The sequence below is a fragment of the Pseudomonas sp. MDV22-iso1 genome (assembly GCF_058145095.1).
Map to the genome: position 1 here is coordinate 1 of NZ_JBYVMF010000018.1, position 57671 is coordinate 57671.

Sequence of the window (57671 nt, forward strand, 5' to 3'; positions counted from 1 at the left end):
TCCGCCGCCACCGCCGTTTCCGCCACCACCGCCACCACTTCCGCCACCACCGCCACCTCCGTTCCCGCCGCCGCCACCACCACTTCCGCCGCCCCCTCCGCCACCATCCTTCGCGTGAGCACTAGACATACCGGAAAAGCTGTCCGGTACAAGGACAGTGGATGCCGACAGAACTGCGCCAATAGCCACTGCGAGCAAAAGCTTCTTCATGTGCATATCGATCTCCGTCTTTTTTTCTGGGTTTATCAGTGAATACTCGAGGCGAGCTCGAATATGGGGATGTACATCAGGATGACGATCACCCCGATCAGCAGGCCGATGAAGGTCATGAGCAAGGGTTCGAACAGGCGCACGAACCATTCCAGCCAGCGGCTGATTTCTTCGTCGTAGAAGTCGGCGCTGCGCTCCATCATCTGCCCGAGGTTGCCGGATTGTTCCCCGGCGCGCAGCAGGCGCAGGGACACGGGTGTCACCAGGTGGTTGAGTTCCAGCGAGGTCGACAGGGATTGCCCTTCGCGTACTCGCTCGCACGCCTGGTCCAGGCGGCAACGCGAGGCGACGTTGAGCTGGGCGCGCACCATGCCCATGGCCGTGACGAGGGGGATGCCGCCCTGCAGGAGAATGCCCAGGGAACGGTAGAAACGCGCCAGTTCGTACATGACGATGCGCTGGTGGATGGCGGGAATTTTTTCGATCAGACGGTCGACGCCACGGCGAAAGCCCGGCTGGCGCTGAAGGAACACCAAGGCTGCGATGATCGCGGCCAGGGTTCCGAAGAATTCGCTCTGGTGAGCGTGCAGGAACATCCCGCTGCTCATCAGCACCTGGGACAGCCACGGCAGATTGTCGCCCAGGCCTTCGAACACCAGGCTGAAGCGCGGCACCACATAACCCATCAAAAATAAAACCACGCCACCTCCCACCACCAGCAACAGCATGGGGTAGATCGAAGCGCTGACGATCTTCTGTCGGACCTCGTCCATGCGCTGGCGATAGCTGACATAGCGGCCCAGGGCATCGCCCACGGCGCCGGTCTTCTCGCTGGACTGTACCAGCGCAACGTAAAGCGCAGGGAAAACTGCCGACAGCTGGCCGAGTGCCTGGGAGAACGATTTGCCCTCATACAAAAGGCGAACCAGCTCGCTCAAGGTTTTGCGGGCCTGCGGGGCGTTTTCTTTTTCGGCGAGGCTTTCCAGCGCATCGATCAACGGCAGGCCGGCATTGAGCAATGTGGTCAGTTCCTGGCTGAACAACACCAGGTTGAACGTCTCGCGCTTTTGCAAACGCAGCGCTCGCCAGTGTCGCTCGGCGTGCAGGCTCACCACGCGCAGGCCCTGGTCTTCGACGATGCGCCGGGCTTCGCTGTGGCCGGGCGCTTCGACAGTCATCGACACCACACCGGCCTTGCCCACTGCCTTGAGATGAAAGCGCATGCTCGCCACTCCCGTCATTGCCAGCTGGTGACTTCGGCGTTTTCGCCTTCGCCGCCGGGCTGGCCGTCCTTGCCCATGGAGAGCAGGTCGTACTCGCCGTTTTCGCCGGGGTAGCGATAGGCGTAGTTACGCCCCCACGGGTCCTGCGGCAGTTTTTTCTGCAGATAAGGACCGGTCCAGCGGGTTTCGTCGCTCGGCGCGGTGACCAGCGCCTGCAAGCCCTGTTCGGTGGACGGGTAATGGCCGACCTCCAGACGGTACAGATCGAGGGCCTTGCCCAGGCCTTCGATTTGCGCCTTGGCCACCTTCACTTCCGAGCGGCCAAGCTGGGCGAAATACTTCGGCGCAACGATGCCGGCCAACAGCCCGAGCACCACCAGCACCACCAGCAATTCGAGGAGGGTGAAACCGCGTTGGGTACGCGGGGCACAACACAGACGCTGATTCATGATGACCTCACACAGTCGGCAGAAGGGTCGCTTTGATGGCTTATGCAATTGCCATGCTCAGGCCCCGATATTCTCCTGCAGCCCCCGTCCTGCGGGCCTTTCCAGTTGCGGCACGGTGCTTGCGTAAGCCTCTTTCACGATCAGCCATTGGGGCATTACCCCCATTTTTCGGGGCAGGTCAGGGGAGGCACCATGATCAAATCTCTCACCGCTGGACTGCTTGGCGGGCTGCTGCTGACCGGCGTCGTGCAAGCCGATGTGTTCGTTTCCGTGGACGCCAAGGGCGGCTACGTGTTGTCCAACGTCCATCGCCCCGGGCGCCACTATGAGCGGGTGATTCGCGAGCCCGAACAGGCCCAGGTCAGCCTCGATCAACAGCCCCAGATGATTGCGGCCAGGCCCTATGCCGAGCTGGTGTCGGCGGCCGCGACCGCCAACCAGTTACCGGCGGCGCTGTTGCATGCGGTGATCCAGACCGAGTCCAGCTACAACTCCAGCGCGACGTCCCCGGCAGGGGCGGGCGGGTTGATGCAATTGATGCCCGACACGGCCCGGGAGATGGGGGTCAAGGATGTCTACGATCCGAAAGCCAACATCCAGGGCGGCGCCAAATACCTCAAGCGCCTGATGACCCTGTTCGACAACGACATCGCCCTTGCCGTGGCAGCCTACAACGCCGGCCCGCAAGCGGTGCTCAGCCGTGGCGGAGTGATTCCGCCGTTCGCCGAAACCCAGCGTTATGTGCCCAGTGTCCTGCGCCAGTATCGGCGTTTGCAGGGGCTGGCCGTGGATGCGCCGTTGTGAGTGATCACTGTCGGGGCCCATTTCCCCACATGTGGGGGAAAAAAAGGGCACTGACTCAGCGGTGAGCTGATTGTGCCAAGGGGATTCCTGTGGCGAGAGGATTCCGTGGCGAGGGGATTCCGTGGTGAGGGGATTCCGTGGTGAGGGGATTCTGTGGCGAGGGGATTCTGTGGCGAGGGGATTTATCCCCGTTGGGTCGCGCAGCGGCCCCCTCAGTTTGCGCCACCAATCAAAAGCTAACTGCCCGCCCCACGGTGTCCGTTCAGGGACAATGAAGGTTTTTTTGGAGGGGGCCGCTGCGCGACCCAACGGGGATAAATCCCCTCGCCACAGATTCCCAATTTCACAGATCCCCTTGGCCACAGAAATCCTAATTTCACAGATCCCTTTGGCCACAGAGTCCCATCACAGATCCCCTTGGCCACGGAATCCCAATTTCACAGATCCCCTTGGCCACAGAATCCCTAGCCACAGTTCCCCTCGCCAAGCTCGCTCTGGCGGGCACACCGCCTATCAATCTTGAAAGCCCCGAAAAGTGGGGGAATGGGTGGGGAATATCCCCCTACTTATCAAGTCGTTCAGATAACCATTTGATAACAAACAAAATTATTTATGGCATGCAGATTGCTCAAGATGATTTGTCAAGAATTGCTCCTAATGAGCATCTCCAGCGAGGCCCGTGATCATGACCGGCAAACCCAACGCTCATCATCTGCTTAATCTGCTGCTGTTTCTGATGCCGATGTTCGGCCTGGAGACGGCACAGGCGGCCCTGCGCTGTGAGCGCAATCTGGTCGCAAACGTCGTGGCGCTGGATCAGCCGCTGATGTTCAACCGGCTCGGCGCACAGAACGTCAACGGGATGATGTTCGCCCTGCGCCGCGATGTGGTCGACGACCACAACAGGTCACTGGCCCAGGGTGGCACGGCGGTGCCGGGCAAGGTTTCGCTGCGGCCCGACAAGCGTCCGCGTCCGTTGGTGCTGCGGGTTGCGGCCGGCGATTGCCTGACCATCAACCTGCAGAACCTGCTGGCCTACCAAGCCAACCCCGGCAGCCATGACAGCGGCGAGGAAGAGGAAGGCGAAATCGAAGGTGAAGTGGAGATCGGTGAAGCCGACGACTTCAAGGTCGACGAGCAGGTCACTGACCGGCATGTCGGCTTCCAGGTCAACGGCATGCAGGCGGTCAACAGCATTGATGACATTGCCTCCTTCACCGGCCGCAATGCCAACACCCTGATTGCCCCCGGCGCAAGCCGCTCCTATACCTTGTACGCTGAACGCGAAGGCGCGTTTGCCGCCAGCAGCCGTGGCGCCACCTTCGGTGGGGAAGGTGCTGCAGGTAACGTCGCCAACGGCCTGTTCGGCGAAGTGGTGGTCGTGCCCAAAGGCGGGCGCACCTATCGCAACACCGTGACCGAAGAAGAAATGCGTCTGGCCAGCACCGGGCGTACCCCGACCGGTCAGCCCATCGTCGACTACCAGGCGCGCTACCCGCAACGCGAGCCGTGGATTCGTGAAGGCAAGGCCGGCACGCCGATCATCAACATGGTCGACGGCAACGAAATCATCTCCAGCGAAAGTGACGCGATCGTCATGGGCAGCAACGCCGACGGCAGCTTCCCGCCTTCGACCTATCCGCTGGAAGCCGTTGGCAAACGCAACCCGGCGTTGCCCAACCGGCTGGAACCGTTCCGCGATTTCGCCTCGCAGTTCCAGGATGAAACCGCCGCGACCCAGGCATTCCCGGCCTACTGGGCAGACCCGGTCATGGCCCACGTGCTGGAGCCGACCCGCGACTCGTTCATGATCAACTATGGCTCCGGTGGCATGGGCGCCGAAGTGGTCGCCAACCGTCTGGGCGTCGGGCCGATGCACGACTGCCTGTCCTGCGCCTATGAAGAATTTTTCCTCAGCTCGCACACCGTCGGCGACGTGGCGATGCTGGTGGACGTACCGGCCAACGCCGGGCTGGAAAACATTCGTCCCGGTGAAACGCCACGCGCCGACCAGATCGGGGTCAAAGCCACCATGGCGCTTTACCCGTCCGAGCCATCGAACGTCAACCACAGCTACATCGGTGACTTCGTGAAATTCCGCAACACGCACAACGGCCACGAGCAGCATATCTTCCACCTGCACGGGCATCAGTGGCTGTTCAACCCCAACGATGACAACTCCGACTACGTGGATGCCCAGGGCATCGGCCCGGGCGCCGGCTACACCTATGAAATCGCCAACGGCGGTTCGGGCAACCGCAACCGCGTGGCCGGCGATGCGATCTATCACTGCCACTTCTATCCGCACTTCGCCCAGGGCATGTGGGCTATGTGGCGGGTGCATGACGTGTTTGAAGAAGGCACCAAACTCGAAGTCTCGCAGCAAGGCGACGACGGTTATCACAGCGAACCCTATGCCTTGCGCAGCGGCAAACCCGCGGCGGGCGCACGGGCCTTGCCCGATGGCGAAATCATCGCCGGTACGCCGATTCCAGCGGTCGTGCCGCTGCCCGGCAAAGCCATGGCGCCGATGCCAGGCAAGGTCGCGGTCGTACCGAAAATCGGGGAAACCCTGGTGGCCGGTCACGACGATGACGATGAAGAAGACGATGACGACCACCAAAGTGGCACCGGTGGCGCCCAGGCCATCGGTTCGCTGGCCCTGGTGGATCGCAGCGAAGCCAACCGCAATGCCGATGGCAGCCTGAAAAACCCAGGCTACCCATTCTGGATTGGCGGCATGGAAACCTCGGTCGGCCAACGCCCACCGACCCCACCCCTGGACATGCTCGATGCCGCCAAGGCCCAGGCCTTGAAAACCAGCGGCAACGCACTGTGGGCCAACCTCGACCCGGCGCAGTCCGGTGGTTGGGATGGCGGTTTGGGCCGGCACTCGCTGGACGGTTTCTCATCCGGTGGTGAAGCGCGTACCGTCACCACTTCGCTGGATTTCTCCAAGGAAGTCACCCGCGCCAAGCCGATCTACATGCCGGAAGAGGGCACCGAGGTCGAGCAGGCCGCCATGGCCTTCCACGCCAAGAAGGATCACCCCAGCTACGCGTTGCTCCCGGGCAACCAGATCGTTGCGAAAGCCTTCCGCACCAACGGCGCCTTGCCAATCGCCGGCGCGCCGTATTACGAACCTTGCATGGACGATCGGCAAAAACGCCTGACCAGCAGCGCCGGCACCGGCGAGTTTGCCAGTGGCGAACGGGTCGACGGCATGTCCTACACCGGTTCCTCTACGTTCACCGCCGACCGTCCGCGCGTCTACAAAGCGGCGAACATTCAGTTCGATGCGGTGTACAACAAGGTCGGTTACCACTTCCCGCAAGCGCGCATTCTCGCCCTGTGGGAGGACGCCTGGCCGGTGATCACCAAGCAGCGCCCACCAGAGCCTCTGGTCATGCGCATGAACACCTTCGACTGCGTGCAATACCAGCAAACCAACCTGGTGCCGGCCGTCTATGAGATGGACGACTATCAGGTGCGCACGCCAACCGATGTGATCGGCCAGCACATTCACCTGCCTAAATGGGACCTGACCGCGGCCGACGGTTCGGCGAACGGCTGGAACTACGAAGACGGCGTGCTCTCCCCAGGTGCCGTGCAGGAACGTATCCACGCGATTCGCGAGTTCAATCAGTGCCTCGGCGCCGATCCGCGTGACGGCACACCGGCCTGCCCGAAAGCCAAGAGTCACCCGTTCTTCGGTCAATATGGCCGGGCGGACTGGGTCGGGGCGCGCACGGCGATGCAACGCTGGTTCGTCGATCCGGTGGTGAACACCAAAGGCGTCGACCGTGGCCTGGGCACCATCTTCACCCATGACCACCTCGGCCCATCGACTCACCAACAGATTGGTCTGTACGCCACCGTACTGGCCGAACCTGCCGGTTCCACCTGGTTCCACGCCGAAACCGGCGAGCAGCTGTACAGCGGCGCACGGCAGGACGGCGGGCCGACTTCGTGGCAAGCGGTGGTGTCTACCGGTGACCTGGACGGCGACGGCAAGAACGACAGCTTCCGCGAGTTCTTCCTTGAGTACAGCGACTTCCAGCACGCCTATGAAGCCGGTGTGTATGTCGGCGCCGGCCCCAATGGCGTGCCGAATCCACAAGCGTTCCCGGCCACGGCTGACAGCTTCCGCTACGCCATCAACCCGCCTGTGCGCAACAACGCCAGCAACCTGCTGGACGGCATCATCGAAGTGCAGGGCGGCATGGTTCCGGGTTGCCCGAGCCGGCCTTGCCCGCAGGCAATTTCGGTCGATGACCCGGGCATGTTCGTCGTCAACTACCGCAACGAGCCCTTGGCGCTGCGGGTCTATGACCCGAACAAAATCGGCCCGGACGGCAAACGCGGCATGCAGGCGGACGGCCTGGCCGGCGACCTCGCTTACGCCATGCAAAGCCGTACCGACCGTGCCATCGCGGCGATGAACCTGGCGCCAAACCAGGTCACTTCCGCGACCGGCCCAACCGGCGGCACCACGCTGTTCCCACCGCACATCAACCGTGGCGGCGCAGAGGCTGGCGACCCGTTCACCCCGATGCTGCGCACCTACACCGGTGACAACGTGCGCCTGCGGTTACATGCAGGTGGCCACGAGGAGGAGCACAACGTGACCTTGCACGGGGTTAAATGGCTGCAGAGCGGTTCCGGCTTCGGCAACAGCTCCAACTCCGGCTGGCGCGCCTCGCAAATGGTCGGTATCTCCGAGCAGATGGGCTTCAATGCGCCAGTGTCGATGCTCTCCAGTTCGGCGGCGACCACGGGGGACTATCTGTACTCGATGGACGCCTCAATTGAAGGCTACTGGAACGGAATCTGGGGCGTGATGCGCAACTACACGGCCCAACGCAGCGATCTGTTCGCCTTGCCGAACAATCCGAAACCGGCGGGCATGCGCAACACCGTGGCGTACGAGGGTTCCTGCCCACGGTACAGCGCCAACCCCAATGGCATCGGCACCCGGCCGACCGTGCAACGTAACTATGAAGTGGTCGCGGCGCTGGCTAACGACATCCTGCGCAACCCGTTGAACCTGGTCATCGGCGATCCCGCCGGGCTTGGCCAGCATGTCGGCGGGCCGTTGAATCCGGCAGGCGGCACCTTGGTGTTCAACTCGCGGACGGTGAATATCCCGCAGGTCACGGTGGTCGACCCTGAAGACGGCGAAACCATCACCATCGGCGGGCAAAGCGGGCCGCTGCATGATCCAACCGCGATCCTGTATGTGCGCAAATCCGACCTCGACCCCACCACCGGCAAGATGAAACCGGGTGTGCCGGTAGAGCCACTGGTACTGCGCGCAGCAGCGGGTGATTGCATCAACGTCACCCTGGAAAACCGCCTGCCGCTGATCATGCCCGACCTGACCCAGACGGCTGTGATGCAAGGCCTGGTCAAACGTGATCGCAACAGTGGCCAGGGTTCGACCATCTTCACCAACAACCTGATCCGGCCGTCCAGTCATGTGGGGCTGCATGCCCAGCTGCTGGCGTACGACATCACCAAATCCGACGGCACCAACGTCGGCGCCAACCCGCCCCAGACGGTTCCACCACGGGCCGGCAACACCGGCGCCTACCCGACGCGTACCTACCAGTACTACGCCGGGCACCTGGAGCGTGAAGGCAAACCCGTCACGCAACTGGGCCGCAGTGTCGACAACATCAACGCCACGGCGGTGGAGTTCGGCGGGCTGAGCATCACCCCGGCGGATGTGATCAAGCAGGGGCAGAAAGGGCTGGGGGGTGCCATGAGCATCCTGCCGGTCGGCGCGACCTGGGTCGAGGATGCCCGCAAGACCAACGCCACGGTCACGGCGCCAGGGCAGGCGGTGTACCGCGACTTTGCGATGGTCTGGCAGAAAGCCTTGAACATGCGCTGGGCCAACGGCCGGCCAGTGGAAGGTATTGCCGCCGAAGGGTTCGGGGTGCCGACCGATCCGCAGGACAACTCGAGCATGGCCATCAACTACAAGGCCGAGCCAATGTGGTTCCGCTTCGGCCTGGCGCCAGACGCACCGTTCGGACATGCCGGTGGTGCCGGCTACGGCGACGTGCCTAATGCCCACATGGCCTACAGCAATGCGCTGATCGGCGGTGATCCGCAGACGCCGGTGCTCTATGTGAAACCGGGGCAACCGTTCCGCACCCACATCCTGTTGCCGACCGGTGGCAGCCGTGGCTCGACCTTCCAGCTGGATGGTCACGTGTGGTCGGTCAACCCGTTCCAGTCGGAGAAGAGCGACACCGGTGGTTATCCGATGGGTACCCCTGGGGTAGGGTCGGTGCGGTTCGGCTACAACCCGATGTCGATGTACATCGGCGCCCGGGAAAGCATTCTGCCAGCGGCGCACTTCAGCTTCATGCACCCGAGCGCCGGGGGCAGCAACGCCATACCAGGTGATTACCTGTACCGGGACTACGGCGCATACGGCAATACCTCCGGGTTGTGGGGACTGTTGCGGGTGACCAACGAACCGGAACCGGCGCCAGCACCGTAACTGGGGACCGCTCCAACGGTGGCGAGGGAGCAAGCTCCCTCGCCACAGGATTAGCATCGCACTGCACGCGACAGACAGGCACAGATCTGTAAGGGGAGTAGGCAATGAACAGGACCATCAAAATCACCACCAGTGCACTGGTTGTCGGCGCGGCGCTGATCGGGCTGGGGCTCTGGAAGACCATACCGTCGGACATGCTCAGCGAGATCGCGCTGCCGAATACCTGGTCCGCCAACGCCAGTTCGCCCGCGACCACGCAATCTCCTCTGTCCACCCCGCCCCCTGTGGGAGCGGGCTTGCCCGCGAATGCTTCACCTCGGTCTACCGACCAGCCACCTGTAGAAGCGGGCCTGCTCGCGATGAAGTCACCACAGACCCTCGAGCGAGACGGCGTATCAATCGCCTTGGAAGTCCGCCCCCTGGCCGAAGACGGCGTGCTGCGCGAAGGCGAGTTCGCCGATGTGCGTTTTCGCATCACCGACAGCGCCTCGGGTCAGCCACTGGCAGGCGTCGCGCCGGGTGCCTGGCTCGACCCGGAAACCGTCGCGGCGGATCAGGCCCAGGGCCGGGAAAAGAGTTGCAAATCCCGGGTCGGGGTGTTCCTCAAATCAAGCATCGGCGCACGCCCCATGCTCGATCTCAACAGCTACTTCCTGCTGGTGATGAATCGCGATGCCAGCGTCTCGGTGGTCGACCCTTCGGTCTCCGTGGGTGGCATCACCAGCACCATGTCGCGCATCGACATCAAGCAACCGCCGATGGACTGGACCACCCCCAAGGACAACAAACGGGTGTTCGTTTCGATGCCCACGGCGGGTGAAATCGCCGTGATCGACAGCGAGCAATTCAAACTGCTCGACTCGGTGCCTGCTGGCAGTAACCCGGTGCGCGTGGCACTGCAACCGGATGAGCGTTTGCTGTGGGTCGGCAACAACGCCAGGAGTGCCGAAGCGTCCGGGGTGACGGTCATCGACGCCCGCAGCCTCAAGCCTCTCAAACACCTGGCGACGGGTGCCGGGCACCATGAAATCGCCTTCAGCAAGGACAGCCGCTACGCCTTCGTCAGCAACCGCGACGACGGCACGGTCAGCATCATCGACATCGCCAGCCTGACCATCAGCAAGCAACTCAAGACCGGCTCGCACCCGCTGTCCGTGGCCTACTCGCCGCTGTCCCAGGCGGCGTACGTGGCCGACGGCAAGGACGGCACGGTCACCGTGATCGACACCGCCAGCCTGACGGTGCGCCGGGTGATCCAGCTCAAGCAGGGCCTCGGTCCGATGAGCTTCAGCGCCGACGGACGCTTCGCCATCGTGCTCAATACCCTGGAGAACCAGGCCTCGGTCATCGACGCCGCGACCAACTCGCTGATCCATGACCTGGACGTCTCTGCTGAACCCTTCCAGGTTGTGTTCACCAAGGCCTATGCCTACATCCGCGGCCTGGCCTCGGCCAAGGTCACCATGATCAACCTGTCTTCCCTGGGCGAAGGCCGCAAGCCCATCACCCAGGGCTTCGAAGCCGGTCCCCAGGCGCCGCGTCTGGCGGGTGATCTGCCACTGGCATCGAGCCTGGCGGTGTCCCGGGATGACAACGCAGTGTTCGTGGTCAACCCGGTGGACAACACCACCTACTTTTACGCCGAAGGCATGAACGCACCGATGTCCGGCTACCCCAATCGCGGGCAGGTGGCGCGTGCGGCGCTGGTGATCGATCGCAGCCTGCGCGAAATCGAGCCGGGGCTGTACAGCGCGCGGGTCAAGCTGCCGGTGGCCGGGCGATTCGACGTGGCCTTCCTGCTCAACCAGCCGAACATCATCCACTGCTTCACCGCGCTGGTTGAGCCCTCCATGAACCTCGCCAGGCAACCCGGTGTGCCAAAGGTCGAGTTCATGCTGGACAAATCCACCGCCGACCTCGGCAGCCCCTACGTCGTGCGCTTTCGCATCGTCCAGGGCCAGCAGAAAACCGAGCGCAGCGGGGTCAGTGATGTGAAGGTGCGGTACTTCCGCGCGCCGTCATCGAAAACCCGGACCGTCGCGGCGCTGGAGGTGGGCAATGGCGTATACGAAGCCCCGGTGACCCTCGACCAGAACGGTGCCTGGTACCTGCATGTACGCGCGGCCTCATTGGGCGCGAGCTTCGACGACAAGACTTTTGCCAGCGTCCGGGTACTCCCTGGCAACGCCCACTGAAGAGGACATCGACATGAACCGATTCGCACACTGTGGACTGCTGACGCTGTGCCTGCTGGCCAGTGGTATCGGTCAGGCCCTGGCTCACTCGGCGGATGAACACGCCGGGCACACCATGGACGCCAAGAGCGCCAGCTCCGAAAACGCGCAGGTCAAGTTCGCCGACGTTGCCCTGGTGGACCAGGACGGCAAGGCCGTGCGCCTGGAAAAAGACCTGGTGACCAACAAGATCGTGGTCATGAGTTTCATCTACACCAGCTGCACCACCGTGTGCCCGGTGGTGTCGTCGATCATGGGCAAGGTGCAGAAACAGCTTGGCGCACGGGTCGGCAGCGAGGTGCAGCTGGTGTCGATCAGCATCGACCCGCAGCGCGATGATCCCAAGCGCCTGAACGATTACGCCCGCGCCTTCCAGAACGGTCCTGGCTGGAGCTGGCTGACCGGCTCGACCCAATCGGTGAATGAAACCCTCAAGGGCCTGGGCAGCTTCAGCGGTGACTTCAAAAGCCATGCGCCGCTGATTCTGGTGGGCGATGGCAACAGCAGCCACTGGACCCGTTACTACGGTTTCACCGACCCGAGCGTGCTGATCCGTGAGGTCGAAAAACTCAGTGGTCAACGCAACACCCACGCCAGGCACACCGCCATTGCCATGGAGCAGCAGCCATGAGAGCGCTCATTTTGATCGTCCTGAGCATGTGCTCCTGCGTGTTCAGCTTGATGGCGCTCGCTCACGAAGGGCATGCAGAACCCGCACCCGCCGTGGCGGCTGCGCAACCGGCCACGGGCACCCGTGATGCCAAGGCCTGGTTTACCGACACGCCGCTGCAGGACCAGAACGGCGAGACCCTGCGCTTCTACAGTGACGCGCTGCAAAACCGCGTGGTGCTGTTGAATGTGATTTTCACCAGTTGCAACGATGCCTGCCCGTTGATTACCCGCAAGCTCAAAGAGGTTCGTGAAGCGCTGGGCGACAAGGCGGACGGCATCACCTTTATCTCCCTTACCAGTGATCCGCTGCGGGATACCCCGGCGGTACTCAAGGCTTACACCTTGAAACAAGGGGTAGACGACCCCCACTGGCTTTTTCTCACCGGCGACAAGGCGCAGATGGACCTGGTGCTCGGACGTATCGGCCAGATCGTGCCCACCCCCGAGCAGCACTCCACGCAGCTGATTGTCGGTGACGTAGCCAACAAGCGCTGGAGCAAGATCCGCCCCGATGCCCCGGCCGCCGCCATTGCCCAGCGCTTGCAGTTGCTGACAATGCCTGTGGTCGGCCGTTGAGCGCGCGCCATGAAAATTTCACTCGTCTTCGGCCTGTTATTCCTTGGCAGCCTGCAGGTCGCTGCCCAGGAACTGCCGTTGAGCCCCAGCGAAAGTGCCGGTAAACGGCTGTTCCGCGAAGGGCTGTCGGCGAGCGGTGAACCGATCATGGCGCGGGTCGGCGCGGCGGGGATGCTGTTGCCGGCCACCAGCCTGCCATGCGCCAACTGTCACGGTGCCGATGGCCTGGGTCGACCCGAAGGGGGCGTGCGACCACCGGACCTGAGCTGGCCACGGCTCAGCAGCACCTATGGCCAGCAGCAGGTCAATGGCCGCGATTACCCGGCGTACACCGACGCCGCGCTGTCCAGGGCGGTCCAGGAAGGCCTGGACCCTGGCAATAATCGGCTGGACCCGGCCATGCCGCGTTTCGTTTTGTCGATGAACGATCAGCGCAACCTCACGGCCTACCTCAAGCGCCTGGCCGATGACCGCGATCCGGGGCTGGACCCGGAAACCGTGCACCTGGGCACCTTGTTACCGAGCCAGGGACCCTTGGCCGAGGAGGGGGCCACAGTGGCAGCAGTGCTTAACGGCAGCGTGGCGCGGATCAACCAGGCGGGAGGCATTCATGGCCGGCGGATACGCCTGACCATTCTTGATCCCGGACCGGATCGCGCCAGCGCTGAGCAGGCACTGGATCAGTTGATCGAACGGGAACAGGTGTTCGCCCTGGTCGCACCGATGGTGCCGGCACTGGACGCAGAACTGGCGGCGCGACTGGAGCGCGCCCGTGTGCCGCTGATCGGTCCGCTGTCGCACCAGGGCATGTCCGGGACCAGCCGGCAGATCTTCGAGCCGTTGCCGGGTTTGCGCGAGCAAATGATCGCGCTGGCCGATTACGCCACCGGCGGTTTGCGCGTGTTGCAGGGACCGACGCTGATCACCTACCCAGACGAACCCAATCAGCGTCTGGCGGCGCAAACCCTCGGCCAGTATCTGCAAGACCACGCGTGGCAGAACGTCCATCTGCAAGTCTATGACCCGGCGCGGGACGACTTGCCATTGGGTTCGCGTTCGGTGTTCTACCTGGGCAGCGGTGGCGGGTTCAGACGCCTCGCCGAGCGCTTGCAGACCGCGGGGCAGGTGCCGTATTTGTTCGCCGCTTCGAACCAGGTGGCCGGGGACTTGTTCCAGGTGCCCAGCAGCTTTTCCCGACGGGTGTTCCTCGCTTATCCGTTCGTGCCCAGTGACTGGACGCGGGCCGGACGCCTGGCCCTGTCCAGGGTGCGCGAAACCCAAGGCCTGGGCGGCCAGCATGCGGTGCTGCAAGTAAGCGTTTTCAGCTCGATGCTGCTGTTCAGCGAAGGCATGAAACAGACCGGGCGCGACGCCAGCCGCGAGAAACTCATCAGCGCGCTGGAAGGCCTGCACGACTTCGATACCGGGCTGACCCCACTGATCAGTTTCGGCCCGGGCCGTCGCCTGGGCTTGAGTGGCGCCCATGTCGTCACGGTGGACCTGACTGACCAGCGCTTCTATCTGGTCGCCCCGTACAAACCCATTGCCGCGATCCCCTGACTGGAGGTCGACATGAAACTCAACACCTGGTTGATCCTGATGAGCCTGTGGGCGCCCGTCGCCTTCAGCAGCAATGGCCCGGCCGCTGCGCGGGTCAACGGCGAGGAGATTTCCGAGTTTCGTCTGGAGCGTTTTTTCGTCGAATACCTGGAAGATCAGGGGCGGGCAGTCGGCAGTATTCGCAACCCCACAGCCTACAAGCAGTTGCGGCGCAAGGCGCTGGACGCGTTGATCGACAAGGAATTGCTCTGGCAAGAGGCGGTGAAACGCGGGGTGGTGATCAGCGATGCCGTTGTCAAAAATCAGATCGATCAAACCCGCGAGGCTATGGGCGGCACCGAGGTGTTCGTCCGCCGATTGAATGATGCCGGTTTCGACGAAGCCGGTTTTACCGAGTACACCCGACGCGAATTGGCGGCGCAACAGGTGTACGCCGAGCTCACTAAAGTCGACGCGCCGGACGAACAGCAGGTCCGCGCTTTTTACGAGGAGCATCGCGCAGAAATGAGCCGGCCCGAAGAAGTCCAGGCCCGGCATATTCTGGTCAAAGTGCCGCAAGGTGCCGATGCCGCCACAATTGAAGCCGCGCGACTACGCTTATTAGAGATGAGAGTGAAGATCACTCAAGGTGCAGATTTTGCCAGTGTTGCCAGGAGCAGTTCCGAGGATGACTCCGCCAGCGCGGGCGGGGAGCTGGGTTACTTCCCTCGGGGCCGGATGTTGCCGGAATTCGAAGCGACAGCTTTTTCCATGGCCGCAGGTGAGATCAGTGAGCCGGTGCGCACCGCCGTTGGGTGGCACCTGATTTATTTACAGAACCACCAGGAGGCGGCCGATGTCACACAGGAGCAGGGGCTTGAAATGGTCAGGGCGTACCTTGCCCGACAGCAACAGACCCAGGCGCGCCTTCAGGCCTTGGCACAACTTCGGTCAAGCAATCGAATCGAACGGATTGACGACGATTGAAGATTGTTCCCCAATAGTGGGGCAAAGCTTCAGGGTACATCCGTGCGCTTCCCCCGCCTTTGGGGGGTGGGGTACTTGGGCGAAAATGATTTTTTATACATATCAACGACATGCAGTGGTAAAAACACCGGCGCTCAGCCTGGCATGAAGTGTGCGTTAGCCTCAGTAAGGCGCGCACTCCACCAGGTTCACTCGGACCTGCGGTTACAAGGAGTCCACCTTGTTAAACAAAGTACTGGTTGTTGAAGACGAACAGCTGCTTGCACAAAACCTCCAGGATTATCTGCAGGCGCAAGGGCTGGAAGTCCGGATAGCACACGAAGGTGCCAAGGCCATCGGCGAAGCCGCTGTATTTGCTCCCGACGTGATGGTGTTCGATTACCGCTTGCCCGATATGGAAGGTTTCGACGTTCTCGATGCTGTCCGCCAGAACAGGAAGTGTCATTTTGTACTGATCACAGGGCATCCAACCGCTGAAGTCTGTGAGCGGGCCCGGCAACTGGGAGTCAGTCATATCCTGTTCAAACCGTTTCCGTTGGCGGAATTGGCCCGTGCCGTGTGTGACCTTTTAGGGATGAAGCGCGAAGCGAGTACCGCTGAAGGATTCGTCGAACGACGCCAGAGCAGAACCGAGAGTTTCCCGCTGCAGTTGTACGACGGCAGTTGGCTGCTGGCGGATCGCCGACGAACGTCGGCCTCCATGGCACCAGACGACGAACAATTGCTCACCGGGGAGTAGTGGCGCGACAAGACGTTCCGGCCTCCACCGTAACTGCTCGCCGCGTCGACAGGGCTCAAAGCCCCCGGCGTTGGAGAGCATGCCATGGACCGTCTATCCCTTGCCGTAGAACCGGCGCTGTTGGATTGTGTACCGTCTCGTTTTTCCAGTGAGCAACTGGCCCAGGCCCGGTCCCGGGCGGCCACCTCCGGCGAGCGGGTCCTCGAAGCCCTCGGGGTACTCTGCGAACTGGCCCCCATGTCTTTCATCGAGTGCCTTGGCGCCACCCTGCATTACCCGGTGCTCGACACCGACACCCTGTTTCAAGCCACCCCGGTGTTCGACCGGGTCACCCTGGCTCAATGCCTCAAGCGCGAATTCATCCTGCTGCGTCACGACGAAGCGGTCATCGGCGTCTTCGCCGACCCCTTCGACACCGCGCGCCTGGCCTGGATCGATGACTGCCTGCACGGCGCACCGCTGTACCTGGTGCATGCCGATGACCTGAAAGCCTACCTGGCGCGTCACGAAGAAAGCTTCCATGCCGTGGAATCGCTCAACGCCCAGGCAGAGGGCGGGGTTGAAACCGACAAGTTGCAAAGCCTGTCCCTGACCAGCATCAGCGAAGACGCCAGCGTTGTCGTCAAGCTGGTCAACTCGACCCTGTACGACGCCCTGAAAATGCACGCTAGCGACATTCACCTGGGCACCACCGGCAGCGGCCTGGTGATCAAGTACCGCATCGATGGCGTGCTCAACAACATCAGCAAGATCCAGGGCAGCGAGTTCGCCGAGCAGGTGATTTCCCGGGTCAAGGTCATGGCCGAACTGGACATCGGCGAAAAGCGCGTGCCCCAGGACGGTCGTTTCAAGATCGGCATCAGTGGCCGTCAGATCGACTTTCGGGTGTCGATCATGCCGAGCATTTTTGGTGAAGACGCGGTGCTGCGGGTGCTGGACAAACAGGACCTGGCCGACAAGGTCAGCGGCGTGCAATTGCAAGCCCTGGGCTTCGAAGATGAAACCCTGCGCCAGCTCCGTCGTCTCGCGGCCGAACCCTACGGCATGGTGCTGGTGACCGGCCCGACCGGCAGCGGTAAAACCACCACCCTCTACGCCATGATCACCGAGATCAACCACGGCGTGGACAAGATCATCACCATCGAAGACCCGGTCGAGTATCAGTTGCCGGGCGTGCTGCAAATCCCGGTCAATGAGAAAAAAGGCCTGACCTTCGCTCGCGGTCTGCGCTCGATCCTGCGCCACGACCCGGACAAGATCATGGTCGGTGAAATCCGTGACCCCGACACCGCACAAATCGCCGTGCAGTCGGCACTCACCGGGCACCTGGTGTTCACCACCATTCACGCCAACAACGTGTTCGACGTGATCGGCCGTTTTACCCAGATGGAAATCGACCCCTACAGCCTCGTCTCGGCGCTCAACGCAGTGCTGGCCCAGCGCTTGATCCGCCTGGTCTGCGCCAGCTGCAGCGCGCCGCATCACCCGACCGATGACGAGCTGCACCTCTCCGGGCTCGATCCGCAACAGGTCAGCGATTTCCACTTCGTCCATGGCAAGGGTTGCGGCAACTGCCGTGGCACCGGCTACCGCGGACGCACGGCGATTGCCGAGCTGCTGCACCTGGACGACGAGCTGCGGCAGATGATTGTGGAGCGCCAACCGATTTCGAAAATAAAGGCCCACGCGTGCAAACGTGGCTTGCGCCTGCTGCGCGAGTCAGCTCTGGAACTGGTGCAGGAAGGGCGTACCACGCTCGAGGAGATCAATCGTGTCACTTTTGTCTCGTGATCGTTTTGTCGCCGTGCTCGGCGCCAGTGGTGTCGGTCTGGGCCAGCGCCGTGGCAACGAAACCCTGTGGCTGGGCAGCGTCGGTTTTATCGACGAAGGCTTCCATGCCTGGGCCGTCGCCCTGGAAACCCTCGACCGTCTGCTGGGCGAACATGCCCCTGCCGGTGCGCAGTTGAGCGTGGTGGTCTCCGGGCACTTCAGCCGTTTCTGCCTGGTGCCCTGGAGCGATCAAATCGGTAGCCCGGCCGAGCTGCAAGGGTTCGCCCAGTTGTGCTTTGAAGACCTGTTCGGCGTGCCGACGCAACCCTGGAACCTGGTGTTGTCGGCTGAACCGGCAGGCTACGACCGCATTGCCGCCGCGTTGCCGCAGGACTTGCTGGAGCGTCTGCGCACGATGGCCAGCGGCCGTGGGTTGCGCCTGCGTTCCGTGCAACCGTACCTGATGGCGGCGTTCAATCACTTCGATAAAAGCCTGGACGCCGGCGACTTCCTCTTCGTGGTCGCCGAGCCGGTGCGCAGTGTCCTGCTGGTGGCGCGGGAAGGGCGCTGGACTTCGGTGCGTTCGGTGGGCAGCAGCGACAGCGACACTGCACTGAGCGCATTGATCGGTCGTGAAAGCCAGCTGCAAGCGTCCACCAGCGAACGTCCGCTGAACGTTTACCTGCACGCCCCGGCGCGCCTCGATTCACACCCCGACGTACCCGGTGTGCACCTGCGCACCCTTGAAGAGGACCGGACAGCCGTACGCGATAGCCTGTACGTCATGTCCCGGGCGGTGGCCTGACATGCGCGCCCTGATGCTCGACTTCCAGCCGCGTCGCCGCTCGGGCCCTTTGGGCTGGAGCCTGCTGGCCGGCGGTGTGGTACTGACCCTGGCCTGTGTCGTGGTTCAACAACACGTCAGCGCCCAGGCCGCGCAACAGCAAGGTCACCTGCAAACCACCCAGCGCGTGCTGACCGGCGACACCGGCGGCAAGGTCGGCCTGACCCCGGCCGAAACCCGCGAACAGGCACAAAACCTGGCTGAAATGCGCAAGGTCTCCCAGCAACTGCGCCGGCCGTGGGAGCGCCTGTTCGCCACCCTTGAAAGCCTGCCCCGGGACAACATTGCGCTGCTGACCCTGACGCCGGACGCCCGCAAAGGCCAGGTGCGCATCAGCGCCGAAGCGCGGGATCTGGACGCAATGCTCGACTTCCACCGCCGCCTCGAAGCCAGCGACGAGCTCTCCGATGTGTCGCTGCTCAGCCACGAAATCGTCGCCAACGTGCCGGAACACCCGGTGCAATTCAACCTGTCGGCTACCTGGGAGATTGGCGATGCAAATCCCTAAATTGATCGTTCACGAATACCTGCAAGGGCTGGGTGTGCCCGGTCTGGCCGGGCTGGCGCTGGTGCTGCTGGCGCTGGTCTATGGCTTGGCGGGCCTGATGCCGGACTGGCAGTCGTTGCAACAGCTCAGCCAGCAGACCCGCGAAGCCGGCGAATACCTGGCCAAGGTCGAAGAAGGCAGCATTGCCGCGCCGGTGCTGCCACAGCGTCAGCTCGACGACTTCCGCAGCAAGCTGCCGTCCCAGCCTCAGGCGACCGTCGCCATCGACAAGATCTACGCCTTGGCCGCCCAGGAACGCATCACCCTGGCGCGGGGTGAATATTCCCTGGGCATCGACCCCAAGACGCACCTGGCCCGCTATCAGATCCTGCTGCCGGTGCGCGGTAGCTACCCGCAACTGCGGCGGTTCCTGCACGCCTTGCTCGGCCAGTTGCCGGCCGTGGTGGTGGAAGACGTGGAGTTCCAGCGCAAGAAAATCGCCGACGCCGACCTGACCGGCCGGATCCGCATGACCCTTTACCTGTCGAGGTCATGATGAATACCAAACGCGCAGTGGGTTGGGTGGCGTTCTTCGGTGTGGCGGCAGTGCTGACCTGGGGGCCTGATTACTTCACGCCGGCAGACGAGGGCGACGAGTCGGTCGCTGTCGTGGCCACCCCGGCCAAAAGCACGGTTCGCGGCGCGTTGCCGGCGGCCGCATCAACTCCGGGTAAAGCAGTGGAAATCAAGGACCTCAGCCCGGCAGGCGACCTCTTTGCCGCCCGCAGCTGGAAGGCGGCGCCGACCCTGGCCGTCGTCACCGAACAACCTGTCAACGTCACTCCGGTGGTGCAAGCCCCTAGCGCACCGGCCATGCCTTTCCAGTTCGTGGGAAGGCTGGATGACCAATCCGACCTGCAAGTGTTTTTGCAGAACGGCGAAAAAATATACGTCGTGCGCAAAGGGGACGTGATCGACGAAACGTGGCGGATCGAAGGCATTTCCGACGTGGAACTGAGCTTCGTTTACCTGCCTTTGCATTTGTCTCAGACGCTGTCTGTGGGGAGCACGCAATGAACCGATCCCGTTTGCTGATAAGCCTTGTCTGCCTGTGTGCAGGGCTGGCTGCGTGCAGTTCCGCGCAAGTCGCCAAACAAGAGGCCTCCGACCTGATGGAGTCGGGACAATACGAAGCCGGCCTGGCCCGCATCGAGGAAGGCCTGCGTGAGAACCCACGCGACACCGAGCTGCACCTGGCCCTGAACAGCGGCCGTGCACGCGCAGTGACGGCCTTGCTGACCCAGGCGGACATGGACCGCGCCCAGCGTGACTTTGCCTCGGCGCGCATGGGCTATGGCCGGGTGTTGACCATTGAGCCGAACAACCGTCGCGCCCAGGAGTCCCTGAGCCAGCTCGAACACATGCGTAGCCAGGACGAAAAGCTTGAACTGGCCCGTGGTGACCTGCGCCGTGGCGACATCTATGCAGCCGACCGCCAGGTTAAACAGATCCTCGAACTGGACCCGAAAAACGACGGCGCACTGGAGCTGCTGAGCAGCATCCGCCTGGTGCAGAGCCGCAACGTGGTGCAGTACCCACAGCTGCGTACGCGCCTCGATCGGCCCGTCACCCTGGAGTTTCGCGATGCCAACCTGAAAACCATTTTCGAAGTGCTGTCCCAGGTAGCCGGGCTGAACTTCATCTTCGACAAGGACCTGCGTCCGGACATGAAAGCCACCATCTTCGTGCGTGACGTGCGCATCGAAGACGCCGTGGCGCTGCTGCTGCAACAGAACCAGTTGCACCAGAAAGTGGTGAACGAAAACACCCTGCTGATCTACCCGGATTCGCCGCAGAAGCTCAAGGATTATCAAGAGCTGGTGATGCGCACGTTCTACCTGACCAGCATTGACGCCAACACCGCGCTGAACATGATCAAGACCATGCTCAAGACCCGCGATGTGTTTGTTGATGAACGCCTCAATACCCTGACCATGCGCGACAGCGAAGACGCCATCCGCATGGCCGAGAAACTCCTGCAATCCCAGGATCAGTCCAACCCGGAAGTGGTGCTGGAAGTGGAGGTGATGGAAGTCGCCCGTCAACGCATTCTCGACCTCGGCCTGCAGTGGCCCAACACGTTTGGCGTGCTCACCAGCGATGGTGGACCGGTGTCGGTGCTCGATCAGCTCAAAGGCATCAACTCCAGCCGGATCTCGATCTCGCCCTCGCCACAAGCCAAGATCAACGCCCAGGACAAGGACATCAACACCCTGGCCAGCCCGGTGATTCGGGTGAGCAACCGCGAACAGGCGCGTATTCACATCGGTCAGCGCGTGCCCATCATCAGCGCCACCTCGGTGCCGTCGACGCAGGGCCCGGTGATCACCGAAAGCGTGACTTACCTGGACGTCGGTCTGAAGCTCGAAGTGCAGCCCATCGTGCACCTGAACAACGAAGTGGCGATCAAGATCGCCCTGGAAGTGAGTAACGCCACGCCGCTGGAACCGACCCGCCAGGGCACGATTCCAGTACAGGTCGATACCCGTAATGCCCAGACCACCCTGCGCCTGCACGACGGCGAAACGCAGATCCTCGCCGGGCTGGTGCGTAACGACCACGGCAGCAACGGCAACAAGATTCCGGGCCTGGGCGACATTCCGGGGCTGGGCCGTTTGTTCGGCAGCAATCGGGACGACGTCAGCAAATCGGAACTGGTGCTGTCGATCACGCCGCGGATCGTGCGCAACCTGCCGTACCAGAGCCCGTCTGACATGGAGTTCCCGACCGGCACTGAAACCAGCATGCACATTCAGGCACCGGACCGGTCGATGGACACGGCGATCCGCACCGGAACCATGATCACGCCGGTCGCTTCCACCACCCCTCATGTCACTGTCGAGAAGCCTTGATCATGAACGCCTCGCAACGCGGTTTTACCCTGATCGAAGTCGTGGTGACGCTGTCCCTGATCGGCCTGTTGGCCGGCATGGCCGCGCCGCTGACCGAGACCGTGGTGCGCCGGGGTAAAGAGCAGGAGCTGCGCACGGCGCTGTACCAGATACGCGATGCCATCGACGCCTACAAACGTGCGTTCGATGCCGGTTACATCGAGAAGTCGCTGAACAGCAGCGGCTACCCGCCGAACCTCAAAGTGCTGGTGGACGGCGTGCGTGATGTGCGCAGTGCCAAGGGCGCCAAGTTCTATTTTTTACGGCGCGTTCCCCACGACCCGCTGGCCACGGCCAAGCGTGACGACGAGGGCGGTTGGGGGCTGCGTTCCTATGACAGTTCGGCTGAAAATCCACGGGAAGGCGAGGACGTCTTTGACGTTTACTCCAAAGTCCGTGGCAAAGGACTCAACGGCGTCGCCTACCGGGAGTGGTGAGCTTATGCATCGGCAAAAAGGTTTTACCTTGCTGGAATTGATGGTGGTCATGGCAATCATCGCAACGCTGATGACCATTGCCTTGCCGCGCTATTTCAACAGCCTCGAGACATCGAAAGAGACCACCTTGCGCCAGAGCCTGTCGTCGATGCGCGAAGCCCTGGATCACTACTACGGCGACACCGGGCGCTACCCCGATTCCATCGACCAACTGGTGGAGCAGCGCTACCTGCGCAACCCGCCGATGGACCCGATTGCCGAACGCAAGGACACCTGGGTCATGGTCGCACCACCTGAAGGTGTGGCGGGCGGCGTGGCGGATATCAAAAGCGGAGCCACAGGGAGGGCGCGTGATGGCAGCCTTTATTCCGAGTGGTAGGCCTTCGGGCGAAGCGGGTTTCACCTACCTGGGTGTGCTGTTTCTGATCACGGTCATGGGCATGGGCCTGGCGAGTGCCGGCGAGCTGTGGTCGACCGCGTCGCGCCGGGACCGTGAAAAACAGTTGCTGTGGGTCGGGACTCAATACGCCCAGGCATTGCGCAGCTATTACCGCAGTTCGCCAGGCCTGGCCCAGTACCCCAAAGAGCTTGAAGACCTGTTGCAGGACCAGCGTTTTCCGACGCCTAAACACCATATCCGCCAGCTGTACCCGGACCCGATCGGTGGCGGTGAATGGAACCTGCAGCGGGGTTTTGACGGGCGCATCACCGGCATCAACAGCCCGTCCACGCAGACGCCGCTCAAGCAGGTGGGTTTCCCCAGTCAGTGGGCGGACTTCAACGGCATGGCGAGCTACAAGGACTGGCAGTTCGTGGCCGAAAAAGCCTTCCTCGAAGGCACCAACGGACCGGTCAAAGGCCAGTCCACGCAGCCACAGGCGCTGCAGCCATGAACCGCGCATGGCTGGCCGCCTTGAGCCTGGTGCTGGTGATGCCGTTTGCCCAAGCCGCGGAAGAGGACGAAATGCTGGGCTTCATCGTCGACGACACGATTTCGCACATTGGCCACGAATTTTACTACTCGTTCAGTGAGCGCCTGCGCGCCACCAGCCCGATGGATTTCAACCTGGTGGTACGTGAACGACCCTCGGCACGCTGGGGCAGCCTGGTCACCGTGGAGTATCAACAGCGCCTGGTTTATCGGCGGTTCCTGCCGCCCAACACCGTGGATCTCAAGGACGACGCGTACAACGCCGCCGACTGGGTTCGCGGACAGATTGTCCAGCGCAAGCTGGAAGCCTTGTTGCAAGACACCACGGACCTTGAGAGGGACGAATTATGAAGACGAAGACGTTTTCGCAGCGCACCGCCATGTGGTTGCTCTGCCTTGGGAGTGGCGGCCTGGTCCAGGCGACCGAGTTGGTCTACACGCCGATCAACCCCTCGTTTGGCGGCAACCCGCTGAACGGCACCTGGCTACTCAACAATGCCCAGGCGCAGAACGACTACGACGATCCCGACCTGAAAGATCGCACCTCGATCGCCGGGACCTCGGCCCTGGAACGCTTCAGCAGCCAGTTGCAATCGCGGCTGCTGGGGCAGTTGCTGGACAACATCTCCACTGGCAATACCGGGAGCCTGTCCACCGACGCATTCATCGTCAACGTTGTCGACGACTCTGGCGCACTGACTATCGAAGTGACCGACCGAGCGACCGGCGAAATTTCGGAAATCCAGGTGAATGGCCTGGCTCCTTGAGGGAGCTGCGGGTCGATGGGGAGTGACGGACATGAAAAAAATAATCGTGCTAGGGATGCTGTTGGCGGCCTTACAGGGGTGCAGCCTGCGTGAGCCGATGTCGGCGGAGCAGGACACCGAAACCCCGACCCTGACCCCCAGGGCGTCGACGTATTACGACTTGCTGAACATGCCACGGCCCAAGGGTCGGTTGATGGCGGTGGTGTACGGGTTCCGTGATCAGACCGGGCAGTACAAGCCGACGCCGGCCAGCTCGTTCTCGACCAGCGTGACTCAGGGTGCGGCGAGCATGCTGATGGATGCGATGCAGGCCAGTGGCTGGTTCGTGGTGCTGGAGCGTGAAGGGCTGCAGAACCTGCTGACCGAGCGCAAGATCATTCGCGCTTCGCAGAAAAAACCGAATACGCCGGTGAACATTCAGGCTGAACTGCCACCGCTGCAGGCGGCGAACATGATGCTCGAGGGCGGGATCATTGCGTACGACACCAACGTGCGCAGCGGCGGGGAAGGGGCGCGTTATCTGGGTATCGACATTTCCCGGGAGTATCGGGTGGATCAGGTGACGGTGAATTTGCGGGCGGTGGATGTGCGCAGTGGGCAGGTGCTGGCGAATGTGATGACCAGCAAGACCATTTATTCGGTAGCGCGCAGTGCCGGGGTGTTCAAGTTTATCGAGTTCAAGAAGTTGCTTGAGGCGGAGGTGGGTTACACCACGAACGAGCCGGCGCAGTTGTGTGTGTTGTCGGCGATCGAGGCGGCGGTCGGGCATTTGCTGGCGCAGGGGATTGAACGCAAGATGTGGCAGGTGGTGGGGGATAATTCGGTGCCGCCGCAGAATGAGACGCTGGATCGGTATTTGTCGCAGAACCGGGTGGCGCCGGAGGGTGAGGATGAGTGAGCCGAGGCGGCCTTCGGGCTGACCTGGCTCCTGGTCTGTCTGCGATCCCCATGTAGGAGTGAGCCTGCTCGCGATGGCGGCCTGGCAGCTAACCTGGCTCTTGCGGATGTACCCCGATTCCTGTGGGAGCAGGCCTGCCAGCGAGAGCGGCCTGACGGCCGACCCATTTTTTGCGGATGTACCCCGATCCCTGTGGGAGCTGGCTTGCCAGCGATGGCGGCCTGACAGCGGACCCATTTTTTGCGGATGTACCCCGACCCCTGTGGGAGCTGGCTTGCCAGCGATGGCGGCCTGGCAGCTGACCTTTTTTGCAGGTGTACATATCCATTGCTGCGGTAACGGCCACTTAGGGTTTCGCCCTTACGGCGACTCACTTTTTTTTCAAACGCCAAAAAAAAGTAAGCAAAAAAAGGCTCGCCCCAAGCGTACGGCACCTCGCTAAAGCTCGGTGTTCCCTCGCTCCGGTGTCCATCTGGGGGCATCGCCTACGGTCTGCTTCGCGACGACCTCCTCTCGATGTGTGCGGCTTCGCCGCACGGCGCTTCGCGCCTGACCCCCAGATGAACACCTCCACTCGGCCTCCCGACGGGGCGGGTAGATCAAAATCAAAAGCTTGTAGGCGAGCTAACGCTCGGCCTTGAGTGGTGAAGGGCAACGGCGCTGGGTGGTGGCTTTCTTTTGATCTTCTGTAGGAGCAAAGCTTGCTCGCGATGACGGCCGATTGACCGACCTGATTCATGCGGATGTACCCGACCAACCTGTAGGAGTGAGCCTGCTCGCGATGACGGCAGTACAGACAACAAACCTGCCTCTGCCTCCACGCGAACCCCTGTGGCGAGTCAGACAAAGTTGTAGGAGCAAATATCGATGATGTCAGACGGGAATGTAGGACCAGGATTGAAACTACATCGTCTTGCGTCACTGCCTACAACTACGCCAGAATCCGCCGGCTTGTGCGCCTTGGCCTGGGTCTCTATCGTCTCCGCATCGCTGAAAACTCAGCGATTGGGTTTAGCGACCCGATTAGGTATAAGCGCAACAATGCTCCTTTCGTAACTGCCGCCATTTCAGGTTTGCGGTTTTCGATATGGTGGCTGTGCGCGGGAGACCCTCGGGTCTGCCGGGTCTTATACCTCCCGGTTCGCTAACCTGCGTACAGCTGCCACCCTAATTTGTTTAGCGACAGATTCTGGTGGTTCCACTAGGTATAAAGGAGTTCAACCATGCCAAAACCAACCCCCAATCCCCCCGAATCAAACCCCGAAAACCCCACCGCCAACCCCGACTCCAGCCTCAACCTCAAAGCCGAAATCCTGAAAAAAACCACCCCCCACAACCCGGGCAAGATGTACGCAATCGTCGCGGACATGGACACCGAAAGCCTGCTGGCAAACGCCTGCGAGTCATTGGCGTCGGCAAGCATCATGGCCAGCGATTTCGCCACCTTTCTGGAAGGTCCACAGCGCAGCATGTTGCTGGGCATCCAGCAGATCATCATGCTGGCCGACCTGGCCGTTAACCAGGCACTGGACAACCTCGACCCCATAGCCTGAAGGCTCACCCTCCTGGGGGAGCGAGCTTGCTAGCGATGACGGCAGGACAGTTAACAAGCCTGCCCTGCCGCCACGCGACTGCCTGTGGCGAGGGCGTTCACTCCCGCTGGACTGCGCAGCAGTCCCAAATCCTGCCAGCAGTGTTTGCCTGACACACACTGGGCATAGGTTTTGGGGCCGCTACGCAGCCCAGCGGGACGGTGCGACGATCCGACGAGCTCCCTCGCCACAGGTATCTCACCTGCAGCGAACAATCCCCGGGCTATCGCTTCCAGAAGGGTCGCCACTCCAGCAAACCTAACAGTTCTGATAGTTCCCACCCGTTGCGACCCAGCAGATACTCAAACGCCCTGACCTTGAAAGCTCGGAGCGTCCAATGTCTGTTCAACAAGCCGCGTTGCTTTGCCAGTACCGCTACGATCCGCTGGATCGCCTGATCAACCAAACTCAAACACATGCACCCACGCATCAGCGTTTTTACTGCAAAAGCCGACTGGCCACCGAGATTCAGGGGAGCATGGGGCGGTCCATCGTCCAGCACGGTGGCCAGCTGCTGGCAGAGCAACAGCGAGAGGGCGATGTCATCGATACCACGCTGCTGGCATCTGACCTGCAACGCTCTGTGCTGCATACCCTCGATAAAAGTCCATCGAAGGAATCTTTTGCATACATGCCTTACGGCCACCTTCCAAAGGAAAGCGGCTTAACCATCCTGTTGGGTTTTGCCGGCGAACGACATGACACGGTCACAGGTCATTATTTATTGGGCAATGGTTATCGAGCATTTAATCCGGTGTTGATGCGATTCAATAGTCCGGACAGTTGGAGTCCATTTGGGAAGGGTGGATTAAATGCATATGGCTACTGCCTGGGAGACCCGGTAAGTTTTACAGATCCGACAGGTCATATGGTTCCTGTTCTGAATTTGATTGCGAAGATGTCGGATATAACCTTGTTGGAAAATATCACCAGCCTCAGTGCGCTTGAGAGTGTTCATTTTGATATCTTTAATAATATTGCAAAATACCTTGATCGGACTGATATGGATAAACTTTCTAGGCTTTCCAAGCCTTTGGCTGATCTGTCGGAGAAATCCTCGCTCAGCAATCTAAAAACTTACCTGGTGGCTCAACGTAAACTCGGTCGCCCACTCCGCCTTGATTTGAGTTCCACAACTCCATTAGTTGATGATTCTCTATTTGATGCAGGCCTTCGCAGCGTTGATGAGTATCCGATTTTGAGAGGTGTGACTAGCGTTGCGTTGACGAAAATTGATCCGGCTGTTAAGGGGCCGAAAACCCTGGTGGAATATAGTCGCAGGGTCCGAGACGGCGTGAGTAAAGAAATAGGATCTGGTTCTTATTCAAACTATGGCGATTGGGAACAGGCCGTGAATGCTCGTCATGTCGATCACCTTCTTCGATCAATCGAAAATTGATCAGTATTGCACAGTGTCGGTCGATGATTCGCTGATTAGGGCGAAGCCATTTAGTGAGGCATGCTATTAGGTTCTCTTATTGAGCATAAATGATCACAGGTTCGAAAGTTGCGAAGTGGCTACCACCCGGAAAACCTAACAGTCCTGATAGTTCCCACCTGTGGCTATCAAGCAGATACTCAAACGCCCTGACCTTGAAAGCTCGGAGCGTCCAATGTCTGTTCAACAAGCCGCGTTGCTTTGCCAGTACCGCTACGATCCGCTGGATCGCCTGATCAACCAAACTCAAACACATGCACCCACGCATCAGCGGTTTTACTGCAAAACCCGATTGGCCACCGAGATTCATGGCGCTATGGGGCATTCCATCGTGCAGCACGGTGGTCTGCTGCTGGCACAGCAACAGCGAGAGGGTGATGTATTCGATACCACGCTGTTGGCAACTGACCTGCAACGTTCTGTGCTGCAGACGCTCGATAGAAGTCCATCAAAGCAATCCATCGCTTACACGCCCTATGGACACCCTCTTGCTGAAAGCGGGTTAACCAGCCTGTTGGGATTTGCCGGCGAACGACCTGACCCGGTGACAGGGCATTATTTACTGGGTAATGGTCACCGGCCGTTTAATCCTGTGTTGATGCGATTTAACAGTCCCGACAGTTTGAGTCCGTTTGGCAGGGGAGGAATAAATACTTATGCATACTGTTTGGGAGATCCGATTAATCGATATGATCCGACTGGAAATGTTTCTGGCGCTATCAAATCGATGCTTTTGAATTGGCGCAATCGATCATACGCAAACGGACTAAGTAGGCAGAAAGCAGTGCAGTCTTTAGTGGTCACCGGAAGGATGGAGTCGGATAGGAAGGTGTTTAAATTGAAATCGGATATACGGCCTTTGGCGGGCGCAAAAGCGATGGAGCGTTTTGAACTATTAAATAGGGTTGAAACCAAGCGGGCGCAATTGGATTCCAAGTTTTCTGGCGATCTGTTGACGTTAAGTAGAGAAAGCGAACGGTTAGGAGGATTGTCTGCGCTGTCTACCAGTAGCGCTGAACGGCTTAAATTACTTAACTATATAAAGCGTCGGCCGGGCGAGCAAATCAAGGGGTCTTTTTCTCCGCGCAGATTAAATAAGACTCTTGATAATCAATTTGATCCGGCGATTCCGTCGAGTGAGTATCCTGGTTTCAATGCAGCTAATGAATATTACGACGAATTGTTTGATGTTAAAGTGGTGTTAGATAGGGTGGCCTTAAAAATTAGAAATGATCACTTTGAATTAAAAAGTTCTTATACTCCACAGCTTGCTGGATTGCTTGGGTTATCAAATTAAAGAACAAGGTTTTCGGCGTTATCTAAATAATAAAAAACCGCGACCCCAAGGCCGCGGTTTTTTTTCGCCTACCCAATCACTGCTGCAAAACAGTCGCCGAGTTAGCCGCACCAAACTGCTGCACCGTCGCCATCTGGTTCACGCCACTCTGATCCACATTAGCAACGTTCCCCGTCCCGCCCTGAGTCACGTACGCGACGTTCATGCTGTCGGCCTGTTTAACCGTGATCTGGTTATCACTGCCATACATCTGATTGGTAAACGCCTGGTTACCGGTGCCCGACTGATCAAACTCGCTGGTGTTACCCGTGCCATTGGAGGAGCCCTGAACAAGGTTGGTCGTACCACGCTGGTCGGCGATGAGGATGTTGTCGCTGCCGTTCTGGTCGAAGTACAGCTCGTTGTAGGAGTCGGCCTGGCTGACCGTGGTTTTGTTGCCAATACCGGTCTGGTTCGTGGTCATGATGTGGCCGGCGCCGTCCTGGGTGAAGTTGGCCACGTTGCCGTTGCCGGACTGGGTGACGGTCGCGCGTTGGTTGGTGCCGAACTGGCCACCGGCTTGTGGGCCTTTCCAGTTGCTGGCGTAGACCTTGTTGTCGCTGCCCACCGAGGTGGCGTTGAGCACGTGGCTGTCGCCGCTCTGGTAAGTGAAGTGCACGTTGCTGGTGCCTTGCTGGTACAGCGCCAGGGTCGAGCCGATGGATTCGAACTGGTCGGCGTAGATGGCGTTGAGGTCGCCGACTTGCAGGACCTGGGCGACGTTGTTGGAGCCGAAGCTCTGATCGACGATGGCTTCGTTGGCCCCGCCATATTGATTGACGAGGACCTGGCTGGCGGCCTGGCCGAACTGCCAGACTTCGCTGCCGTTCATGTCGCCGAACTGGTTGATGGTGACGGTGCCACCGACGCCGCTGCGCTGATCGCCATAGGCATAGTTGTTGGTGCCGCTCTGGTTGATCGCAATCTGGCCGCCCGAATGACCTACCTGTTCGGCGGTGCCGTAGTTGGCGGTGCCGTATTGAGTGACCGTGGCGGTGTTGGCGTCCCCCAGTTCCATTTGTTCGATGTTGGCTTCGTTGCTGTCACCGAACTGGAAGGTGAACCCTGACGAGCCTTGCTGGCTGTCTTGGTACAGGAACGAGAAGTTGCCGCTGCCTTGCTGTTGTTGCACGGCCTGGTTGCCGGTCAGACCGATGGACTGGCTGGCATGGGCGGTGTTGAGCGCACCGACTTGCTGCTGAACGATGGTGCTGCCGTCTTCGAACAGCTGCTCGGCGTAGCCGGCGTTGTAGTCGCCGGTCTGGTTCTGGTCGATGCTGCTGGTCGCGGTGTCTTGCACGGCGGCTGCGTCATTGCCTTGGCCGAATTGCTGCTGGGTGGCGGTGGCGAAGGGCGCCACGCTTTGTTTGACATTGGCGATGTTGGCATCACCGAATTGTCTCTGGGTCGAGACACTGTCGTCAGCCATGGCCTGGGCACTGACAATGACCAGGATGGCGGCGGTGAGGGGCGTCAGTTTGAACATGATGAAACCTCCAGGTAGTGCAGTGCTTTAGCGATATTGTTTGACCGAAACGCTCATGCCATTACCGGACTGGGAAACGGCGCTGGAAAGCCCCGTGCCGGCCTGGTCGATGGAGGCGTCGTTGTTTTTGCCGTTTTGGGATATCTGCGCGCGGTTGTGGCTGCCGGTCTGGGTGATCTCGGCGTTGTTGCCCGAACCTTGCTGGTTGATCATTGCCATCAGGTCGTTGCCTTGTTGGAGGATGAAAGCCTCCTGATTGCTGCCCGACTGGACGATGTTGCCGAGCAGCGACTGGCCGTTCTGGCTGACCAGTGCAACGTTGGCTTGTCCGTTCTGGTTGATCAGCGCTTGCTGCCCGATGGGCGGCGGCAATTCGCCGAGGTCGGCACCGGGTGCCAGGTCGTCGTTTTCCATCAAATCGTCGGCGCGCACGCCCGCACTGCTGCAAAGCAGGAGCAGGCAGAGCAGGGCGGCGGTCGAAGTTTTCATGGCGTTGTCCTGTTGGAAGAGACCCGCCCCATCCACCCGAAGGTCGATGGGGCGAAGGCTCAGTTCGCGGTGACCGACACCGTACGCACGGTGCCTTGGGACGAGGTGATGGTGGCGGTCGGGTTCGCCGACGGAATCACCGTAGTGCTGTTGCTCACCGTCAGCCTCCAGCGACCGGTCACCGGCACTGTGGTGGTGCCCAGGGTTGCCGGCCCCGTCGGGGTGCTGACCCGCACTGTGATGGTGTTGCCGGTGATCACCGACGAGGTGCCGGCGAAGTCCCAGGTGAATCGGTTGTTGGAGCGTGCCGACACCGTTGCCGTGGTCACTGCGAAGGTTTCCGCAGCAGGCCGTGGCGAGACTTGCACGGTGACCGTCGCCGGGGCTGTCGACAGGGCGCCGAAGCTGTCCCGGGCGACGTAGGTGAAGGTCGTGGTGAAAGCCGTCGTCACAGTGGCCGGTGGGGTGTAGGTGAGCACCGTACCGTTACTGCTGACGGTGCCGCGACCTGCCGCCGGTTGAGTGAAACTGTTCACCGCTAACGGCACGTTGCCTTCCGGATCGGTGTCGTTGGCCAGCACACTGATCGGGATCGCCACACCCAGAGTCGCGACAGCGTCGTTGACGGCCACCGGAGGCTGGTTAGGCGCCACGGTGATGGTCACGGTCGCCGCAGCGGCCGAGGCCAGGCCTTTGACGTCTTGAGCCTTGTAGGTGAAGGTCGTGGTCAGGGGTGCATTGACCACAGCAGGCGGGGTATAGATCACTGCAGCGGTGCCGCTCAAGGCCACGGTGCCCTGGCCCGCCGCCGGTTGGGTCAGCGCCGTGATGCTCAGCGGCGTGTTGCCGTCGGGATCACTGTCGTTGGTCAACAGGTTGAGGGTGATCGGCACGCCGAAGCTGGTGCTGCCGGTATCGGCGACGGCCAGCGGCGGCTGGTTTTCTCCGACGTTGGGGGCGCTGCCAACGACCACGACCGGCTCGGTGTCACTGCCGCCCGCAGCGGATTTCACCGTCACGGTAGCGGGTGGCTGAGACAGGTCGGCAATGGTGATTTTTTGCAGAGTGCCGGACTTCGACAGGCGTCCGTAGCCCTGGGCAACCATATCCGGAACCGCCACCTCGTCAGACGAGGTCGCTTCGATCAGCAGGCTGTGATTACTCCAGCTGTAGCGAGCGGTCTGGATTTTCACGAGGTCCGTGAGCTTGCTCGATACCGCCGTTGGGCGCGTGGTGCCGCTCGGGTTGGTGGCGGTGACCACCACGACCGGAGGCACGGGGCCGTTGGCCAGGCGCTGACCGAAGAACAGCCCGGTGTTGTCGCCCAGCAGCGTGGTCTGGCAGGGGGTCAATGGTGGTCCGGGAACCAGTGCGATGGACTCACGGAAGCACAGGGTCGAGCTGTTGTCTGCCTTGGCGAATACCTCGACCTGGACGTTGCTGTTGCCGCCCGACGTGGTGCGCCGGTAAGTCGCGCGATCCAGCTCGACGTGGGTCTGGGCGCGGTTGTCCAGCTTCTTGCCCGAGAGGGTAAAGAGGTTGGTCTGGATGGTGCCTGCAGGACCTGTGATGCGCAAAAAGTTGGTGTCGAAAGGGCTTCCGGTGACCTGCTCGGTGAGGTTCGGGTCGCCGACGAAAGTTTCCACCGAGCCGGTGTCCGGGTTCACCTCGGTGTAGGGACCGTTGACGCTTTGCAGGAAGGGCCCGATGGCACCACCCACGGCGCCGGTGAAGTTGCCTGGAGCACCGATACCGACGTCGCGGGTGATGTTGATTGCCCGGCGTCCAGGTGCGGTGACGTTGACCGTTTCCACGCCATACGGGTGAGTAATGGTGTAGGTACCGGCGGTGGGCACGTTCACCCGGATACGAATCCGCGCGAAGCTTTGCTGATCGCCATCGACAGGATTTTCCGACGCGAATGCCGCTTCAATCCCGGCGACGTAGGCGTCCACGCCATAGCCTGCACCGTTGTCGGCAATAGCGGTCTCGGCGAGGAACCAGAACGCCTCCGGTGGCCAATTATCCGGGAATATCATCGGCTGGGTGTCGTCGTAGATGCCCGGTTCCGGCAGCAGGGTGCACATGTAGGCCGGTGGTACGGTGGCCGGCACCCGCGAGCTCGCGGCCCGGGACTGGCACAGTTCCATCGACAGCAGATTGTTGTCCTGGTACCACATGGGGAATTTCCCCGTGGCAAAGGTGTAGGGGCCAGGGTCGACGGCAGCGAGTTGCGCGAAGGCGCTGCCGGACAGCGATAGAGTCAGTCCCAGGGCATTGAGCGCCAGGCGTGGCCAATTGTTCATGATGCCTCCTGATGAGGATCTGGGCATGTGGGCGTTCATTGCACGATGACCACTTCTTCGGTGTCGCTGCCGCCATTGGATGACGTCACGCGAACCTTGGCCGGCGGGATTGGCGAGATGCCGGTGGCCAGGCTTTTCACCGCGCCATCGCCACTCAGTGCACCGATCGCTGCGCCGGTGCTGGACGTTGCCGTGAGCACCGGCGGCGACGTTTCATCGCTGGTCGAGGCCTCAAGGGTGAGTTGCCCGGAACTCAGGCTGTACTCGGCACGCTGGATCACCACCAGGTCAGTCAGCGCCATGGGCAGCGTGGTCGGCGTGCTGCTGGCGATGGCGAGGTGGTTGTCGGCGGTCACTTGCAAGGTGGTTGGCAGGGTAGGGTTGACCGACGACTGCGCGTACCAGTTGCCGGTGGTGTCGGCTTCGCTCAGGTTCAGGACCGGCGTGCTGCTGGTGAGGGCAACGGTGGCCGGTGGCGGTGGCGCCATCACGAAAACGTCTTGTTGGGCGACCGGTGCGCTGTCACCTGCCTTGCGCGAGTAAGTGCTGCGCTGGGTGATCATCGGTGTCGGGCGCACCACGGTCGATAATTTGCCCGAGATGGCAAACACCGTGGTGCGCAGGTCCAGGCCATTGGGCCCTTCGATGCGGATGTAGTTGGTGTTGAACGGGCTGCCGGTGACCGCCTCATTGAGGTTGGGGTCGCCGACGAATTGTTCTGCGCTGCCGGTTACCGGGTTGGTCTCGGTGTAGGGACCGTTGACGCTGCGCAGGAACGGGCCGACGTCACCCTTGAGCGCGCCGTCGTAGGTTTTTGGCGAACCGATACCGATGTCCCGGGTCATGTTGATCGCCCGCCGCCCGGGGGTGTCGATGTTGAACACATCGACGCCGTAGGGGTGGGTGATCACGTAGGTGCCGGCGGTGGGCACGTCGACACGAATCCGGACGCGGGCGAAGCTGACCTGATCACCTTCCACCGGTTCTTCGGCGGCGAAGGCCGCTTCGATGGCTGAGCCATAGGCCAGATCGATGCCCCTGGCCGCATCGACGATTGCACCGTCAGCGGTAAACCAGAAGGCTTCATCGGGGAAGTTGGTGGGGAAGACCACCGGCTGCGCGTCGTCGAAAACACCTGGCGTGGGCAACAGGTTACACATGTAGCTCGGCGCGCCAGGTGCACCGGGTACGCGAGAACTCACGGCCTTGGACAGGCACAGGTCGAGAGTTCGACCATGGGTGTCCTGGTACCAGGCGGCGAAGCCACCGTTGTCGGGCAAGTAGGGGCCGGGATCGACCGCAAACAGCGCCGCCTGAGCGACACCTTGAGCTAGAGCACTGACGACCAGGGCGGCCGCCGTTTTGGACAGTAAAGGGTGCATGAGTATTCCCTCTATCGGAGACCTGTCCCTGGGGGATGGGCCAGTTAAGAGGGGTTTTGGCAACTTCCATACCAACACACGAAAATCGCCCGCACAGCCCCGGCGTACAGGCTTGCGCTGGTACACGGAAGGCTTTCTGCGAAAAAACCCGACGGGCCTCTGTCCCCACAGTTGGGGGTAGATGGGGGCGGGGGGGGATTGGGGGGCGGCAACCCCCGGAATCGGGCAAACATCAGCGAGTGGGCTATAACCCTATAGGGGAAACCGTGGGGAATATCGTCGATGAATATGCCAACACAAACGCTCCAGTCCGAGCAGGGCGATGTCCGTTTGAGCGCGCGAAAGCAGCCGTTTAATCTGCTGCGCTGGTTTTCGCTGATCAGCCTGGCGGTGATCGGCACGGTGGCAGTGGCGCTGGGGGCAGTGTCGACGCGGTTTGTGATTACCGAGAGCGTGCAGCGTGATGCGTTGCTGACCTCGCAGTTCATACAGGCGATCGCGTCGGCCGAAGTACGTCACGTCTCGATCCCTCACGTGCGAACCATGGGCGAGTTGCTCGATCCGCGCCAGGACAGGAATTTTCCCGACGTCGATCCGCTGGCACGCGCGGCGGCTCGCGGTGAGTTTCTGGACCACATCGAGCATTTGCCGGACGTGATCCTGGCCAACATCTATGCGCCTGACCGCACCGTGATCTGGTCGACCAACCCGGCCTTGATGGGCACCACGATTCACGCCGATGAAGACCTGGAAGAAGCGTTCAAGTCCAGGATTCCGGTCTCTGCCAGCTATCACGATGTCGACAAATCGCGCATGGAGCAGAAGTTCGTCACGCCACCGGAATACATCTTTATTGAAAACTACATTCCGCTGTTCGATGCCGACGGTGACAAGGTCACGGCGATGGTGGAGATCTACAAGGAACCCAGGGACCTGATCGATCGCATGGAGCGCGGACTGCTGCTGATTTGGCTGGCCACGGCGCTGGGCGGTGGCCTGATTTACCTGGGGCTGTACTGGATCGTGCGGCGCGCGGCGATTTTGCTGGCGGCGCAGCAGAAGCAATTGATCACCAACGAAACCTTTGTCGCCCTGGGTGAAATGTCTTCGGCGGTGGCCCACAGTTTGCGCAATCCGTTGGCAACCATCCGCTCCAGTGCCGAGCTGGCCCTGGAGTTCGACGCGGGCGCGGCGCGCAAGAACATCAATGACATCATCGGTCAGGTGGACCGGATGTCGAAATGGGTGAGGGAGCTGCTGCAATCCTTGCGTCCGCTCAATGACGAAGCGGAGCCGGTGAACCTGGTTGCGGCGTTGCACGACAGCCTGATGGCGTTCGAGCAGCAGATCGCCAAGGCCTCGATCCAGGTTGAGTTCGCGCCCGCGACGACCCCCATGGTGCTCAGCCAGCAGGTGCAGTTGTCCCAGATCCTCAACAGTGTGCTGTCCAACGCACTGGAAGCCATGGAAAAGGGCGGCACGCTGAGCATCCGGCTGGAGTCGACCGACGATCAAACGGTGAGCGTGGTGGTGAGCGACAACGGCAAGGGCATGACGGCGGAGCAACGCAAGATGGCGTTCCGTCCATTCTTCACCACCAAGCAAGGCGGGCTGGGCGTTGGCCTGGTATTGGTCAAGCGGATCATGGAGCGGTTCGGTGGCTCGGTAACCCTGGAAAGCCGTGAGGGCGAGGGCACCTGTGTCCGTCTGACGTTCAAACTTACCCCCTGAAAACGGGTGCGAACTTTCCCCGGTAGCGGGTGTCATTCCCCAGTCGTTTTTTCAGTCATGGCACATTGATGCTGTTAAGCCATTGTTTTGTTAAGTATTAATACTTTTGTATAAAGTTGTTACAAATATGGCGAGCTCCTTGCAAAACCACCAGCACCCCCTTCATGACGTCGAGGCGGCTGGTGATGGACATAAAAGCGCGGCACCCCTTCAAATGGTTCGGTCTGATGGCGCCTCTGAGCGTCGTGCTCACTGTCACCCTGGGCTCGGCGACGTTGCGCGCCAGCCCTATCGATGATGAACGACAGCCCGAAACCACGGACCCCTCGGCTTACTACGATGAACCCGAGGACAAGCCGGCCGCCTTGAACGCCATCCTGACCATGCCCGAGGCCAACGAAGATTCTTTCGACCTGCCCGATGGCGTCAAAGGCAGCCGAGACACCACGCGTCAGGAAAACATCCTGCCGCCGACGGTACAGACCAGTTTCAATTACCCCACCAACGGCAAGCCGAGCCCATTGTTTGGTGCGCAGCCGTTCACGCAACAGCTGGTGCTGTTCGAAGAGTTCGGCCCGGAGAAACTCGACCCCACCACACCGGCAGCCCCTTTGCCATTTCCACCGGCGGCCATCGGCCCGGCGCCACAGCAAGACCCCACCAGTGCGGCGCGCAGTGCGCCACCGAGTGCGGCACTCGATGCCTTCTTGCGCCAACCGGGGCTGACACCTTTCCCGAGCCAGTTCTCCAACGTGGTCGACCGCAACCCGTGGCAGGCGCAGATCGAATATTTCCTCAACCGGCACATTGGCTCGTCTGCCGAAGGCCGCCCGCCAGGAAAGGGTTGGTCCCATCAACGCTGGAACGAGTTCTACCCGCAACTGGCCTACAAGACTGTGCAGACTGGCGCGCGCGTCAATGGCGGCTTGCGTGACAGTCGTCAGATGCACGGCTATGCACTGGGCGAGTTCGGCCCCGGTGGCCTTTACCACAATGTCGCTGGCGTACCGGCCACCGATGGCACTGCCAAGGGCGTCGACGCGCGTTTCCATCCGAACATGCCGGTGCAGAATCACAATTCGGTGTGGACCTTCGACGGCACCCTGCCACCCAAATTGTTAATGGTCCGTTACGGACAGCCCGTGCTGATGCGCCACTACAACGGCCTGCCGATCGACCCGGCAGCGAACATGGGCTTTGGCCTGCACACCATCAGTACCCACGAACACAACGGTCACGCACCGGCGGAAAGCGACGGTTATGCCAACGCGTTTTTCTTCCCCGGCCAGTATTACGACTATCGCTGGCCGATCCAGTTGGCCGGTTATGACAGCATCAATACCGACGCCCATGACCCGCGTGCGGCGTTCCCTTGCGCGCCGGGGGAAACCCTGTGGACCAACGACCTCAGCCCCAGCCGCAAGACCTGCGAGAACGGCACGATCAAGATTCGTGGCGACTGGCGCGAAACCATGAGCACCCACTGGTTCCACGACCACATGCTCGATTTCACCGCGCAGAACGTCTACAAGGGCAACGCGGCGATGATGAATTACTACAGCGCCCTGGATCGCGGCAACGAGTCGGTCAACGACGGCGTCAACCTGCGTTTCCCCAGCGGTAGCGCCTTGCCGTGGGGCAACCGCGACTATGACGTCAATCTGGTGTTCGCCGACAAGGCGTGGGATCAGAGCGGTCAACTGTGGTTCAACCCCTTCAACACCGACGGCTTCCTCGGTGACCAGATGCTGGTCAACTGGCAGTGGAAACCGGCCCTGGATGTGCGTGCTCGCAGCTACCGGTTCCGCCTCCTCAATGGCTCGGTGTCGCGCTATTTCAAGTTCGCCATCGTGCGCGAGATCAAGGGCACCAGTGGCGAGTTCCAGGGGCCGAAGAACTCCGGGGTTTCCTACGCTCGCGTGCCGTTCCACATGATCGCCAACGACGGCAACATCATGGAGCACAGCGTGCCGTTCGACGGCACCATGGACCTGGACGCGGATGGCAATAAAAAGAATCACTTCGCGATTCTGCCGACCCAAGGCATCGCTGAACGCTTCGACATCATCGTCAACTTCGCGAAAAACGGCATCAAGGCCGGCGATAAAATCTTCGTGGTCAACCTGATGGCCCACGACGACGGCAAGGGACCCAAAGAACCCATCGAACTGGCGGATGTGCTCTCGGAAAAATACCTCGCGGTGATCAAACAAAGCAGCAAAGGACCGCAGTGGGACAAGGGTGATCCCAGCGTGGGCAAAGTGCTGCAGCTCAACGTCAAGGCCTACACCGGCCAGGACCTGGCCATGGACCCGGCGGCCTATGAACCGGCCAAACCGGGCAAGGCTGAAGGCATGGTGATGATTCCGCTGAAAATCCACCGCGACAACGCAGCCGACAAGGTATTGCTGGCTCAGGCCCGTCACCGCACCTTCACCTTCGGCCGTTCCGACGGCACCGATGAAGCACCGTGGACGGTCAAGACGGACGGCGGTTTCGGTTTCCACATGGACCCTCGGCGGTTGAACACCGCCACCCAGTTGAAAACCGGTCCGACCGACGCGGGCGTCAGTGGCTTCGGTACCCTGGAGGTGTGGAACATCAAGGCGGGCGGCAAGGGCTGGAGCCATCCGGTGCATGTGCACTTCGAGGAGGGGATCATCCTCAGTCGCGGCGGCAAGGCACCACCGGAATGGGAAAAATGGGCGCGTAAGGACGTGTACCGGATCGGCTCGGAAAACGATGGCCTGGACAGCGTCGAGATGGCGATCAACTTCCGCGAATTCGCCGGGACGTACATGGAGCACTGTCACAACACCCAGCATGAAGACAACTCCATGCTGCTGCGCTGGGACATCGAGAAACCGGGGCAATTCCAGTTGATGCCAACGCCTCTGCCCAGCTGGGACGGTGTTCGTTACGTCAACTCGGCCGCGCTGCCAACCTTCCGCAATGGCGACGGCTTTGGCCCGCAAGTGACGGTGACAAAATGAACCGCACGGGAGCCGACACAACACCACACACGCCGCGCTCCCGCGCCCTGGGCATGCACCTCGTGCTGCTGATGACCTGTCTGCTGGGCAATCAGGTGCTGGTGGCTCACGAGGTTGCAGCGCCGCCGACCCCGTCGGCGACACCCTGGGGCGGCGACTATTTCCCCAACACCCTGCTGACCGACCAGAACGGTCGGCGGGTGCATTTTTTCGATGACCTGATCAAGGGCAAGGTGGTGGTGATCAATTTCATCTTCACCTCGTGCAGCGATTCCTGCCCCCTGGAAACCGCGCGACTGCGCCAGGTGCAAACGCTGCTGGGTGACCGGGTCGGCAAGGACATCTTTTTCTACTCCATCAGCATTGATCCCTTGAGCGATACGCCCGAAGTGCTCAAGGCCTATGCACAACGGTTCAAGGTCGGACCGGGCTGGCAATTTCTCACCGGGGAATTCGCCGATGTCACCGAGTTGCGGCACAAGCTCGGTCTGTTCATCGAAGGCGTCGACAATGGCCGCAGCAAGGACCACAACCTGAGCCTGATCGTGGGCAACCAGGAAACCGGTCGCTGGATGAAAGCCTCGCCCTTTGAGAATCCGTGGATTCTGGCGGACCAACTGGCCAACACCTTGCAGAACTGGAAGCAACCCAGTATCGAAGAAAGCTACGCCGATGCGCCCGAGATCCGCCCGCCGAGTAACGGTGAAGAGCTGTTCCGCACCCGCTGCGCCTCGTGTCATAGCCTCGGCCCGCAAGACGGGCAGGGCATCGGCATGCGCAGCATCGGGCCGGACCTGATTGGTGTGACCCGTCAGCGCGATCCGGCCTGGCTGAACCGCTGGATTCGCGAGCCGGACCGCATGCTGGCGGAAAAGGACCCGATTGCCGTAGAGCTGTTCGAACGCTTCGAAAAGATCCCGATGCCCAACCTGCGAATGGATGAACAATCGGCGCAGTCCATCATCGATTTCTTGCAGGAAGAGACGCAGCGCCAGCAAACACTGGCCGCTCAAACACAATAGCGGCGAAATACTATCATTGGACCGTCGGTGGCGATTAATGCCACCTACACTGACTTGAAATACCGCTGTAGAAGCAAAGCGGAATACGCCCATGCCGAGATCAGAACAACAACTACCTGCGCCGGTACCGGCCGCAGAGCGTAAGGGCTGGCCCATCCAGTTCAATCTGCTGCGCTGGTTTTCCGTCGGCAGTTTTTTGATCATCACGGTCGTGGCGTTGGGATTGGGTTTCATTTCCACGCGGTTTGTGGTCCAGGAGAGTATCGAGCGCGACTCCATGCTGACCGCGCAATTCATCCAGGCCATCGGTGCGGCGGAAATCCGTCACGCGTCGATCAACCCCAACCGGACCATGGGCGAAATGCTCGACCCGCGCGATGACAATGCTTATCCCGACGTCGACCCCGGGACTCGAGCGAATGCGCGCATCGAGTTTCTCGACCACGTGGAGCATCTGCCGGACATTCTGTTGGCGACCGTGTACGCCCTCGATCGCACGGTGGTGTGGTCGACCAACCCTGAGCTGATCGGTGTGCGCATTGAAGACGACGATGAGCTCGACAAATCCTTTGAAATGAAGGAGGCGGTGTCCACCAGCTACCACGAGATTGATGACGAGCGTCCTGAACAGCGACTGTTGCGCGAGCCCGAATATCTGTTCATCGAAAACTACATCCCGATGTTCAATGCCGACAAAAGCAAAGTCATCGCCATGGTGGAAATCTACAAGGAACCGGTGGACCTGGTGGCCCGTATCCAGCGCGGCTTCAAGGCGATCTGGCTGGCGACCGCACTGGGCGGCGCAGTGATTTATCTGGGGTTGTTCTGGATCGTGCGGCGGGCGGCCACATTGCTGCAGAGCCAGCAAACCCAATTGATCGCCAATGAAACCTTCGTCGCCTTGGGCGAGATGTCCTCGGCGGTGGCTCACAGTTTGCGCAACCCGTTGGCGAACATCCGCTCCAGTGCCGAACTGGCCCAGGAAATTGCCAGCCAGAGTGCACAAAAGAACATTGGCGACATCATCAGTCAGGTCGATCGCATGTCCCGCTGGGTGCGTGAGTTGCTGGTGTCCCTGCGACCGGCCAATGACGACTCCGAAGCGGTGGACTTGATGCTCGCCGTCGACGATACGCTCAGCGCCTTTGATGCGCTGATCAAGCGTTCTAACGTCGAAGTGCGCTTCACGCCTTTGGCGGTCGAACCGATCGTCAGCCAGCGCGTGCTGCTCACGCAAATTCTCAATAGCCTGTTTGCCAATGCCCTGGAAGCCATGCCCAAGGGGGGCGTGTTGACCATCGAATTCGATGCAGCCCAGGCCGGGTACCTGAGCATGACATTGAGCGATACCGGCAAGGGCATGACTGCGCAGCAGCAACAAATGGTCTTCAAGCCGTTCTTCACCACCAAACAAGGTGGGTTGGGGGTGGGCCTGGCGTTGGTCAAAAGAATAATGGAGCGTTTCGATGGCTCGGTCGAACTGACCAGTCGAGAGCAGGAGGGAACTCGCGTCTGTCTCAACTTTAAAGTAGCAACGGGAGGGGAATATGGAACACAGCATACTGCTGGTCGAGGATGACGAACTTCTCGCCGAGAATATTCAGACCTACCTGGAGCGCAAGGACTTCGAGGTGACGGTTTGCCACTCGGCCGAAGATGCACTGGAGCAATTGCGCACGTTCGCGCCGGACGTGGTGCTGACCGACAACTCCTTGCCGGGCATGAGCGGTCACGACCTGATCCAGAAGCTGCGCGTCAGCGCGCCGGACCTGAAAGTGATCATGATGACCGGCTACGGCAACGTCGAAGACGCCGTGGTGGCGATGAAAGAAGGGGCGTTCCATTACGTCACCAAACCGGTGGCCTTGCCGGAACTCAAGTTGCTGTTGGACAAGGCCCTGGCGACTGACCGCATGGAACGCACACTGTCGTTCTATCAAGAGCGCGAAGCGCAGAAGTCTGGCGTGCAGGCCTTGATCGGCGAATCGGCACCCATGCAATACCTCAAAGGCACCATCGCGCAATTGCTCGACGCCGAGCGGCGCATGGCCAATACCGACCTGCCGCCCGTGTTGGTGGAAGGCGAGACGGGTACCGGTAAAGAACTGGTGGCGCGGGCGCTGCATTTCGACGGGCCGCGCAGCAAAGGGCCGTTCATTGAGTTCAACTGCGCGTCGATTCCGTCCAACCTCGTGGAATCCGAACTGTTCGGCCATGAGAAGGGCGCGTTCACCGACGCCAAGGACCGTCGCGTCGGGCTGGTGGAAGCCGCCGATGGCGGGACCTTGTTTCTCGATGAAGTGGGCGAGATGGACCTGCTGCTGCAAGCCAAGCTGCTCAAGCTGCTGGAAGACCGGACCATCCGCCGGGTTGGTTCGGTCAAGGAGCGCAAGGTCGACCTGCGGGTGATCAGCGCCACCAATTGCAACCTTGAACAGATGGTCCAGCAGGGCAAGTTTCGTCGCGACCTGTTTTTTCGGCTGCGGATCATCTCGATCAAGGTGCCGCGTCTGTATGCCCGTGGCGAAGACATCCTGTTGCTGGCCCGGCACTTCCTGGCCGCCCACGGTAAACGCTATGGCAAGCCGAACCTGCATTTCAGCGACCAGGCCGAAGAGCTGCTGCTGAGCTACAGCTGGCCGGGCAACGTGCGCGAGTTGCGCAACATGCTCGAGCAGACCGTGCTGCTGGCCCAGAGCGACACCATTGCCGCGCATCAACTGAACGTGTGCCTGAGCCTGGTGGACGACCCGCCCGTGTTGCAGGAGCCTCAGCACTTCGAGCCGCGTCCGACCTACAACGGCACCGAATCGATGAACCTGCCGGAAGTGGAGCGCGACATGGTGCGCAAGATGCTCGACAAAACCGACTGGAACGTGACCAAGTCCGCACGATTGCTGGGCCTGAGCCGTGACATGCTGCGCTACCGGATCGAAAAACTCGGCCTCTCGCGCCCGGACAAACGCCAATGGTAGTCAGGTCACAACGACGGTCCCCGGCTGCGGCAGGCGAGCAGGCAGGTGGGGTCCTGGACTTCTTCGTTCACGTAGACACCGCGTTCCGGGTCGTAGGAGCGGATGAACACGCGAACGGTGGCGTCGGCGATCGTCGGCAGGCGCGAGTCGGAGAACGTGTGCTGGCTGGAAATCGGGATGAAGGTTTGCGGTGACGCCGGGATGTAGGCCCCCGGCGGTATCGTGCTTATAGATGGCGGGGAGGGGTGAGCGAAAGGCTGGTCCGCGCCGTAGTAGTGAAGCTCACTGTTGGAGGTGTCGGTTTGCATCAGACTGTCATCGGCCTGAACGCCCTGGGCGGTGATGAGGCAGAACGCTAACGTAAACGTCAGTTTGCTTGTTTTCATGGCTGCACCTGCGTAACCGGTTTTGCTGCGTTTCCCCAAGGTCATTAACTATAGCTGGTAGGCAGCGACTCCGAGCTTGAGCGCACGCGATCCCCTGTAGGAGCTGCCGAGTGAAACGAGCCTGCGATCTTTTGATCTTGCTTTTTAAAAGACAAGATCAAAAGATCGCAGCCTCGTTTCACTCGACAGCTCCTACCAGCTCCTGCACAGCACGCGTTCCTCCCGGCAGCAGTGATGTGCAGCCCACCCTTTACAACATTCCTACAAACCCGAATGGGTATTTCCAGAACGCTCACCTACACTCGTGGCCTTCAATCGAGACCCGAGTTCTGGAGCCTGCAATGGAAATGCTGACCAACGAAACAGCCATCGCCAGCAACCGCGATGCGTGGAACGACTCTGCCCGTCATCACAAGGATTCCCCTGAATGGCCGGCATTGCTCGAGGCTGTCACGCACAGCGATTTCAGCTGCATCGACGACACCTTGCGCGGGGTGTTGGAACACGTCGGCGTGGCCGGCAAAGACGCCGTGCAAGTGGGCTGCAACAATGGCCGGGAAAGCCTCTCACTCTTCGCATTGGGTGCCCGCAGCGTTGTCGGTATCGATCAGTCGCAAGCCTTTCTCGATCAGGCGCGGGAACTCGCCGCCCGTTCGCCCCATTGCGCGACGTTCATCGAAGCCGACATCCATCACCTGCCCACCGAACTTCACGAACAATTCGACTTGGCGCTGATCACGATCGGGGTTTTGAACTGGATGCCGGACATCGCTGAATTCTTCCGCCATGTCGCGCAGATCCTCAAACCCGGTGGCGCGTTGGTGATCTACGAAACCCACCCGTTCCTGGAAATGTTCGACCCCGAAGCAAATGATCCGTACCGCCCGGACAGTTCGTACTTTCGCAGCGAACCCTTCGTGCAAAACCAGCCCATCGTCTACGAAGGCAAGGTCGAACAGCAGGCACCTGCGTCGTACTGGTTCGTGCACACACTGGGCGCCATGTTCAGCGGCGCCCTTGATGCCGGGTTGCGCATCAGTCACTTCAAGGAATACCCGCACTCCAACCGCGAAGAGCTGTATGACCGGTATCAGCAGCAAAAGGCGCAGTTGCCGTTGTGCTTCACCTGGGTGGGCATAAAAGGTTGATCGAGTGACACCTTCGCGAGCGAGTCAGTTAGCAGAAACGGCGAGCGATGAGTAACCTGTGGCGAGGCGCGCGTCTGCTCGCCACAGGTTCAGTGTCATGTTTGGCTGATTTGGAGTGAAAATGAAGAACACCGCTGTACTCGCCTTGATGCTCGGCGCAGGACTGATCACCGTGCAGGCACAGGCGGCCGGCGATGCTGAGGCAGGGCAAAAGCTCTTTAACCGGATATGCGGCGGCTGCCACCAGGTCGGCGAGTCCGCGCGAGCGTCCTTTGGTCCGCAGCTCAACAACATCTTCGGACGCCAGTCCGGCAGTACAACGGACTATCAGTACTCGGACGCGATGAAATCAGCCGGCATCGTCTGGACCCCCGAAACACTCGCCGCCTACCTCGAAGCCCCCAAGAAAGTGGTCCCGGGGACCCGTATGATTTTCTGGGGACTCAGCGATCCGGAGAAAGTCGAGGATGTGATGGCGTACCTGCAGTCGTTTCAGGGCAAGTGATTTGACGAGCGAAGGTCAAAAGATCTCCAGCGAAACTCGTCCCTTGTAGCCGCTGGCGAAGCCTGCGTCCGGCTGTGGTGTGGCGAGGGGATTTATCCCCGTTCGGCTGCGCAGCAGTCGTAAAGATTTGGGGGCCGCTGCGCGACCCAACGGGGATAAATCCCCTCGCCACACCACAGCCGGACGCAGGCTTCGCCAGCGGCTACAGGTTAAGTGTTGTCTCAACAATGGGTGCGAAACTCATCACTGATCCGTAATACACAAATCCCCCGTCGCACGAATCAGCGCCTGACCGTGCAACGTATCCTTGATCAGCCCCGACCGTGCCTTTGCCAGCCAGTCTGCGCAGCTCGGGTCTTTGCGATAAGGCGCGAAGGCCGCGTAGTGCTGCAATAGTCTTTTTTGCAACTCATCCAGTTGGGGCCTGATCTGTTTGGCAAGGTCGGGCCTTGGCGTATCAGGCGCTTTGCCGGCCGCTTGCCAGTGGGCGAGCAACCCGTACTGAACCAGCTTGCTGGCTTCAATCTGCGCGGCAATCAATTCCGCGACTTCATCCGGGTCCAGCTTGCGGTCAGTCGCCTGCTTTCTGGCGTTGGCAATGACCTGCGCCTCCCGCGCACTGTCCTGAGTCGGCAGGTGAGTGTCCCATTTGCTCAGCGCGACGAGGTCAGCGAGGTTCAGTCGCTCGTTCATCGTCACCAGCAGCGGTTGCAAACTGGCAGGTGCTGGAGGGAGCGTATGGGCGTGGGCAGCACACACAAAAAAACCGGCAACGACACCGGTTACAAGCTTCGAAAAGGAAGGGCAGAGGAGCATTGGCAAAAACCTCTTAAGCGCAGAATTTACGACTCAACTGTTATGTATCACAGCTGCGGCCGCGGCATTAAGTGGCGATTGAATGTTTCACCCACAAAAAAGCCCGGCTGATAAGGCCGGGCTTCTCGTTGAGTGCTGACGTAGAGCGGTACATCATACGGCGCGGCTTTCGATCAGACGATCCGAACCACCTTCAGCCACGCGGCGTTCAATCAGACGATCCGAACCACCTTCAGCCACGCGGCGTTCGATCAGACGATCCGAACCACCTTCGGCTACACGGCGTTCGATCAGACGATCCGAACCACCTTCAGCAACGCGGCGTTCGATCAGACGATCCGAACCACCTTCGGCCACACGGCGTTCGATCAAACGATCCGAACCACCTTCAGCCACACGGCGTTCGATCAGACGATCGGAACCACCTTCGGCTACACGGCGTTCAATCAGACGATCGGAACCACCTTCGGCTACACGGCGTTCGATCAGGCGATCCGAACCACCTTCAGCGACAACCGGCTGAGTTGAAGTGGCGGCAAAAGCATTCACTGCGAAAACCGAAAAAGCGATGCTGAGGAGGGTCTGGCGTTTCATGATGGTGTGCTCCGGGGTGTTATTGGTTGGTATGGATGCGATTTTACGCCCCGGAATTTTTATGAGAACTTCATTGGAGTGATGGTAACTATCGATGCCAGCAATGGTCATCCGAACTGCTCACACCCCTGTAGGAGCTGTCGAGTGGAACGAGGCTGCGATCTTTTGATCTGTTACAGCTACCACCCAGCTTTCCGTTGATACCATCCACCCCCTGACAACCCGAGATGGATTTCATGCATTTACACGTCATACGCCACGGAGAAACCCTGGCCAACATCGAGAAGCGCTACCTCGGCACGCTCGATGCGCCACTCACCGAACGGGGCCGGCAACAAGCCCAGGCACTCACGACTCAATTGCCCGAAACCATCGATGCCATCGTCGTGTCCCCCCGTCTCAGGGCCCAACAAACAGCCGAGATCCTGAGCGCAGGCCTGAACATCCCGCTGCAGACCCTGGACTGCTTCGCGGAACGCAACGTTGGGGTTTTCGAAGGGTTGACCCAGACCGAAGCCCGAGACCAGTACCCGCAATTGTGGTCGCAGAACATCACCCGTCAGTGGGATGCCGCACCGACAGGGGGTGAGTCGATTGCCGAAGTCGTGAGCCGCGTCAGAGACGGCCTCATTGAACTGGCTGCCCGGCATTCGACAGACACCGTCGTGCTGGTCGCCCATGGCTTCGTGGCGAAGGTCATTCGCGCATTGGAGAAAGAGGATTTTTCGGATTTCTTCAAGTGGCAGCTGTCGAACGGGAGCGTGCTGGTGCTGGAAAACTTTCGAACCCCGACGTCTACCGTTGAGCGCCTGAAAAGCTCAATGCCTGTGTCCTGAGCCGGATTTCTGTGGCTTGGCCGATTGGCATTGGCATCAACTGCGTTAGTTTCCATTGCCCCCAGCCCAGAGGCTATCCTTCAGAACCCACCACCTCGCAGTCGAGACGGACCTCCCATCCAATGCAAACCCAGCCTCTCTGGAAAACCTACCTCCTTTTCCTCGCCCCCATGGTGCTCTCCAATTTCCTGCAATCCATGTCGGGCACGATCAACAGCATCTACATCGGCCAAATGCTCGGTACCCAGGCGCTCGCCGCGGTGTCGGGCATGTTCCCCATCGTCTTCTTCTTCATCGCCCTGGTCATCGGCCTTGGCGCCGGCGCGAGCGTGCTGATCGGGCAGGCCTGGGGCGCGCGCGAGCTGCACATGGTCAAAGCCATCGCCGGCACCACGCTGTTGCTGGGTGCCATGATCGGCCTGACCGCTGCGGTGCTTGGCAGTGTGTTTGCGCGACCGGCCTTGCAGGGTTTGGGCACGCCGGTGGACGTGCTGGACGATGCCGTGGCCTACGCCCACGTGATGATGTGGATCATGCCCTCGCTGTTGGTCTACGTGCTGTTCACCCAGTTGCTGCGTGGGGTGAGCGATACGTTGTCGCCGTTGGTGGCCTTGCTGGTATCGACCTGTATCGGGTTGGCGCTGACGCCGGCGCTGATTCGCGGGTGGTTGGGGTTGCCGCCGATGGGGATTCAGAGTGCGGCCTATGCGGGGTTGGCGGGTAACCTGGCGGCGATGGGCTGGTTGGCGTGGCGGTTGATTTCCAGGGGGCATCCTTTGGCTCCGGACCGGGAGATGTTTGCGGCGATGCGCCTGGATCGGGTGATTCTCGGCAAGGTGCTGCGCATCGGCCTGCCGACGGGCTTGCAGATGGTGGTGCTGTCGCTGTCGGAACTGGTGATTCTGGCGTTGGTGAATCAGCACGGTTCCCAGGCGACGGCGGCGTATGGGGCGGTGACGCAGATCGTCAATTACGTGCAGTTTCCGGCCTTGTCGATTGCGATCACCGCATCGATCCTCGGCGCTCAGGCCATCGGGGCAGGGCGCGTTGAACGCCTGGGGCCGATCCTGCGCACCGGGCTCTGGATCAACGTGTGCCTGACCGGTGGTTTGGTGCTGCTGGGTTATCTGTTATCGCACTGGTTGCTGGGCTTGTTCCTCACCGAAGATGCGACCCAGGTGATGGCCGAGCACTTGCTGCACATCATGCTCTGGAGCCTGTTGGTGTTCGGCTTCCAGGCGATCATCGGCGGCATCATGCGCGCCAGCGGTACGGTGCTGGTGCCGATGGCGATTTCGATTGTGTGCGTGCTGCTGGTGCAGTTGCCGGTGGCGTATCTGCTCGATGCGCAGTTCGGTTTGCAAGGGGTGTGGATGGCGTTTCCAGTGGCGTATCTGGGGATGCTGGCGTTGCAGACGACCTACTACACCTTCGTCTGGAAGCATCGCAAGATTGAACGACTGGTGTAGCGCTGAGGTTGATGTCGACGCCTTTCGGATCGACAATCCAGAGTGACCTCATGAGGTGAACCGACAGGCGTGATCGCCTGGGGAGGTGTTCAAGTGAGTCCCTCATCGCCACTCATTTTGCAGGACCGGGCAGCGGCCGGCAGACGCCTGACAGAACCGCTGCGCCATTACGCGGACAGGCCCGATGTCCTCGTCCTCGCCTTACCCCGAGGCGGTGTTCCGGTTGCGTACGAGGTGGCCACGGCCCTCAACCTTCGCCTCGACCTGATGCTGGTGCGCAAGCTCGGGGTGCCGACCCAGCCAGAGCTCGCCATGGGGGCCATTGCCAGCGGCGGTATTCAGATTCTCAACGATCATGCCTTGCAGTTTCACCCGATTGACCGGGCGGCATTCGAGGCCGTGGTCGCTCGGGAAACCCGGGAGTTGCTGCGCCGTGAGCAGGCTTACCGGGGAACGCGCGCACCCGTACAACTCAAGAATCAAGCCGTGATCCTGATCGACGATGGCCTGGCCACCGGCGCCTCGATGAGGGCGGCGATCCACGCGGTGCGGACGCAGTCGCCGTCGCGCATTGTCGTCGCTGTGCCCGTGGCGCCGGTGGAGACCGCCGAAGCGCTGCGCCGCGAAGTAGACGAACTGATTTGCCCGATCACCCCCGAGTGGTTCACGTCGATCGGCCATTGGTACATGGATTTTTCCCAGACACCGGATGCCGAGGTGATCAGGCTGCTGCAACGCGCCTGGCAGCCGCGTGCGTAGTTCGGGCCTCCCACCAACCCTGTGACGAGCGAGCTTGCCCGCGCCGGCGGCCGCATGCGTAAGTCCGGTCTGTCGATAAACCTGTGGCGAGCGAGCTTGCTCGCGCCGGCGGCCGCACGCGTAAGTCCGGTCTGTCGATAAATCTGTGGCGAGCGAGCTTGCTCGCGCTGGGCAGCGAAGCGGCCCCCAAAACGCCCCCCGACAGGTGGTCGGAAGTCTGCGCTTCGAGTGGAATAACCCGCCGTTCTTTGCTTTAGTCCACCTGTTGCCGTGCTGATCTGCACGGCCTTGAATCGGTCAGCAGAGCCCCGGCCGGAGAATCACATGATCTCTCGCTTCTCGCGTTCCGCCGCCTGGGCAATGGCTCTGATGCTGGGCATTACGCCGCTCGCCGGCGCCACCGAATACACCCGCGTAAACCCCACCGCGAGCCAGATCAGTTTCACGTTCAACCAGATGGGCTCCGAGGTGTACGGCACGTTTGGCAAATTCGAAGCCACCCTGGATTTCGACACCGCCAACCTGGCCGCAGCGCACACCAAACTGGTCATCGACATGGCCAGCATCGACGCCGGTAGTGAAGACGCCAATACCGAATTGCAGAAGCCTGCCTGGTTCAACACCGCTGACTTTCCCCAAGGCATTTTCGAGTCGACCCAAGTGACTGACCTGGGCGATAACCGCTATGCCGTGAAAGGCAATCTGACGTTGAGGGGCATGACCCGCGAAGTGCAGGTGATGGTTGAGCTGAAGCCCGAGAGTGGCATCGGGCTGTTCAACGGTGAGTTTGTGCTCAAGCGCGACCACTTCAGGATCGGCGTAGGGGAGTGGGCGGACACCGTGGTGTCCAAAGACATCGATATCAAGTTTCGGGTCGTGGCGCCGGAGCATTGATGAGCGGGTCGCTTGCCCTTGCGCAAGCTCTGCGTGGACGTATGTCGTGAAATCGATGCAGGTCCCATCTTGCCAACCGACAGCCCATTGGACGAAAATGAGAGTCATTATCAAATAAATTCTGCTCCGGGCCGTCGCCATGTCCTCCGTCGATCTCAATCACCAACACGCCGTGCATACGCTTTACGAGAATCATCACTCATGGCTTTGCGGCTGGTTGCGTCAACGACTCGGCTGCATCGACAACGCGGCGGACCTGGCACAGGACACGTTCATTCGCGTCATGACGCAACGCAAGACGCCCGAATTGCGCGAGCCCCGCGCTTACCTGAGCACGGTCGCGCGCAGTCTGATGATCGATATGTTCCGTCGTCGCGCGCTGGAACAGGCCTACCTGGAAACCCTCGCGCTCAACCCCGAGCCGATCGACATCTCACCTGAAACCCGCACCCTGATTATCGAAACGCTGATCGAAATCGACAGGTTGCTCGACGGTCTCGGTGGGCGTACCCGTGAGATTTTCCTGTTGGCGCAGCTCGACGGCCTGAGCTACGTGGAAATCGGCCGGCGCCTGAAGGTGTCGGTGAATACGGTGAAAAAACACGCGGTGCGTGCGCTGACGCATTGCTTGTTGCTGGTCGAGGATTGACCGGTGGCCCATCCGCAACCCCTGGACCACGCGACGCTCGAGGCGGCTGCCCGCTGGTATGTCGACCTGCGTGGCGAGGTGCCGGACGACGCCACCCGTGAGGCGCACCGTCGCTGGCTGGCGTGTGACCCACGCCATGCGCAAGCCTGGGAACGGCTGGCGCGGCTACAGGACAAACTCGGCCAGGTCGCGCCGGGCATTGCGCGTCCGACACTGACCAGTGCCCGCGCCAAGCGCCGCGATGTGCTCAAGGTGCTGTCGATGCTGCTGGCGGCGGGCGGGGCCGGAACGCTGGCGTGGAACACCACGCCATTGCCGACCTTGATGGCGGACCAACGCACTGGCACTGGCGAGCGTCGCCGGGTTCGCCTCAATGACGGCAGCCAGTTGCAACTCAATACCGCGACCGCCGTGGACATTCGCTACAGCGACCGCTTGCGGGAAATTCGCTTGCTCAGCGGCGAGATCCAGATTGAAACCGCTCAGGATCAACAGGCGCGGCCGTTTATCGTGCACACGGCATCAGGCAGCATTCGCGCGTTGGGCACCCGTTTTGTCGTGCGGTATCAGGCAGATCGCACCCAGGTCAGTGTTCAGGAGCATGCGGTCGAGGTGCGTAGTGCTCATGCGATGGGGCCGGCCGTGCGCGTGGCGGCGGGTCAGCAGCTGAGTTTCGGCACGAACGATGTCGGTCAGTTGCAGCGCTCAAACCCCCAGGCCGATGCCTGGACCCGCGACATGCTGGTGATCAACGACTGGCGCCTGGGGGCGTTCATCGAGGAATTGCAGCGCTATCGTCCAGGCTTTCTGGGGTGCGATCCCACAATTGCCGACCTGCGAATCTCCGGTGCATTTCATCTGCGCAGTACCGACACCATTCTGGAAAACCTGACCACGACCCTGCCGGTCCGCGTCCGCCGTTTCAGCCGTTACTGGACCCGTGTCGAACCTGTTTGAGCCGCCATCCAAAATAATTTCTCGAAGGGGGTTGTTGATTTGCATTCTCGTTCGACTTTGTAGATAGAGGCGCAACAGACGCCGCCATTTACTGCCATCGGGCGAAAGGAAACTGCATGACCCCTCGCAATCCCCAACCGCGCACTGTTGCTACCCAACATTTAACCAAGCCCTTGAGTCGGGCCGTGCACGCCGCGCTACTCGGCATGGCGCTGATCGTTCCGTTGGGGATGGCGGTGGTGGCACAGCCCGCTTGGGCACAGACCGATGTCGAGACAGCCTTTGATATTCCGGCCGGTTCCCTGGGGCTGGCGCTGACCCAGTTCGCATCCACGGCGGGTGTGACGGTGTCGTTCGACCCAGCGCATGCCGCTGGCCAGAAAACCGCAGGGCTGCGAGGGCACTACACATTGGATGCGGGCTTGCAAACACTGCTCGCCGGCAGCAAGTTGCAGGCCGTGCGTCAGGCCAACGGTAGCTATTCGCTGTTGCCGATTGCCGACGGCTCGGCTTTGCAACTGGGCGCCACCAGCATCACCGGTCGGGCGATCGAATCAGCCTACGGACCGGTAGACGGCTACGTCGCCACCCGCAGCGCCACCGGCACCAAAACCGATACGCCGATCCTGGAAGTTCCCCAGGCCATCAACGTGGTCACGGCCGACCAGGTTGCTGTCCAAGGCGCGCGCAACCTGACCCAGGCCCTGCGCTACACGCCCGGCTTGAGCACGGGCGGGTTCACAGACCGTAACGCCATCGCCGACGAAATCACCAGTCGTGGTTTTGCCCCGACGCCGCTGTACTTTGACGGCGCCTACATTCCCTATGCCGGCAGCCTGGGCGGTGCTCCGCAAATCGATCCGTACACGCTGGAACGCATCGAAGTGCTCAAGGGCCCGTCGTCGGTGCTGTATGGACAGAACCAGCCGGGCGGCCTGATCAACCTGGTGTCCAAGCGTCCGACCACTGAACAACGCAGTCAGGTCAAGCTGGGTGCGGGCAGTTACAACAGGGTCAACGGTGCATTCGACACCAGTGGTCCGATTGACGATCAGAAAGAGTTCACCTATCGCGTGGTCGGCGTCGGCAAAAAAGGCAACGAGCAGGTTGCCCATACCAACACCGAACGCATGCTGCTGGCGCCGAGCCTGACCTGGACACCCAACGACGACACGTCCCTGACCTTGCTGGCGCAGATCCAGCGCGATGACGGCCTCGCCGATTATCAGGCGCTGCCGAGGATCGGCTCCCTCGACCGGGGTCCCACCGGCCAGAAAATCAAACGGGATTTTTTCTCCGGCGACTCGCGCTACAACGACTACAAGCGTGATCAGTACATCTTCGGCTATGACTTCAGCCATAACCTGACCGACGATCTGACGTACCGCTCCACGGCGCGTTACACCGATGTGCGCGATGATTACAAAGGCTTCTACCTGCGCAGCTTCGTCACCGATGACGCCGGCGTAACCGATGAAACCCAGGCCAACCGCGTCAAGCTGAACTGGAAGCAGCACAACATCGCCTACACCGTCGATAACAACCTGGAATATAAATTCAACACTGGCGCCCTGGAACACACCACGCTGGTGGGCGTGGACTATCGGCATTTCAGTCGCAAGTACGACGGATACAACGCCTACAACGTGCTGCCCATCGACCTCTACGGCAAGAACAACTACGACACCAGCAGCGTGACCCCGGTGCTCGATACCAAGTGGGATAACACCATCCGCCAGACCGGTGGGTACCTGCAGGACCAGATCAAACTGGACAAGTGGATCCTGACCGTTGGCGGTCGCCAGGACTGGGCCGAAATCGACAACAAGGACCTGCTTGCCCATACCGTTGCCTCACAACGAAACAACCAGTTCACGGGGCGCATTGGCCTGACCTACCTGACCGATTTTGGTTTGGCGCCCTACGTCAGCTACTCCGAATCTTTCCTGCCGAACCTGGGGACCGCGGCACCCGAACGCGGTGGAAAAGCCTTTGAGCCGACCGAAGGCGAGCAGTACGAAGTGGGGGTGAAGTACCAGCCATTCGACAAGACGCTGATCACTGCGTCGGTGTTCCAGATCAAACAGAAAAACGTGCTGACCGGCGACACGGAGTATCCGCAGTACTCGGCGCCGAACGGTGAAGTGCGTTCGCGCGGTATCGAGCTGGAGGCCAAGTCCAGCCTGGACAACATCGACGTCATTGCCGCCGCGAGCTATATCGACTCGTTCTACACCAAAAGTACCTATGGCGATCAGGACAATCGCAGCGAAGCAACAGCGCCGGTGTCTGCCTCGTTGTGGGTGGACTACCACTTCACCCAGGCCACGCTCAATGGCCTGACTTTCGGCGCGGGTGCTCGTTACACCGGACGCAAGCCGGGTGATGCGGCCAACTCGTTCGACGTGCCGGCCTATGTCGTCTACGACACTACCGTCAGCTACGACATGGGCAAACTGGACGCCAGCCTGCGCGGGTTGCGCACCAGTCTGAATGTGCAGAACGTGTTCGACCGCGAATACGTTTCGGACTGCAACTATTCGTTCGGATGCTATTACGGGCAGGAGCGGGTGGCCGCGGTCGAGATGACCTACGACTGGTAATCATGGGGTAGAACTGACTTGTCAGGCCGCCGAATCAACGGCGGCCTGGCAGCGGAGCATTTCCTGAAATGTGTCATCACCTCGACAGCAATGGCGACTGACACTCCGCCATCGCGAGCAGGCTCGCACACAGGGGGGTTGGTGCGAACTTCAAATCATCGGCGGCAACTTGTCCAGAATCTTGTCCAGCGTGATCGGGTACTCCCTTACACGCGCCCCCGTCGCGTTGTAGATCGCATTGGCAATCGCCGCGCTCACTCCACACAATCCTAATTCCCCAACACCCTTGGCCTTCATCGGCGACGACATCGGGTCCACTTCATCGAGGAAAATCACCTCCTGATGCGGGATGTCGGCATGCACCGGTACTTCGTAGCCGGCCAGGTCATGATTGACGAAAAAACCGGCGCGTTTATCGACGGCCAGTTCCTCCATCAGCGCCGCGCCGACGCCCATGGTCATGGCGCCGATCACCTGGCTGCGGGCGGACGTCGGGTTGAGGATTCGCCCGGCGGCGCACACGGCCAACATGCGTCGCACGCGGGTTTCGCCGGTGGCGCTGTCGACCGCGACTTCGACAAAGTGCGCACCGAAGGTCGATTGCTGGTACTGCTTGCTCAGTTCGGCAAATTCGATTGAGTCTTCGGCCACCAGTTCGCTGGCCTGGGCGGCACTGCCCAATGGCACGCTTTTTCCGGCGAAGCGTACTTCGCCACCGGCAAACACGGCTTCATCCGGGTTCATGTCGAGGCGCTGCGCAACGGCCTCGCGAAGCTTCACGCACGCGGCGTATACACCGGCCGTCGAACAGTTGGCGCCGAACTGGCCGCCCGAGCCCGCCGATACCGGGAAGCTGGAGTCCCCCAGGCGCACGACTACCTTGTCCAGCGGCACACCCATCATCTCCGCCGCCGTCTGGCCGATGATCGTGTAGCTGCCGGTGCCGATGTCGGTCATGTCGGTTTCCACGGTGACGATGCCCTGATCGTTCAGCCGCACCCGCGCACCCGATTTCACCAGGTTGTTATTGCGAAACGCGACCCCGACGCCCATGCCGATCAACCAGCGCCCCTCTAGTTGCGTGCCCGGTTGCGGATGGCGTTTGCTCCAGCCAAAACGTGCCGCGCCGGTGCGCAGACATTCGATCAACTGCCGGGTGGAGTAGGGGCGCTTGGGATTGGTAGGGTCGACCTGCGTGTCATTGCGCACGCGAAATTCGATGGGGTCGAGCTTGAGCTTTTCCGCCATCTCGTCCATGGCGATTTCCAGCGCCATCAGGCCGGGGGTCTCGCCCGGTGCGCGCATGGCATTGCCTTCGGGCAGGTCCAGGGTCGAGAGCCGCATCGTCACCAGCCGATTCTCACCGGCATACAACAATTTGCTCGGTTGCGCGGCCCGCTCGACCTTGCCACCGGGCAGGTCGCCCGACCAACCTTCATGGCCCATGGCGGTGATCTTGCCGTCGGGGGTGGCCCCGATGCGGATGCGTTGAATGGTCGCCGGCCGGTGGGTGGAATTGTTGAACATCATTGGACGCGCCAGCGCGACTTTCACCGGCCTGCCGGACAGGCGCGCGCCGAGGGCTGCGAGGACTGCATCGGAGCGAATAAACAGCTTTCCACCAAATCCGCCACCAATGTAGGGCGATATCAAGCGCACATTCTGCTTCGGCACGCCCAGGGTGGTGGCCAGGTCGGTGACGGACCAGTCGATCATCTGGTTCGACGTCCACAGCGTGAGCTGGTCGCCTTCCCAGAACGCCATCGACGCAAACGGCTCCATCATGGCGTGGGCCTGATCGGGGGTGGTGTAGGTCTGGTCCAGTTGCACCGGCGCCGCAGCGAACGCCCCGGCAAAATCCCCATGGCTGACGTCCGGCATCTGATCCTTGGCTTCCACGCCCGACGCGCGGGTGCTGGCCAGATCGAAGGCGCCCTCGGCGCGCACATAATCCACCTTGACCCGTTCGGCAGCGGCTCGCGCCTGTTCGAAGGTTTCCGCGACCACCAGGGCGATGGCCTGGTGGTAGTGCTGGATGTCCGGGCCGGCGAGCAGTCTGGCGGTGTTGTATTTTCCGAGGCCGAGTGTGCCGGCGTTGTCTGCCGTGACGATGGCGATCACACCGGGCGCTGCCTGGGCGTCGGCCAGATCCATCGAAGCGATGCGCCCCTTGGCGATGCCCGAGCCCACCACCACACCATAGGCCTGGTTCGGCACGGCGGTGTGGTGTTCGTAGGCATAAGGCGCCTGGCCGGTGGTTTTCAAGGGACCTT

At 61.0% G+C, this 57671-nt stretch carries 47 protein-coding genes and 1 pseudogene (1 of these 48 running past the window's edge); 37 read left to right on the forward strand and 11 right to left on the reverse strand.

Annotated elements, in window-relative coordinates; translation table 11 throughout:
* The 3 genes and pseudogenes from AC3ZVB_RS19725 to gspG form a co-directional block, all read right to left on the reverse strand.
* Window positions 1–216, reverse strand: a pseudogene (locus AC3ZVB_RS19725) (hypothetical protein); the annotation flags it as partial.
* 29 nt (window positions 217–245) lie between these two features.
* A complete protein-coding gene (locus tag AC3ZVB_RS19730) occupies window positions 246–1433 on the reverse strand; it encodes a type II secretion system F family protein (protein WP_194693518.1) in 1188 nt (395 codons plus the stop codon).
* Window positions 1434–1447: 14 nt separating this feature from the next.
* Window positions 1448–1882 (reverse strand): type II secretion system major pseudopilin GspG, encoded by a 435-nt coding sequence (gene gspG / locus AC3ZVB_RS19735; RefSeq protein ID WP_162440966.1) that lies wholly within the window; start codon window positions 1880–1882, stop codon window positions 1448–1450.
* Between the two features lie 195 nt (window positions 1883–2077).
* Between gspG and AC3ZVB_RS19740 the strand changes: the two genes are divergently transcribed.
* The 23 genes from AC3ZVB_RS19740 to AC3ZVB_RS19850 all read left to right on the forward strand — a co-directional run bounded on the left by AC3ZVB_RS19740 (window position 2078) and on the right by AC3ZVB_RS19850 (window position 29359).
* Window positions 2078–2686 (forward strand): lytic transglycosylase domain-containing protein, encoded by a 609-nt coding sequence (locus AC3ZVB_RS19740; RefSeq protein WP_162440969.1) that lies wholly within the window; start codon window positions 2078–2080, stop codon window positions 2684–2686.
* Window positions 2687–3371: 685 nt separating this feature from the next.
* Entirely contained in the window at window positions 3372–9200 is a 5829-nt protein-coding gene (gene mnxG / locus AC3ZVB_RS19745; protein WP_490147486.1) for a manganese-oxidizing multicopper oxidase MnxG, read from the forward strand.
* A gap of 104 nt (window positions 9201–9304) precedes the next feature.
* Window positions 9305–11395: a YncE family protein gene (locus tag AC3ZVB_RS19750; RefSeq protein WP_490147487.1), complete on the forward strand. Its 2091-nt coding sequence runs from the start codon at window positions 9305–9307 to the stop codon at window positions 11393–11395.
* Window positions 11396–11408: 13 nt separating this feature from the next.
* A complete protein-coding gene (locus AC3ZVB_RS19755; protein WP_490147488.1) occupies window positions 11409–12065 on the forward strand; it encodes an SCO family protein in 657 nt (218 codons plus the stop codon).
* Complete coding sequence (locus AC3ZVB_RS19760; RefSeq protein WP_490147489.1) at window positions 12062–12682, forward strand: SCO family protein; 621 nt, start codon at window positions 12062–12064, stop codon at window positions 12680–12682. The genes AC3ZVB_RS19755 and AC3ZVB_RS19760 overlap by 4 nt, the downstream gene beginning before the upstream one ends.
* A gap of 9 nt (window positions 12683–12691) precedes the next feature.
* A complete protein-coding gene (locus tag AC3ZVB_RS19765) occupies window positions 12692–14242 on the forward strand; it encodes a cytochrome c/ABC transporter substrate-binding protein (RefSeq protein WP_490147490.1) in 1551 nt (516 codons plus the stop codon).
* A 12-nt stretch (window positions 14243–14254) separates the two neighbouring features.
* On the forward strand, window positions 14255–15208 hold the full coding sequence (locus tag AC3ZVB_RS19770) for a peptidylprolyl isomerase (RefSeq protein ID WP_490147491.1): 954 nt from the start codon (window positions 14255–14257) through the stop codon (window positions 15206–15208).
* A 220-nt stretch (window positions 15209–15428) separates the two neighbouring features.
* Complete coding sequence (locus tag AC3ZVB_RS19775) at window positions 15429–15947, forward strand: response regulator (protein WP_194693512.1); 519 nt, start codon at window positions 15429–15431, stop codon at window positions 15945–15947.
* An 84-nt stretch (window positions 15948–16031) separates the two neighbouring features.
* Window positions 16032–17738: a GspE/PulE family protein gene (locus AC3ZVB_RS19780; protein WP_490147492.1), complete on the forward strand. Its 1707-nt coding sequence runs from the start codon at window positions 16032–16034 to the stop codon at window positions 17736–17738.
* On the forward strand, window positions 17719–18522 hold the full coding sequence (locus AC3ZVB_RS19785; protein WP_490147493.1) for a hypothetical protein: 804 nt from the start codon (window positions 17719–17721) through the stop codon (window positions 18520–18522). Before AC3ZVB_RS19780 ends, AC3ZVB_RS19785 begins: the two co-directional genes overlap by 20 nt.
* Before the next feature lies 1 nt (window position 18523).
* On the forward strand, window positions 18524–19069 hold the full coding sequence (locus AC3ZVB_RS19790) for a PilN domain-containing protein (RefSeq protein WP_162440979.1): 546 nt from the start codon (window positions 18524–18526) through the stop codon (window positions 19067–19069).
* Window positions 19056–19604 carry a GspMb/PilO family protein gene (locus tag AC3ZVB_RS19795; protein ID WP_162440978.1) on the forward strand — a complete coding sequence of 183 codons (549 nt, stop codon included), beginning with the start codon at window positions 19056–19058 and terminating at the stop codon, window positions 19602–19604. The genes AC3ZVB_RS19790 and AC3ZVB_RS19795 overlap by 14 nt, the downstream gene beginning before the upstream one ends.
* Window positions 19604–20125: a hypothetical protein gene (locus AC3ZVB_RS19800; RefSeq protein WP_490147494.1), complete on the forward strand. Its 522-nt coding sequence runs from the start codon at window positions 19604–19606 to the stop codon at window positions 20123–20125. Before AC3ZVB_RS19795 ends, AC3ZVB_RS19800 begins: the two co-directional genes overlap by 1 nt.
* Window positions 20122–21960, forward strand: a complete 1839-nt coding sequence (locus AC3ZVB_RS19805) for a type II secretion system protein GspD (protein ID WP_162440976.1) — start codon at window positions 20122–20124, stop codon at window positions 21958–21960. Before AC3ZVB_RS19800 ends, AC3ZVB_RS19805 begins: the two co-directional genes overlap by 4 nt.
* A gap of 2 nt (window positions 21961–21962) precedes the next feature.
* Window positions 21963–22436, forward strand: a complete 474-nt coding sequence (locus tag AC3ZVB_RS19810) for a type II secretion system protein (protein ID WP_162440975.1) — start codon at window positions 21963–21965, stop codon at window positions 22434–22436.
* A gap of 4 nt (window positions 22437–22440) precedes the next feature.
* Complete coding sequence (locus tag AC3ZVB_RS19815; protein ID WP_194693508.1) at window positions 22441–22815, forward strand: type II secretion system protein; 375 nt, start codon at window positions 22441–22443, stop codon at window positions 22813–22815.
* Window positions 22790–23329 (forward strand): type II secretion system protein, encoded by a 540-nt coding sequence (locus AC3ZVB_RS19820; RefSeq protein WP_490147495.1) that lies wholly within the window; start codon window positions 22790–22792, stop codon window positions 23327–23329. Before AC3ZVB_RS19815 ends, AC3ZVB_RS19820 begins: the two co-directional genes overlap by 26 nt.
* Complete coding sequence (gene csgE / locus AC3ZVB_RS19825; RefSeq protein ID WP_490147496.1) at window positions 23326–23718, forward strand: curli production assembly/transport protein CsgE; 393 nt, start codon at window positions 23326–23328, stop codon at window positions 23716–23718. Before AC3ZVB_RS19820 ends, csgE begins: the two co-directional genes overlap by 4 nt.
* On the forward strand, window positions 23715–24134 hold the full coding sequence (locus AC3ZVB_RS19830) for a curli assembly protein CsgF (protein ID WP_162440971.1): 420 nt from the start codon (window positions 23715–23717) through the stop codon (window positions 24132–24134). Before csgE ends, AC3ZVB_RS19830 begins: the two co-directional genes overlap by 4 nt.
* 31 nt (window positions 24135–24165) lie before the next feature.
* Window positions 24166–25032 (forward strand): CsgG/HfaB family protein, encoded by an 867-nt coding sequence (locus tag AC3ZVB_RS19835; RefSeq protein WP_162440970.1) that lies wholly within the window; start codon window positions 24166–24168, stop codon window positions 25030–25032.
* 1223 nt (window positions 25033–26255) lie between these two features.
* Window positions 26256–26585, forward strand: a complete 330-nt coding sequence (locus AC3ZVB_RS19840; RefSeq protein WP_490147497.1) for a DUF6124 family protein — start codon at window positions 26256–26258, stop codon at window positions 26583–26585.
* A 376-nt stretch (window positions 26586–26961) separates the two neighbouring features.
* Window positions 26962–28023, forward strand: coding sequence for an RHS repeat-associated core domain-containing protein (locus AC3ZVB_RS19845; protein WP_490147498.1), 1062 nt, complete (start codon window positions 26962–26964; stop codon window positions 28021–28023).
* A gap of 214 nt (window positions 28024–28237) precedes the next feature.
* Complete coding sequence (locus AC3ZVB_RS19850) at window positions 28238–29359, forward strand: RHS repeat-associated core domain-containing protein (protein ID WP_490147499.1); 1122 nt, start codon at window positions 28238–28240, stop codon at window positions 29357–29359.
* A 76-nt stretch (window positions 29360–29435) separates the two neighbouring features.
* Here the strand turns inward: AC3ZVB_RS19850 and AC3ZVB_RS19855 are convergent, their stop codons facing one another.
* From AC3ZVB_RS19855 to AC3ZVB_RS19870, 4 genes are read right to left on the reverse strand one after another with little or no spacing between them, the layout of a single operon-like run.
* The gene (locus AC3ZVB_RS19855) at window positions 29436–30884 is read right to left on the reverse strand and encodes a curlin (RefSeq protein ID WP_490147500.1); all 1449 of its coding nucleotides are present in this window, start codon (window positions 30882–30884) and stop codon (window positions 29436–29438) included.
* A gap of 27 nt (window positions 30885–30911) precedes the next feature.
* Window positions 30912–31373, reverse strand: coding sequence for a curlin (locus tag AC3ZVB_RS19860; protein ID WP_194693503.1), 462 nt, complete (start codon window positions 31371–31373; stop codon window positions 30912–30914).
* A gap of 59 nt (window positions 31374–31432) precedes the next feature.
* Complete coding sequence (locus tag AC3ZVB_RS19865) at window positions 31433–33679, reverse strand: Ig-like domain-containing protein (RefSeq protein WP_490147501.1); 2247 nt, start codon at window positions 33677–33679, stop codon at window positions 31433–31435.
* A gap of 35 nt (window positions 33680–33714) precedes the next feature.
* Window positions 33715–35061: a hypothetical protein gene (locus tag AC3ZVB_RS19870; RefSeq protein ID WP_194693501.1), complete on the reverse strand. Its 1347-nt coding sequence runs from the start codon at window positions 35059–35061 to the stop codon at window positions 33715–33717.
* A gap of 282 nt (window positions 35062–35343) precedes the next feature.
* On the opposite strand from AC3ZVB_RS19870, the gene AC3ZVB_RS19875 reads away from it, so the two are divergent.
* From AC3ZVB_RS19875 to AC3ZVB_RS19895, 5 genes are all read left to right on the forward strand, one after another.
* Window positions 35344–36792, forward strand: coding sequence for a sensor histidine kinase (locus AC3ZVB_RS19875; RefSeq protein ID WP_490147502.1), 1449 nt, complete (start codon window positions 35344–35346; stop codon window positions 36790–36792).
* Window positions 36793–36977: 185 nt separating this feature from the next.
* Window positions 36978–39785, forward strand: a complete 2808-nt coding sequence (locus AC3ZVB_RS19880) for a multicopper oxidase domain-containing protein (RefSeq protein WP_490147503.1) — start codon at window positions 36978–36980, stop codon at window positions 39783–39785.
* Window positions 39782–40807, forward strand: coding sequence for an SCO family protein (locus tag AC3ZVB_RS19885; RefSeq protein ID WP_490147504.1), 1026 nt, complete (start codon window positions 39782–39784; stop codon window positions 40805–40807). Before AC3ZVB_RS19880 ends, AC3ZVB_RS19885 begins: the two co-directional genes overlap by 4 nt.
* A gap of 91 nt (window positions 40808–40898) precedes the next feature.
* A complete protein-coding gene (locus tag AC3ZVB_RS19890) occupies window positions 40899–42386 on the forward strand; it encodes a sensor histidine kinase (protein ID WP_162439497.1) in 1488 nt (495 codons plus the stop codon).
* The gene (locus AC3ZVB_RS19895) at window positions 42355–43782 is read left to right on the forward strand and encodes a sigma-54-dependent transcriptional regulator (RefSeq protein ID WP_490147505.1); all 1428 of its coding nucleotides are present in this window, start codon (window positions 42355–42357) and stop codon (window positions 43780–43782) included. Before AC3ZVB_RS19890 ends, AC3ZVB_RS19895 begins: the two co-directional genes overlap by 32 nt.
* Window positions 43783–43787: 5 nt before the next feature.
* On the opposite strand, the gene AC3ZVB_RS19900 is transcribed toward AC3ZVB_RS19895, so the two are convergent.
* On the reverse strand, window positions 43788–44168 hold the full coding sequence (locus AC3ZVB_RS19900; RefSeq protein ID WP_194693495.1) for a hypothetical protein: 381 nt from the start codon (window positions 44166–44168) through the stop codon (window positions 43788–43790).
* A gap of 341 nt (window positions 44169–44509) precedes the next feature.
* Between AC3ZVB_RS19900 and AC3ZVB_RS19905 the strand changes: the two genes are divergently transcribed.
* Together AC3ZVB_RS19905 and AC3ZVB_RS19910 are read left to right on the forward strand one after the other, a co-directional pair.
* Window positions 44510–45316 (forward strand): class I SAM-dependent methyltransferase, encoded by an 807-nt coding sequence (locus AC3ZVB_RS19905; RefSeq protein WP_490147506.1) that lies wholly within the window; start codon window positions 44510–44512, stop codon window positions 45314–45316.
* Between the two features lie 121 nt (window positions 45317–45437).
* Window positions 45438–45821 (forward strand): c-type cytochrome, encoded by a 384-nt coding sequence (locus AC3ZVB_RS19910; RefSeq protein WP_490147507.1) that lies wholly within the window; start codon window positions 45438–45440, stop codon window positions 45819–45821.
* Window positions 45822–46064: 243 nt separating this feature from the next.
* Here the strand turns inward: AC3ZVB_RS19910 and AC3ZVB_RS19915 are convergent, their stop codons facing one another.
* Together AC3ZVB_RS19915 and AC3ZVB_RS19920 are read right to left on the reverse strand one after the other, a co-directional pair.
* Entirely contained in the window at window positions 46065–46637 is a 573-nt protein-coding gene (locus AC3ZVB_RS19915; protein WP_490147508.1) for a chorismate mutase, read from the reverse strand.
* Between the two features lie 153 nt (window positions 46638–46790).
* Entirely contained in the window at window positions 46791–47231 is a 441-nt protein-coding gene (locus AC3ZVB_RS19920; protein WP_490147509.1) for a phage infection protein, read from the reverse strand.
* Between the two features lie 236 nt (window positions 47232–47467).
* On the opposite strand from AC3ZVB_RS19920, the gene AC3ZVB_RS19925 reads away from it, so the two are divergent.
* The 7 genes from AC3ZVB_RS19925 (at window position 47468) to AC3ZVB_RS19955 (ending at window position 55398) form a co-directional block, all read left to right on the forward strand.
* Window positions 47468–48067, forward strand: coding sequence for a histidine phosphatase family protein (locus AC3ZVB_RS19925; protein WP_490147510.1), 600 nt, complete (start codon window positions 47468–47470; stop codon window positions 48065–48067).
* Window positions 48068–48189: 122 nt separating this feature from the next.
* Window positions 48190–49536 carry an MATE family efflux transporter gene (locus tag AC3ZVB_RS19930; RefSeq protein ID WP_490147511.1) on the forward strand — a complete coding sequence of 449 codons (1347 nt, stop codon included), beginning with the start codon at window positions 48190–48192 and terminating at the stop codon, window positions 49534–49536.
* A 93-nt stretch (window positions 49537–49629) separates the two neighbouring features.
* Window positions 49630–50295 carry a phosphoribosyltransferase gene (locus AC3ZVB_RS19935; RefSeq protein WP_490147512.1) on the forward strand — a complete coding sequence of 222 codons (666 nt, stop codon included), beginning with the start codon at window positions 49630–49632 and terminating at the stop codon, window positions 50293–50295.
* Window positions 50296–50619: 324 nt separating this feature from the next.
* Window positions 50620–51189, forward strand: a complete 570-nt coding sequence (locus AC3ZVB_RS19940) for a YceI family protein (RefSeq protein WP_490147513.1) — start codon at window positions 50620–50622, stop codon at window positions 51187–51189.
* A 139-nt stretch (window positions 51190–51328) separates the two neighbouring features.
* Complete coding sequence (locus tag AC3ZVB_RS19945) at window positions 51329–51838, forward strand: sigma-70 family RNA polymerase sigma factor (protein ID WP_490147514.1); 510 nt, start codon at window positions 51329–51331, stop codon at window positions 51836–51838.
* A gap of 3 nt (window positions 51839–51841) precedes the next feature.
* Window positions 51842–52795 (forward strand): FecR domain-containing protein, encoded by a 954-nt coding sequence (locus AC3ZVB_RS19950; protein WP_490147515.1) that lies wholly within the window; start codon window positions 51842–51844, stop codon window positions 52793–52795.
* Between the two features lie 116 nt (window positions 52796–52911).
* Window positions 52912–55398 (forward strand): TonB-dependent siderophore receptor, encoded by a 2487-nt coding sequence (locus tag AC3ZVB_RS19955; protein ID WP_490147516.1) that lies wholly within the window; start codon window positions 52912–52914, stop codon window positions 55396–55398.
* Between the two features lie 150 nt (window positions 55399–55548).
* Here AC3ZVB_RS19955 and paoC read toward each other — a convergent pair whose 3' ends face one another.
* Window positions 55549–57671: the 3' portion of an aldehyde oxidoreductase molybdenum-binding subunit PaoC gene (gene paoC, locus AC3ZVB_RS19960; RefSeq protein WP_490147517.1), read on the reverse strand. It continues 76 nt past the right edge of the window; only the last 2123 of its 2199 coding nucleotides appear in the window; the start codon falls outside the window, past its right edge; its stop codon occupies window positions 55549–55551.

Excerpts from the sequence above, each read along its gene's own strand:
- AC3ZVB_RS19730 (WP_194693518.1), bottom strand. The coding sequence starts at position 1,433 with ATGCGCTTTCATCTCAAGGCAGTGGGCAAGGCCGGTGTGGTGTCGATG.
- gspG (WP_162440966.1), bottom strand. The coding sequence starts at position 1,882 with ATGAATCAGCGTCTGTGTTGTGCCCCGCGTACCCAACGCGGTTTCACC.
- mnxG (WP_490147486.1), top strand. The coding sequence starts at position 3,372 with ATGACCGGCAAACCCAACGCTCATCATCTGCTTAATCTGCTGCTGTTT.
- AC3ZVB_RS19750 (WP_490147487.1), top strand. The coding sequence starts at position 9,305 with ATGAACAGGACCATCAAAATCACCACCAGTGCACTGGTTGTCGGCGCG.
- AC3ZVB_RS19755 (WP_490147488.1), top strand. The coding sequence starts at position 11,409 with ATGAACCGATTCGCACACTGTGGACTGCTGACGCTGTGCCTGCTGGCC.
- AC3ZVB_RS19760 (WP_490147489.1), top strand. The coding sequence starts at position 12,062 with ATGAGAGCGCTCATTTTGATCGTCCTGAGCATGTGCTCCTGCGTGTTC.
- AC3ZVB_RS19765 (WP_490147490.1), top strand. The coding sequence starts at position 12,692 with ATGAAAATTTCACTCGTCTTCGGCCTGTTATTCCTTGGCAGCCTGCAG.
- AC3ZVB_RS19770 (WP_490147491.1), top strand. The coding sequence starts at position 14,255 with ATGAAACTCAACACCTGGTTGATCCTGATGAGCCTGTGGGCGCCCGTC.
- AC3ZVB_RS19780 (WP_490147492.1), top strand. The coding sequence starts at position 16,032 with ATGGACCGTCTATCCCTTGCCGTAGAACCGGCGCTGTTGGATTGTGTA.
- AC3ZVB_RS19790 (WP_162440979.1), top strand. The coding sequence starts at position 18,524 with ATGCGCGCCCTGATGCTCGACTTCCAGCCGCGTCGCCGCTCGGGCCCT.
- AC3ZVB_RS19795 (WP_162440978.1), top strand. The coding sequence starts at position 19,056 with ATGCAAATCCCTAAATTGATCGTTCACGAATACCTGCAAGGGCTGGGT.
- AC3ZVB_RS19800 (WP_490147494.1), top strand. The coding sequence starts at position 19,604 with ATGAATACCAAACGCGCAGTGGGTTGGGTGGCGTTCTTCGGTGTGGCG.
- AC3ZVB_RS19805 (WP_162440976.1), top strand. The coding sequence starts at position 20,122 with ATGAACCGATCCCGTTTGCTGATAAGCCTTGTCTGCCTGTGTGCAGGG.
- AC3ZVB_RS19810 (WP_162440975.1), top strand. The coding sequence starts at position 21,963 with ATGAACGCCTCGCAACGCGGTTTTACCCTGATCGAAGTCGTGGTGACG.
- AC3ZVB_RS19815 (WP_194693508.1), top strand. The coding sequence starts at position 22,441 with ATGCATCGGCAAAAAGGTTTTACCTTGCTGGAATTGATGGTGGTCATG.
- AC3ZVB_RS19820 (WP_490147495.1), top strand. The coding sequence starts at position 22,790 with ATGGCAGCCTTTATTCCGAGTGGTAGGCCTTCGGGCGAAGCGGGTTTC.
- csgE (WP_490147496.1), top strand. The coding sequence starts at position 23,326 with ATGAACCGCGCATGGCTGGCCGCCTTGAGCCTGGTGCTGGTGATGCCG.
- AC3ZVB_RS19830 (WP_162440971.1), top strand. The coding sequence starts at position 23,715 with ATGAAGACGAAGACGTTTTCGCAGCGCACCGCCATGTGGTTGCTCTGC.
- AC3ZVB_RS19835 (WP_162440970.1), top strand. The coding sequence starts at position 24,166 with ATGAAAAAAATAATCGTGCTAGGGATGCTGTTGGCGGCCTTACAGGGG.
- AC3ZVB_RS19840 (WP_490147497.1), top strand. The coding sequence starts at position 26,256 with ATGCCAAAACCAACCCCCAATCCCCCCGAATCAAACCCCGAAAACCCC.
- AC3ZVB_RS19845 (WP_490147498.1), top strand. The coding sequence starts at position 26,962 with ATGTCTGTTCAACAAGCCGCGTTGCTTTGCCAGTACCGCTACGATCCG.
- AC3ZVB_RS19850 (WP_490147499.1), top strand. The coding sequence starts at position 28,238 with ATGTCTGTTCAACAAGCCGCGTTGCTTTGCCAGTACCGCTACGATCCG.
- AC3ZVB_RS19855 (WP_490147500.1), bottom strand. The coding sequence starts at position 30,884 with ATGTTCAAACTGACGCCCCTCACCGCCGCCATCCTGGTCATTGTCAGT.
- AC3ZVB_RS19860 (WP_194693503.1), bottom strand. The coding sequence starts at position 31,373 with ATGAAAACTTCGACCGCCGCCCTGCTCTGCCTGCTCCTGCTTTGCAGC.
- AC3ZVB_RS19865 (WP_490147501.1), bottom strand. The coding sequence starts at position 33,679 with ATGAACAATTGGCCACGCCTGGCGCTCAATGCCCTGGGACTGACTCTA.
- AC3ZVB_RS19870 (WP_194693501.1), bottom strand. The coding sequence starts at position 35,061 with ATGCACCCTTTACTGTCCAAAACGGCGGCCGCCCTGGTCGTCAGTGCT.
- AC3ZVB_RS19875 (WP_490147502.1), top strand. The coding sequence starts at position 35,344 with ATGAATATGCCAACACAAACGCTCCAGTCCGAGCAGGGCGATGTCCGT.
- AC3ZVB_RS19880 (WP_490147503.1), top strand. The coding sequence starts at position 36,978 with ATGGACATAAAAGCGCGGCACCCCTTCAAATGGTTCGGTCTGATGGCG.
- AC3ZVB_RS19885 (WP_490147504.1), top strand. The coding sequence starts at position 39,782 with ATGAACCGCACGGGAGCCGACACAACACCACACACGCCGCGCTCCCGC.
- AC3ZVB_RS19890 (WP_162439497.1), top strand. The coding sequence starts at position 40,899 with ATGCCGAGATCAGAACAACAACTACCTGCGCCGGTACCGGCCGCAGAG.
- AC3ZVB_RS19895 (WP_490147505.1), top strand. The coding sequence starts at position 42,355 with ATGGAACACAGCATACTGCTGGTCGAGGATGACGAACTTCTCGCCGAG.
- AC3ZVB_RS19900 (WP_194693495.1), bottom strand. The coding sequence starts at position 44,168 with ATGAAAACAAGCAAACTGACGTTTACGTTAGCGTTCTGCCTCATCACC.
- AC3ZVB_RS19905 (WP_490147506.1), top strand. The coding sequence starts at position 44,510 with ATGGAAATGCTGACCAACGAAACAGCCATCGCCAGCAACCGCGATGCG.
- AC3ZVB_RS19910 (WP_490147507.1), top strand. The coding sequence starts at position 45,438 with ATGAAGAACACCGCTGTACTCGCCTTGATGCTCGGCGCAGGACTGATC.
- AC3ZVB_RS19915 (WP_490147508.1), bottom strand. The coding sequence starts at position 46,637 with ATGCTCCTCTGCCCTTCCTTTTCGAAGCTTGTAACCGGTGTCGTTGCC.
- AC3ZVB_RS19920 (WP_490147509.1), bottom strand. The coding sequence starts at position 47,231 with ATGAAACGCCAGACCCTCCTCAGCATCGCTTTTTCGGTTTTCGCAGTG.
- AC3ZVB_RS19925 (WP_490147510.1), top strand. The coding sequence starts at position 47,468 with ATGCATTTACACGTCATACGCCACGGAGAAACCCTGGCCAACATCGAG.
- AC3ZVB_RS19930 (WP_490147511.1), top strand. The coding sequence starts at position 48,190 with ATGCAAACCCAGCCTCTCTGGAAAACCTACCTCCTTTTCCTCGCCCCC.
- AC3ZVB_RS19940 (WP_490147513.1), top strand. The coding sequence starts at position 50,620 with ATGATCTCTCGCTTCTCGCGTTCCGCCGCCTGGGCAATGGCTCTGATG.
- AC3ZVB_RS19945 (WP_490147514.1), top strand. The coding sequence starts at position 51,329 with ATGTCCTCCGTCGATCTCAATCACCAACACGCCGTGCATACGCTTTAC.
- AC3ZVB_RS19955 (WP_490147516.1), top strand. The coding sequence starts at position 52,912 with ATGACCCCTCGCAATCCCCAACCGCGCACTGTTGCTACCCAACATTTA.